Annotated in this window: 46 protein-coding genes and 1 pseudogene; 16 read left to right on the top strand and 31 right to left on the bottom strand. The window is 47.9% G+C overall.

Annotated elements, in window-relative coordinates; translation table 11 throughout:
- Positions 1-314: 314 nt before the first annotated feature.
- From B5F87_RS15440 to B5F87_RS15425, 4 genes are read left to right on the top strand one after another with little or no spacing between them, the layout of a single operon-like run.
- Positions 315-797, top strand: a complete 483-nt coding sequence (locus B5F87_RS15440) for a 3-isopropylmalate dehydratase small subunit (RefSeq protein ID WP_087282620.1) — start codon at positions 315-317, stop codon at positions 795-797.
- 2 nt (positions 798-799) lie between these two features.
- Positions 800-2,059: an aconitase/3-isopropylmalate dehydratase large subunit family protein gene (locus B5F87_RS15435; protein ID WP_087282617.1), complete on the top strand. Its 1,260-nt coding sequence runs from the start codon at positions 800-802 to the stop codon at positions 2,057-2,059.
- 16 nt (positions 2,060-2,075) lie between these two features.
- Complete coding sequence (locus B5F87_RS15430; protein WP_087282615.1) at positions 2,076-2,585, top strand: 3-isopropylmalate dehydratase; 510 nt, start codon at positions 2,076-2,078, stop codon at positions 2,583-2,585.
- A gap of 1 nt (position 2,586) precedes the next feature.
- The gene (locus tag B5F87_RS15425; protein ID WP_087282613.1) at positions 2,587-3,825 is read left to right on the top strand and encodes a 3-isopropylmalate dehydratase large subunit; all 1,239 of its coding nucleotides are present in this window, start codon (positions 2,587-2,589) and stop codon (positions 3,823-3,825) included.
- 92 nt (positions 3,826-3,917) lie between these two features.
- Here the strand turns inward: B5F87_RS15425 and B5F87_RS15420 are convergent, their stop codons facing one another.
- Positions 3,918-5,996, bottom strand: a complete 2,079-nt coding sequence (locus B5F87_RS15420) for a beta-galactosidase (RefSeq protein WP_087282611.1) — start codon at positions 5,994-5,996, stop codon at positions 3,918-3,920.
- 189 nt (positions 5,997-6,185) lie between these two features.
- Here B5F87_RS15420 and B5F87_RS15415 point away from each other — a divergent pair, with 189 nt between their 5' ends.
- From B5F87_RS15415 to B5F87_RS15405, 3 genes are all read left to right on the top strand, one after another.
- A complete protein-coding gene (locus B5F87_RS15415; protein WP_087282608.1) occupies positions 6,186-6,563 on the top strand; it encodes a GntR family transcriptional regulator in 378 nt (125 codons plus the stop codon).
- Between the two features lie 15 nt (positions 6,564-6,578).
- The gene (locus tag B5F87_RS15410) at positions 6,579-7,430 is read left to right on the top strand and encodes an ABC transporter ATP-binding protein (RefSeq protein ID WP_087282607.1); all 852 of its coding nucleotides are present in this window, start codon (positions 6,579-6,581) and stop codon (positions 7,428-7,430) included.
- Between the two features lie 90 nt (positions 7,431-7,520).
- On the top strand, positions 7,521-8,156 hold the full coding sequence (locus tag B5F87_RS15405; RefSeq protein ID WP_087282604.1) for an ABC-2 transporter permease: 636 nt from the start codon (positions 7,521-7,523) through the stop codon (positions 8,154-8,156).
- A gap of 45 nt (positions 8,157-8,201) precedes the next feature.
- On the opposite strand, the gene B5F87_RS21230 is transcribed toward B5F87_RS15405, so the two are convergent.
- The gene (locus B5F87_RS21230; RefSeq protein WP_204246084.1) at positions 8,202-8,372 is read right to left on the bottom strand and encodes a DUF6472 family protein; all 171 of its coding nucleotides are present in this window, start codon (positions 8,370-8,372) and stop codon (positions 8,202-8,204) included.
- Positions 8,373-8,650: 278 nt separating this feature from the next.
- Here B5F87_RS21230 and B5F87_RS15400 point away from each other — a divergent pair, with 278 nt between their 5' ends.
- Positions 8,651-8,917, top strand: coding sequence for a hypothetical protein (locus B5F87_RS15400; protein WP_087282602.1), 267 nt, complete (start codon positions 8,651-8,653; stop codon positions 8,915-8,917).
- A gap of 96 nt (positions 8,918-9,013) precedes the next feature.
- Here the strand turns inward: B5F87_RS15400 and B5F87_RS15395 are convergent, their stop codons facing one another.
- The 14 genes from B5F87_RS15395 to B5F87_RS15325 form a co-directional block, all read right to left on the bottom strand.
- Positions 9,014-15,028, bottom strand: a complete 6,015-nt coding sequence (locus B5F87_RS15395) for an Ig-like domain-containing protein (protein WP_087282599.1) — start codon at positions 15,026-15,028, stop codon at positions 9,014-9,016.
- 265 nt (positions 15,029-15,293) lie between these two features.
- Positions 15,294-16,301 (bottom strand): MATE family efflux transporter, encoded by a 1,008-nt coding sequence (locus tag B5F87_RS15390; protein WP_275532341.1) that lies wholly within the window; start codon positions 16,299-16,301, stop codon positions 15,294-15,296.
- A 233-nt stretch (positions 16,302-16,534) separates the two neighbouring features.
- Positions 16,535-17,887, bottom strand: a complete 1,353-nt coding sequence (gene glmM / locus B5F87_RS15385; RefSeq protein ID WP_087282594.1) for a phosphoglucosamine mutase — start codon at positions 17,885-17,887, stop codon at positions 16,535-16,537.
- A gap of 38 nt (positions 17,888-17,925) precedes the next feature.
- Positions 17,926-19,185, bottom strand: coding sequence for an ABC transporter permease (locus B5F87_RS15380; RefSeq protein ID WP_087282592.1), 1,260 nt, complete (start codon positions 19,183-19,185; stop codon positions 17,926-17,928).
- A gap of 29 nt (positions 19,186-19,214) precedes the next feature.
- Positions 19,215-22,475 carry a biotin/lipoyl-binding protein gene (locus tag B5F87_RS15375; RefSeq protein ID WP_087282590.1) on the bottom strand — a complete coding sequence of 1,087 codons (3,261 nt, stop codon included), beginning with the start codon at positions 22,473-22,475 and terminating at the stop codon, positions 19,215-19,217.
- A complete protein-coding gene (locus B5F87_RS15370) occupies positions 22,472-23,164 on the bottom strand; it encodes an ABC transporter ATP-binding protein (RefSeq protein WP_087282588.1) in 693 nt (230 codons plus the stop codon). Before B5F87_RS15370 ends, B5F87_RS15375 begins: the two co-directional genes overlap by 4 nt.
- A 27-nt stretch (positions 23,165-23,191) precedes the next feature.
- Positions 23,192-25,087, bottom strand: a complete 1,896-nt coding sequence (locus tag B5F87_RS15365; RefSeq protein ID WP_087282586.1) for a biotin/lipoyl-binding protein — start codon at positions 25,085-25,087, stop codon at positions 23,192-23,194.
- Positions 25,088-25,328: 241 nt separating this feature from the next.
- On the bottom strand, positions 25,329-26,543 hold the full coding sequence (locus tag B5F87_RS15360; RefSeq protein WP_087282584.1) for an LL-diaminopimelate aminotransferase: 1,215 nt from the start codon (positions 26,541-26,543) through the stop codon (positions 25,329-25,331).
- An 87-nt stretch (positions 26,544-26,630) separates the two neighbouring features.
- Positions 26,631-27,479, bottom strand: a complete 849-nt coding sequence (dapF, locus tag B5F87_RS15355) for a diaminopimelate epimerase (protein WP_087282581.1) — start codon at positions 27,477-27,479, stop codon at positions 26,631-26,633.
- 20 nt (positions 27,480-27,499) lie between these two features.
- Positions 27,500-28,042 (bottom strand): ANTAR domain-containing protein, encoded by a 543-nt coding sequence (locus B5F87_RS15350; protein WP_087282579.1) that lies wholly within the window; start codon positions 28,040-28,042, stop codon positions 27,500-27,502.
- 32 nt (positions 28,043-28,074) lie between these two features.
- Entirely contained in the window at positions 28,075-29,406 is a 1,332-nt protein-coding gene (gene glnA / locus B5F87_RS15345) for a type I glutamate--ammonia ligase (protein WP_087282577.1), read from the bottom strand.
- Positions 29,407-29,434: 28 nt separating this feature from the next.
- Positions 29,435-32,668, bottom strand: a complete 3,234-nt coding sequence (carB, locus tag B5F87_RS15340) for a carbamoyl-phosphate synthase large subunit (protein ID WP_087282575.1) — start codon at positions 32,666-32,668, stop codon at positions 29,435-29,437.
- Positions 32,661-33,740: a carbamoyl phosphate synthase small subunit gene (locus B5F87_RS15335; protein WP_087282573.1), complete on the bottom strand. Its 1,080-nt coding sequence runs from the start codon at positions 33,738-33,740 to the stop codon at positions 32,661-32,663. Before B5F87_RS15335 ends, carB begins: the two co-directional genes overlap by 8 nt.
- 612 nt (positions 33,741-34,352) lie before the next feature.
- Complete coding sequence (locus tag B5F87_RS15325; RefSeq protein WP_087282570.1) at positions 34,353-35,585, bottom strand: peptidoglycan-binding protein; 1,233 nt, start codon at positions 35,583-35,585, stop codon at positions 34,353-34,355.
- A gap of 529 nt (positions 35,586-36,114) precedes the next feature.
- On the opposite strand from B5F87_RS15325, the gene tnpA reads away from it, so the two are divergent.
- A complete protein-coding gene (gene tnpA / locus B5F87_RS15315; RefSeq protein WP_087282566.1) occupies positions 36,115-36,543 on the top strand; it encodes an IS200/IS605 family transposase in 429 nt (142 codons plus the stop codon).
- A 32-nt stretch (positions 36,544-36,575) separates the two neighbouring features.
- Here tnpA and B5F87_RS15310 read toward each other — a convergent pair whose 3' ends face one another.
- Positions 36,576-36,992, bottom strand: a complete 417-nt coding sequence (locus B5F87_RS15310) for a hypothetical protein (RefSeq protein WP_204246082.1) — start codon at positions 36,990-36,992, stop codon at positions 36,576-36,578.
- A gap of 198 nt (positions 36,993-37,190) precedes the next feature.
- Here B5F87_RS15310 and B5F87_RS15305 point away from each other — a divergent pair, with 198 nt between their 5' ends.
- The gene (locus B5F87_RS15305) at positions 37,191-37,841 is read left to right on the top strand and encodes an epoxyqueuosine reductase QueH (RefSeq protein ID WP_087282564.1); all 651 of its coding nucleotides are present in this window, start codon (positions 37,191-37,193) and stop codon (positions 37,839-37,841) included.
- A gap of 124 nt (positions 37,842-37,965) precedes the next feature.
- On the opposite strand, the gene B5F87_RS15300 is transcribed toward B5F87_RS15305, so the two are convergent.
- Both B5F87_RS15300 and rho read right to left on the bottom strand, forming a co-directional pair.
- Complete coding sequence (locus tag B5F87_RS15300) at positions 37,966-38,367, bottom strand: hypothetical protein (RefSeq protein ID WP_087282562.1); 402 nt, start codon at positions 38,365-38,367, stop codon at positions 37,966-37,968.
- Between the two features lie 178 nt (positions 38,368-38,545).
- Positions 38,546-40,141, bottom strand: a complete 1,596-nt coding sequence (rho, locus tag B5F87_RS15295; protein WP_087282560.1) for a transcription termination factor Rho — start codon at positions 40,139-40,141, stop codon at positions 38,546-38,548.
- Positions 40,142-40,534: 393 nt separating this feature from the next.
- Here rho and B5F87_RS15290 point away from each other — a divergent pair, with 393 nt between their 5' ends.
- Both B5F87_RS15290 and B5F87_RS15285 read left to right on the top strand, forming a co-directional pair.
- Entirely contained in the window at positions 40,535-41,446 is a 912-nt protein-coding gene (locus tag B5F87_RS15290) for a TIGR01212 family radical SAM protein (RefSeq protein WP_087282558.1), read from the top strand.
- A 91-nt stretch (positions 41,447-41,537) separates the two neighbouring features.
- Positions 41,538-42,062, top strand: coding sequence for a DUF4364 family protein (locus B5F87_RS15285; protein ID WP_087282624.1), 525 nt, complete (start codon positions 41,538-41,540; stop codon positions 42,060-42,062).
- A 9-nt stretch (positions 42,063-42,071) separates the two neighbouring features.
- Here B5F87_RS15285 and yihA read toward each other — a convergent pair whose 3' ends face one another.
- The 8 genes from yihA to B5F87_RS15245 form a co-directional block, all read right to left on the bottom strand.
- On the bottom strand, positions 42,072-42,683 hold the full coding sequence (yihA, locus tag B5F87_RS15280; RefSeq protein ID WP_087282556.1) for a ribosome biogenesis GTP-binding protein YihA/YsxC: 612 nt from the start codon (positions 42,681-42,683) through the stop codon (positions 42,072-42,074).
- 15 nt (positions 42,684-42,698) lie between these two features.
- A complete protein-coding gene (gene lon, locus B5F87_RS15275; protein WP_087282554.1) occupies positions 42,699-45,005 on the bottom strand; it encodes an endopeptidase La in 2,307 nt (768 codons plus the stop codon).
- Positions 45,006-45,090: 85 nt separating this feature from the next.
- The gene (gene clpX, locus B5F87_RS15270; RefSeq protein WP_087282553.1) at positions 45,091-46,389 is read right to left on the bottom strand and encodes an ATP-dependent Clp protease ATP-binding subunit ClpX; all 1,299 of its coding nucleotides are present in this window, start codon (positions 46,387-46,389) and stop codon (positions 45,091-45,093) included.
- Between the two features lie 119 nt (positions 46,390-46,508).
- Complete coding sequence (clpP, locus tag B5F87_RS15265; protein WP_087282551.1) at positions 46,509-47,093, bottom strand: ATP-dependent Clp endopeptidase proteolytic subunit ClpP; 585 nt, start codon at positions 47,091-47,093, stop codon at positions 46,509-46,511.
- Positions 47,094-47,148: 55 nt separating this feature from the next.
- Positions 47,149-48,477: a trigger factor gene (gene tig, locus B5F87_RS15260; RefSeq protein ID WP_087282548.1), complete on the bottom strand. Its 1,329-nt coding sequence runs from the start codon at positions 48,475-48,477 to the stop codon at positions 47,149-47,151.
- Positions 48,478-48,762: 285 nt separating this feature from the next.
- Positions 48,763-48,984, bottom strand: a complete 222-nt coding sequence (locus tag B5F87_RS15255; RefSeq protein ID WP_087282546.1) for an alpha/beta-type small acid-soluble spore protein — start codon at positions 48,982-48,984, stop codon at positions 48,763-48,765.
- Positions 48,985-49,188: 204 nt separating this feature from the next.
- Positions 49,189-49,845, bottom strand: coding sequence for an HAD family hydrolase (locus B5F87_RS15250; RefSeq protein ID WP_087282544.1), 657 nt, complete (start codon positions 49,843-49,845; stop codon positions 49,189-49,191).
- A gap of 94 nt (positions 49,846-49,939) precedes the next feature.
- Positions 49,940-50,956, bottom strand: coding sequence for an alpha-hydroxy-acid oxidizing protein (locus B5F87_RS15245; protein ID WP_087282542.1), 1,017 nt, complete (start codon positions 50,954-50,956; stop codon positions 49,940-49,942).
- 223 nt (positions 50,957-51,179) lie between these two features.
- Here B5F87_RS15245 and B5F87_RS15240 point away from each other — a divergent pair, with 223 nt between their 5' ends.
- Positions 51,180-51,728: a Uma2 family endonuclease gene (locus B5F87_RS15240; protein ID WP_087282540.1), complete on the top strand. Its 549-nt coding sequence runs from the start codon at positions 51,180-51,182 to the stop codon at positions 51,726-51,728.
- Positions 51,729-51,922: 194 nt separating this feature from the next.
- On the opposite strand, the gene B5F87_RS15235 is transcribed toward B5F87_RS15240, so the two are convergent.
- The 3 genes and pseudogenes from B5F87_RS15235 to B5F87_RS21035 all read right to left on the bottom strand — a co-directional run bounded on the left by B5F87_RS15235 (position 51,923) and on the right by B5F87_RS21035 (position 53,871).
- Positions 51,923-53,059 (bottom strand): CAP domain-containing protein, encoded by a 1,137-nt coding sequence (locus B5F87_RS15235; RefSeq protein ID WP_087282538.1) that lies wholly within the window; start codon positions 53,057-53,059, stop codon positions 51,923-51,925.
- A 47-nt stretch (positions 53,060-53,106) separates the two neighbouring features.
- Positions 53,107-53,283 (bottom strand): annotated as a pseudogene (locus B5F87_RS15230) (winged helix-turn-helix transcriptional regulator); the annotation flags it as partial.
- Between the two features lie 429 nt (positions 53,284-53,712).
- A complete protein-coding gene (locus B5F87_RS21035; RefSeq protein WP_158097063.1) occupies positions 53,713-53,871 on the bottom strand; it encodes a hypothetical protein in 159 nt (52 codons plus the stop codon).
- A gap of 324 nt (positions 53,872-54,195) precedes the next feature.
- Between B5F87_RS21035 and B5F87_RS15225 the strand changes: the two genes are divergently transcribed.
- Entirely contained in the window at positions 54,196-55,065 is an 870-nt protein-coding gene (locus B5F87_RS15225) for a GHKL domain-containing protein (RefSeq protein WP_158097062.1), read from the top strand.
- Between the two features lie 39 nt (positions 55,066-55,104).
- Positions 55,105-55,992, top strand: coding sequence for a hypothetical protein (locus tag B5F87_RS15220; protein ID WP_087282532.1), 888 nt, complete (start codon positions 55,105-55,107; stop codon positions 55,990-55,992).
- Between the two features lie 139 nt (positions 55,993-56,131).
- Here the strand turns inward: B5F87_RS15220 and B5F87_RS21030 are convergent, their stop codons facing one another.
- Positions 56,132-56,275, bottom strand: coding sequence for a hypothetical protein (locus tag B5F87_RS21030; protein WP_158097061.1), 144 nt, complete (start codon positions 56,273-56,275; stop codon positions 56,132-56,134).
- Positions 56,276-56,574: 299 nt separating this feature from the next.
- On the opposite strand from B5F87_RS21030, the gene B5F87_RS15215 reads away from it, so the two are divergent.
- Entirely contained in the window at positions 56,575-57,456 is an 882-nt protein-coding gene (locus tag B5F87_RS15215) for a hypothetical protein (protein WP_087282530.1), read from the top strand.
- Positions 57,457-57,671: the final 215 nt, after the last annotated feature.

Below are 57,671 nucleotides of genomic sequence, written 5' to 3'. Positions count from 1 at the left end.
GATGACGTTTTGGACACAGACAGACTTCGACCGCGAGCTGTGAACGAGGGCTGTCGTATTTCCTGGGAAAATATATTCTATAGGTCAGGCCGAGTGAGGGCCGAGTCGGGCGAACCTGTCTGTGGCCTTACGCCATCGTCTGTGTATCATCCCTTTTCATCTCTATAAATCCCCATTTATTCTGGACTTCATATTTATTTTGTAGTATTCTATAATATGAGTTATCAGACAGTAAAAAGCGCCTGCATCGCAAGATGGCAGGACATTTTATGAATTATTCTGAATAAAAAAACATAACAGACGGAGGTATCAGTATGAGTAAAAGTCGTGTCTGGAAGTTTCACAACGATGTGGATACCGACCAGATTATCGCTTCCCAGTATCTGCTTCTGCCGGATATTGAAGCCATGAAACAGTATACATTTGAATCTTTGGATCCTTCTTTCGCAAAGAAAGCTCAGCCGGGCGATCTGATCGTGGCCGGAGAGAATTTCGGCTGCGGCTCTTCCAGAGAGCAGGCGCCGAGCGTCCTGAAGGCCCTGGGTATCAAGGCGGTCGTTGCCAAATCATTTGCAAGAATTTTCTTCCGGAACGCCATCAACATCGGGCTTCCGGTTATTGTATGCAAAGATCTGTACGACCACGTGGAGGACGGCGGCGAGGCGGAGCTTGACCTGTCCGCCGGAACAGTCACCGTGGACGGTCAGGTATTTTCCTGCACCAAGCTTCCAGAATATATGCAGAAGATTCTGTCTGCCGGAGGGCTCATTGCATCTTTAAATAAGGAGGAGGCATAAATATGGGTATGACATTAGGAGAAAAGATCATTGCCAGAGCCGCCGGCGTGGACGAGGTGAAGCCAAATGATATTCACACGGTCACTCTGGACCGCATGATGAGCAATGACGGAACCACACATCTGACTGTGGATATGTATTACAACCAGCTGAAGAATCCGAAGATTGCCGATAAAGATAAAGTAGTCTTCATCATGGACCACAACGTACCGGCGGAGAATCCGAAAACTGCCGAAGCACATAAAAAAATGCGTAATTTCGCCAAAGATCACGGCATCAAATTATATGAGGGACAGGGCGTCTGTCATCAGATCATGATGGAAGATTATGTCTGCCCGGGCGAGCTGATTTTCGGTGCAGATTCCCACACCACCACTTACGGAGCACTGGGCGCTTTCGGAACAGGAGTGGGCTGTACAGATTTCCTCTATGCCATGACCACCGGAACTTCCTGGGTGATGGTTCCGGAAACCATCCGCTTTAACCTTCACGGTTCTCTGCGGGAGGGCGTGTACGCCAGAGACCTGATTCTCACCATCATCGGTGATATCGGAGCCAACGGAGCCAACTACAAGATCATGGAGTTTGCCGGAGACGGCGCCCACAATCTCTCCATTGACGAGCGTATCGTACTCTGCAATCTGACGGTGGAAGCCGGCGCCAAGGCCGGTATCGTGGAGCCGGATGAAAAGGTTGTGGAATACTGCAAGGCCCATGGCCGGGAAGCGGTACATATGTTTAAGAGCGACGACGACGCGCAGTTCGCCGCCGTGTACGATTATGACCTGAGCAAAATCGAGCCGGTAGTTGTCCGCCCGGATTTCGTGGATAATTTTGCTCTTTTAAAGGACGTGAAGAAAGAGAAAATCGCCATCGACGAAGCCTTTGTAGGCTCCTGTAATAACGGCCGTATCGAGGATCTGCGGGCCGCTGCCGATGTGGTAAAAGGCAAAAAGGTAAGTCCGAAGGTACGTTTCATCGTTGCCCCGGCTTCCAAAGCCGTCTACATTGAGGCTCTGGAAGAAGGCATCATCACCACATTGATGGAAGCCGGCGCCATGATCATGAATCCGAACTGCTCCGTCTGCTGGGGAAGCTGTCAGGGCGTTATCGGAGAAAATGAGGTGCTCATCTCCACCGGAACGAGAAACTTTAAAGGCCGCGCCGGTCATCCGACCTCCAAGGTGTATCTGTCCAACGCCGCTGTAGCTGCTGCTTCCGCCGTGGCCGGATATATCACAGACGAAACGAATAATATATAGAAAGGATTCGATTCCTATGAGTAATACAGAAAAATTTACCGGCAGAGTCTGGGTACTGGGCGACGATATTGACACCGATATCATCATCCCGACAGAATATCTGGCCCTGCCAACTGTCGAAGATATGAAACAGTACGGCTTCTCTCCGCTGCGCCCGGAGCTGGCCGGACAAATCAAGGAAGGCGACATCATCGTCGCCGGAAAGAACTTTGGCTGCGGCTCTTCCCGGGAGCAGGCGCCGGAGATTATCAAGGCGCTGAAGATCAATTGTGTCATCGCCAAATCCTACGCCCGCATCTTTTTCCGCAATTCCATCAATAACGGGCTGCTGCTCATCGAAAACAGCGACATCCAGGATGTGGTCAAAGAAGGCGACGAGATTACCGTCACCATGGGCGAGTCCATTGAGAAGGACGGACAGATTTTCCCGATCACTCCTCTTCCGCAGAATCTGATGGATATTATCAATGCCGGCGGTCTCGTTAAGGCCATGCAGAAACGAAACGGCATCATTGAGGAGGGTTGACATGGGCTATACATTAATTGAAAAAATCATCAAAAAAAATATCGGAGCCGATCATGTGGAACCGGGACAAATTGTCACCGTAAATGTGGACCGGGTGATGATCCACGACATTTTCATTCCATTTGTGGCAGAGAAATTTGAAGAAATGGGCTTTAAAAAGTTATGGGATCCGGACAAAGTCGTTTTAATTTACGATCATCTGGTTCCGACCAGCGCTGTGGAAGACGTCCGCCACTTTAAGATTGGCGACGCTTTCGCGGATAAATACGGTCTCACCCACGTGCATCGCAGCGACGGTATCTGTCATCAGCTTATGACCGAGATGGGATACGCCAAACCGGGCAACATCGTGTTCGGCACCGACTCCCACACCACCACCTACGGCTGCGTGGGCTGTTTCTCCTCGGGCATCGGCTACACCGAGATGGCTGCCATTCTCGGCACGGGAGAAATGTGGATCCGCGTTCCGGAAACTATCAAAGTCGTCATCGACGGCGAGCTTCCGGCAAATGTATCGGCAAAAGACGTGATTCTCCGGCTCATCGGAGACCTGCGCGCTGACGGCGCCACCTACAAAGCTCTGGAGATCACCGGCTCTGCCGTGGATACTATGAGCGTGGCTTCCCGCATGACCATCTCCAATATGGCCATCGAAGCCGGAGCCAAAGCCTGCCTCTTCCGCCCGGACGAAAAAACCTGTGAATATTCCAAAGTATCCATGGAGGACGTGGACTGGCTTTACGGCGACGACGACGCCAGCTACTGCAAAGTCATGACCTATCAGGCGGAAGATCTTGTTCCTGTCTGCGCCTGCCCGTCCCAGGTGGACAACATCCATCCTGTATCTGAAGTGGAGGGCACAGAGCTTGACCAGGTATTCATCGGTTCCTGCACCAACGGCCGTCTGGAAGACCTGGCTGTGGCAGCCAGAATCCTCGAAGGAAAGACTGTTGCCTGCAAGCTCATCATCACCCCGGCCAGCCGCCAGATTTATCTGGACGCCATCAAAGCCGGCTACATGAAGACTCTGGCCGCAGCCGGAGCCATCATCACCCAGCCGGGCTGCGGACTTTGCTGCGGACGTGCCGGCGGCATCCTTACCGACGGCGAGAAGGTCCTCGCCACCAACAACCGGAACTTCCTGGGCCGCATGGGTACCTCCAAAGTAGGCATCTACCTGGGTTCCCCGGCCACCGCGGCCACCTCAGCCATCTACGGTAGGATCACTATGCCGGAATAGACAATATCTAAAACAACGGCAGAATGGACATCAGCCTCCATTCTGCCGTTTTCTTATTCTCATTTATTTATCATTCTATTATGCAACAGTTATCAGTCCTCTCCTTCCACAATCCGCAGATTCCACGGTTCCAGCGCCAGAGTTTCCCCTGTCTGAATTTTCTGTCCGGTGAGGAGTTCCGTTCCTTCACTGTACTGCCAGGACACTTCCTGTTTTTCGGGCGAGTAATTCAGATAATACCTCACGGTCTTTCCGTAGTCATTTTTTCCTTTTCGTACAATAACCGGGAAACACTCCTGTGGCAGTTCCACGCCTGCGGCCTGCAGTACAGTTTCAAGGATGGAGGTCAGCAGTTCTTCGCCGGTCATACAGCCCAGATAGAAAGCGGTCCCTTTCCCGTAAGAATTCCGGGTAAATGCCGCGTATTCTCCCCAGTTATAATGATCGTAGGAAAGAAGGGTTTCGGCGGTTTCCGGCAAGAGAAGTTCCATAAAAATTCTTGCCTGCATGTCAGACGCCAAATAACCTTCGTCCGGCGTCGTACCCTCCGCCCTCTCTCGTTTCTGCTGCTCTCCGTGCAGGCACTGCAGAAGTTTTCCTGTCAGCCCCACATGTTTCGGGAAGGCAAACTGATGGTATTTCACGCCAAGGCACTGACAGAGGATATGAGGCTGCACATCGTGACTGACCTTCAGGTTTTCATTGGAGAAAGCGGTTTTGAAGGTGACAAAGAGGGTGCCGCCATCTGCCACATACTGATTCAGCCGTTGGAGAAGGTCGTCGGGAGCGGCGTACAGGGCCGGAACGATGATGGCTTTATACTTGTCAAGGTGTTCCGATTCCGGCCAGATAAAGTCACACTCCACATTCATGCGGTAGAGGACGTCGTATATCCAGCGCAGCACATCGTTATAACGGATGCCGTGATTGCCGTCGGCAGAGGCCTCGATACCAAACCAGTTCAGTCCCGTGAGAGCCTCGTTGCTGACAAGGATAGCGACATCATTGCGCTTTTTCAGGTTCACCAGATGACTGCCGGTTTCTTTCCATTCCTGTCCGATCACACAGGCTTCCCGATACGTCTCATTTTCTTCAAAGTCATGGCTCAGCAGCCCTTTCCAGTATGTCTCCATAGAGTTATGGATGGAATGCCAGTGCCAGTACATAACGCTGTCGGCGCCGGAAGCCAGATGGCTGTATGCCTGCAGGCGCAGCTGTCCCCTGTACGGCGTCCAGCCGGGCCATCCCTGGGCCTCTGTCTCTATGACCAGATAATTATCATTTTTTAAAGACCGGGTCATGTCGCCCCCAAAGGCGATCTCCGCGCCGGTCAGTTCATCCTGGGAGGGATGATATATATCCACTCCGGCGATAGTCAGCGCCCTTGCCGCATGATAATGATTGACTTCCGGCTGCACGCCGTAAGAATATCCCCGCCATTCAAAATCAAAATTGTGAGTGATAAACTGATCTTCTCTCCGGTATTCGCTGACGATGGCCGCCTGCCAGGCGAGGAAATCGTCCACCAGAGTCCGCTGGAACTTTTCAAACTCCGCGCCCAGACTGCCGTTTACGGTACCCCGGATGTCCGGAAAATCCTCCCAGGCGTCAATGCGGTTGCTCCAGTAGTCAAGTCCAAACTCATGATTCATGGCGTCAAGATCGTTATGGAACTTCTCCCGGAGATATTTCACGAACTTTTCCTGTACATTTTTTCCGGCCGTGCCATAATTTTTCGTCTCATTGTCAATCTGAAAACCGATAACACATTTCCGGTGAGCGGTACATTCCATCAGCTTCCGGATCACCCGCTCCGCGTAAAAACGATATACCGGATGGGTGATATCCATGATCTGACGGGAGCCGTAAAGCGCCCGTCCCTTCACCGTCGTCACCAGCACATCCGGATGAGACTTCACCATCCATGCAGGGACGGCGTAGGTGGGCGTGCCGATAATCACGTGAATACCCGCCTCTTCCATGGCGTCCATCACCCGCTCCACATGAGAAAAGTCAAAAACGCCCTCCTGCGGTTCGCAGGTACTCCAGGTGGACTCCGCGATCCGCACGGTATTGATGCCCGCTTTTTTCATCAGAGCCACATCCTGGTCCAGACGGTCATACGGCATATATTCATCATAATAGGCCGCGCCAAAAAGTAGTTCTTTCATCCAAATTTCCTCCGCTTATTCATTTTTTTGTTATTGGTATAGTAACATAAACGCATCCCTCATGCTACCCCCTTTCACAAACATCTCCCTATTTTATAATTCCAAAAAACTTTTGAATAAACAGTGTATAACACTTGACAACAGTTCTAGACTGTTATATACTGTTTACAAACAGAGGAGGTAGAACCAATGAAAATAATCATCAATCACTCTTCCATGGTTCCCATTTACGAGCAGATCGTCGACCAGATCAAGACGCTCATCCGCAACGGGGAACTGAAGGAAAATGACAACCTTCCTTCTGTCCGCTCCTTATCAAAAGAATTAAAAATCAGCGCTCTGACTGTAAAAAAAGCTTACGACAACCTGGAAGCCGAAGGCTTCACCGTGACGGTTCACGGAAAAGGCACCTATGTGTCGGCGGCCAACGCGGAACTTTTGCTGGAGGAGCAGAAAAAAGAAGTGGAAGCCGATTTGGAGATGGCCATACAAAAAGGCAGACGATGCGGAATCAGTGATGAGGATATCCGTACGCTTTTTGAAATGATTCTGGAAGAAAACGAATAATTTGGAGGATTCATTATGCTGAAAATCGATCATTTAAGAAAAAATTATACGAATTTTTCTCTGGACTGCTCTCTGACGGTGATGCCAGGCTGCATCACCGGCCTGATCGGCCAGAACGGCGCAGGGAAGAGCACAACTTTTAAAGCCGTGCTGGGACTGATTTCCACGGACGGAGGAAATGTTACTCTTCTGGGTAAGGATATCAGAAATTTCACCGCCGCCGACAGACAGAATCTGGGTGTGGTGCTCTCCGATTCCGGCTTCTCCGGTTATCTGACCATCTCCGATATTCTCCCGGTCCTCGGCAGTCTGTACGAACATTTTGATAAAACATTTTTTATGGAACAGGTACAGAAGGCGGAACTGCCCCTTCGCAAACAGATCCGGGAGTTTTCCACCGGCATGAGAGCGAAACTGAAAGTGCTTGTCGCCATCTCCCACAACGCCCGTTTTCTGATTCTGGACGAACCGACAGCCGGTCTCGACGTGATAGCCAGAGATGAACTTCTTGATCTGCTGCGGGAATACATGGAAGCTGATCTGGAACGTTCTATCCTCATCAGCTCACACATTTCCAGCGACCTGGAAAGCTTATGCGATGACATCTACATGATTCACGAAGGACATATCGTCCTCCATGAGGAAACCGACGTTCTTCTGAGCGATTACGCCCTTCTGAAAATGAGCGGGGAACAATACAACGCTCTGGATAAACAGTACATTTTACGGGTAAAAAAAGAAACCTACGGATACAGCTGCCTGACCAACCAGAAGGTATTTTATGCGGAAAACTATCCGGATATCGCCATCGAAAAAGGCAGTATCGACGAAGTGATCTCCATGATGATCCGAGACCGGGCCGTCTGAGGCATCGGCCGAAGAACTCCTGAAGAACTGAAATATTTCGCAGGTTCCGGAATAATCATATTCTCATTCAGACCAGAGAGGTGGAAAATTATGAAAGGTTTATTGATCAAAGATTTTAAATTAATGAAAATGCAGAAACGGTTCTTTCTTCTTATATTATTGGTAGGCGTCGTCATTACGTTTTCATCCTACGATGTTGCTTTCACCACAGGTTTCATGGCCTCTGTGTCTTCCCTGTTTTCCATAAGCTCCATCAGTTATGATGAATTTGACAACGGAAATGCTTTTCTGTTTTCTCTGCCGATCTCCCGCCGCACCTATGCCGTGGAAAAATATATTTTCGGTGCGATTCTCGGCTGCTGCGCCTGGGTGCTGGCGATGATTATCGCCATATCGGTGGGTTTCCTCAAAGGAATCCATCCCGACACAGAGACGTGGTTCAGCGCATTTTTAATCCTGTCCATGATGTTTGTTATCCTCGCCCTGATGCTTCCATTCCAGCTTAAATTCGGCGGAGAAAGAGGCCGCATCGTCCTTCTGCTTGTCATCGGCGGGCTGGCTCCTAACGGACTGGAACTCATCGGTATTGACCTTCTGGCGATGCTGGACGCCATGCCGGCCGTCAATGCAGGCATCATGTCCTTCATCACACTGTTGATCGCTCTGCTGTTCCTTGGCGTCTCCTGCCTGATCAGCATCGGTATCGTGCAGAAAAAGGAGTTCTGAAAACGTTTTAATGCTCCGGCTGCTCAAATGCGGCCGGAGCATTTCTTACATCTGCTTGCGCACAATCTTATATTCATCGTCCATCTGAAAATACGGACATCCGTTCTGGGGACTTCCCAGCAGCCGCGCCAGATCGTCCTCATCCAGATTCACCGTACATTCTCCCTGGCCGTCTTCTTCATCCACCCAGTAAAAAGCGCAGTAATCACACTGCATATGCTCACCTCCCGGCTATCTCCTGTTCTTCTTCTCACATCTTTATACTTTCCGGATTATTATACCGGCTCGACTTAAGAAAATCAATCCTTCTTCTTCGCTTCCGCTCGTCTCTTTTTTTAGAAAAAAGTTGCTTTCACTGCCTTTTGTGTTATAATGACAAACAGGGCTTTATGCCATTATTGACAGATGATTCTGTCATTCATATGTCTTGTTCCGGAAGGCTGAACCGGCACAGACATCATATACAGAATACATTTATAAGGAGGAATGACACCATGACAGCAGAACAGCAGAAATTAGTCCCGCAGAGAGATGAAGATTTAAAAGCCGGCAACTTCACCGTCATCAACAGCGAAGCCACCAAGAACTTCAATGTTTACGTGGTGGGAGAGCAACATAAAGAGGCCATGGATTACATCAACATGCTTCTGGACCGCTCCACAGATAATGTTCTTGGCTACGGCATCAAGATGGGCAGCCAGAAAAAGTTCGGCGTAAGTTTCTGGGATGAGGAAGATATTCCGGAAGAATATCGGAAATAAGCAGATTAAGAGGGAGCAAATGACTTGCAACGGTCATCTGCTCCTCTTTTTATGTCATATTGTGTCTGCCGGCTGCCTGCCATGCCCGTCCGTTATCTAGCGGATTCTGACCTGCGCGCCTGCTCCTTTGGCACGCAGAATTTTTCTGTATAGCGTCCGTTTCTTCTTCGGCACTTTGACAGACGCCCTTGCATAGATGCCGCGAAAAGCTTTCGCTCCCACTGTTTTTTTGGTCAGCATTTTACTCTTAATGGTGATGGTTTTCAGCTTCTTACAGTTGAAAAACGCCCGTTTTCCTATGGCACTGACATTCTTTCCAATGGTCACCTTCCTGAGTTTTTTCTGATTTTTAAAAGCATTGTTTCCGATGGCCGTTACACGGAACCTTTGACCGGTGGACAATGAGGCGATCTCCGCCGGAATGACCAGGTTTTTCCTGACGGCACCCGTCGTCCCAATCAGCTGTACCTGTCCCTGTGTCTGCCCGGCGTCTGTCACCCGGTAGCGGAGTCCATTTGACGAAAGTACGTCTCCGATGCGATAGCGGGCCGCTGCCTGCGGCGTCTGGCTGCCGGCCTGACCCGTTCCTGCCCCATTTCCTGTCTGCGGCGCCTGCGTATTTCCCGGCACAGACGGCGTACCCGGGTTCGGAGTATCCGGCTCTGGGTTGTCCGGATCCGGGGTGTCCGGGTCTGGGGTGTCCGGGTCCGGGGTGTCTGGATCTGGATCGTCCGGGTCTGGGGCATCCGGGTCCGGATTGTCTGGATCTGGGTTGTCCGGATCTGGATCGTCCGGGTCTGGGGTATCCGGGTCCGGCAGCTCCGGATTTGATGGTCTGGTATCTGTCCACCGGGCATACAGGGTCATATCCTGTGTGATGGCTGTCTCGCTGGTAATCTCGTTGCCTGCTTCCGGAGCGTTATACCAACCGACGAAATAGTACCCTTCCTGCATCGGGCATGGCAACACGGCTGTCTGTCCGTCCTGTACTTCCAGGCGCTGCGGCGAAACTGTGCCGTCACCGGCATCCAATAAGATTTTGTGGATCGTTCCCGTATCACTTACGCTGCTCACAGTGACGCTCACTCTGGCTGCCGCACTGGAATTGACCGCCATAAAGATAATGTCCGCCGTCCCTTCGGAAACTGCCCGGATTGTTCCGTTCTCCTCTACTGTAACCACAGCTTCGTTATCAGAGCAGACGCGATACTCTTTGTTCAGTGCATTGGAAGGATAAACCTGTACCGACGGCTGATAAGCTTCTCCCGGAGTCATGGTAAGCGTTCTTTCGGAAATCGCTATCTGCGACACTCGCGGCGGTCGAATCCGGAACATGATTTCATTGTCAATCTTCGTGCTCTCCTCCCCGTCGTGGGATACTTCGGCGACAATACCGTAACTGTCCGTATCATCATTAAATGTACGTTTACCATCCGCAATCGGGATTGTCACCCTTTTTTCACCGCCAGCCAGTACATTTCCTGCCGTACCTTCATAGATGATCGCTCCATCCTCCCCGGTTATCTTCAAGTCCACTCCGGAGGCGTCCGCACTTCCGTTATTGGTGATAACCGCTTCCAGATATCCGCCGTCATGGAGATGGCGGTCTGTAAGTTCCAGGCTCAGGTTGGCCGCGCCCGCCAGAAATGTGCGGCTGTTATTTTCCATGTCCGCTTCTTCCGCACCGCCGGTCACGGTAAATGTCAGCTCCTGCTGCTGGAAATCAGCAGGGACCGGGACGTTCATCGCAATCGTGTTGATGCCTCCGGCCTTAACAAATGCGGCTGTTTCCCCTTCATAAAAACTGCTGCCGTCCGCTCCGGCTATCTTTATCGTGAGGTTTTTCAGATTCTCTTTCGTATGATTCTCCACATTTAACAAAAAGGTCGCTGTGCTGCCTCTGGAAATATGGTCGTCTTCGGTAAATACTTCCGTCAGGATGATATCTTCCTGCGGATTGGCGGTAGTCCAGACAAGCCGCGCGGTTTCAGACATATCATTTTCTGTCTCGCCAACCTGAATATCGGCCAGCAAAGCGCCAATCTCCATCGTATCGTCCATTCCTTCCAGAATGCTCCACGCCCGGATCTTCTCATCCCAGTCTGTCACCGGCACCGGATTGGTGTAAGTTCCGCCGCTGCCAGGATAAGAAGCATAAAGATTCGATGTAAAACCGTCCTGCACCTCGTATACGACAGCCAGCGGCAAATAATTATCGGTGTTTTCCCGGAATAATAATCTGACTGGCGCGTCTCCCATGCCCTGATCCTCCACGATCAGGGTCGGATCCTCTTCCATCGACAGGTATTTGATGCTTCCTTCCTCGGAAAAGAATACCTGGCTCCCGTTCAACTGCAGACTGGACAGACAGGTATTCTGTTCATATTCCTCTGTCCTTTCCTGACCGGACATTTCCTTCACAGACAGCTTTCTCGCCCCTTCATTGTCAGGATTCATGTCACTGCCCGTGAGCCATGCCACCAGGCCGCTCTCTCCCACAGCAGTCTCATACAGGGAAGAAATGCCTTCCGCCACGACTTTCGTCTCCTGTTTCTGATAGCTTCTGCCATCATAACCAATATGTGCGAAATAAATACTTTCCGCCGTATCGTCGGTGCCCGGAAGTATGCTGTCAGAGTCGTTCTGTGTCCATATGACATAACGATCGGAATAGGTGCTGTACAGCTTCGGGCTGTATTCATAGCTCTCTCCTTCGGTAAGGCTGATGACCTCCTGAAACTCGCCGCCATCGTATTCTATGTAGGAAAGCTCCACCTTTTTCGCAAGTTCTTCTTCCGTGACATTCTCAGCCACCTGCTCTTTGGCGTCCTGCCATACAAGGGCTGCGCCGGAACCTGCCCGGCAAAGACTAAAATCAAAGTCCGGGGTGCCGTCGTTCTCAACCTGCGCTGGTTCACTCCACTCTCCATCTCTGAGGATACTGTAATACAGCGCCGTCTTGTTGGCCAGATTTCTGCTCTGGTCGTCGTCCAGCCAGACCATCAGCTTTGTAGACCCTGACAGGGTGATGGTCTGCGCATTCCCATATGGATAGACCAGATCTTTTACCGTATCACCGCCGGCGGTATTCCGTTCGGAAGAACGGGCGGAAGCTTTGCGAAGATAACTTCTGTCGATCAGCTCCATCGCTCCGTCGTCCGGTATGGAAGCAAAGGTCTGCAGGCCGGAATCGTCTTCTTCCTCTTTTGGATAAAGCTGCACGTCGGCAAAGGTTTTGCTGAACCTCATGCGAAAAGATAAGGCTGTCAGCTGCAAGTAAATTCTCGACGCCAGGGTAAGTTTCGCATTTTCTTCCATTCTTCTGAACGGCAGATTCAGATTGGCGTTTAACGGGCCTTCTATCCCCACTTCCGCCGATAAAATCTTATCCAGACCGGCTCCGACGCCCACCGAAGGCGTCAAAGAAAAGGAGATATCCGCTTCCGCTGATATCTGAGGATCAATGTACACCGCCTTCTCCAGTGTCAGCGTACTCTCCGCCTGAAAACCGGTTTCTATACCGAATGTCAGGAAAATGTACGGCGCGGGCGGTATCGGACGGCTGGCGGCAAAAGAACCGGCCACCACAAAAACTAATTTTCCATCCTGCAGCTCCAGACCGTCTTTTGTCACTCTGAATTCCAGATAACCGCTGGCGTCCACACTGCTGTCGATGCCAAAACTTCTGTTCAGTCCCGAGAATGACTTTTCCCGGAAATCCCGGTATATATTTTCACACTGCCGTTTTATCCTCTGATAATCTCCCAGCCAGAAAGAATCCGCGGCGTCCGCAATCCCATCTTCCTCCTCGTCGTCCGGCTCGCTGTCCAGAATCACCTGATACACTCTGTTCTCGTCATCATAGGCGATCCTCATGGACTCCACCAGATCCATCTCAAAGGAAAACGGCAGCTCAAACAGCGGAAAACTCTTCCCCTTTATATTGATCTCCGGGCCTGTCACCGTGGTTTCTCCACTTTCTCCCAGGTTAAGATCCTGAAGATCCATCTTCAGCCCGTTGACATAAATATTCTTTGTTCTTCCCTCTTTTGCGTAAATCCTGCTCTGGGTATGTACGATGGAACCGCCCTGTACTACTTGCAGCCCTTTTATATAGCGACTTCCCGTCACCGTGATCATTCCATTTTTATCGGTCTGATACTCTGTTCCATCCACATTCACCGTGGCGTCGGTCACCGGCTTATCGATCCGCGCATCCATAATCCGGAGAGAATAGGTGTCTTTCCGATCGTCCTCTCCTCCTTCCGGCCCCCACTCTTCCGGCTCTGTCACACTTCCGCCCTGACCGTAGACGGCTCTGCCGACAACTTTATCATAATACATATTCTCCGGTATCGTATCGGATATGTATATTTTATCATATCTGTCCTCGATAAAATACTGCGCCGCCCCCGGCTCACCGGCAGAAATCGTCCTGCCGTCGTAGATACTGGTTACCGTCCCTGAGAAACTGCCCCCGTCGCCGTTAGAACCATAGGAACTCGACGGTTTTCCGCCTTCCGCCGTAATATTGCCGACGGCGTTATTACCGGAAGTATTAACCGGGCAGATTCCATCTGCTCTTGCCACCTCGTTACTCTTCGCATAAACGTCTCCTGCGGCATAGGAATCCTGCGCACTTTGTATCAGGGACGCCCTGCTTTCTTCCTTTCCTTCCGTTCTCACATCTCCATAATAGAAAGAATCACGGACAATACCCTCCAGCCCGTAAGCATAGACGTTCATTCCGGAAGCGGAAACATCGCCCTCCACAAAACAGTTCTCCCCTCCTGTGCTTCCGTTCGCTTCTGCCGCGCCAGAAGGATTCCACGCGGCTATATCGCCTGCTGCATAATTATCCTTTCCCCCATAATTTCCGGAAGCCAATGTACGTGTACTGTACGGGTCCCCTTCCCTATTTCCTTTTGCCGTCACATTTCCCTGAAAATAGCTTTCCGAGCACAGATAAAGCCCCGCCGCCTGCGCGTGATGGTTTTCACTGCTGGCGCTGACGTCGCCCCAGACATAGCAGCCCGTCACGTTATTATCCGCACTGGTACTGTATACTCCGTAGGCGACCGTAATAATGTCATACTCATCTACAAAAAAATCTCCGGTTTCAGAAGCCGTGATATTTCCCCTCACCTGGCAATCTTTCGCCTCATGAACCGGATAATTTGCCCCTCCGGTTTCTGTCGCCGCTTCATACACACCATAGGCCTTTGCACTATTCACTCCCCGGGCCGTGACGTCTCCTTCCAGAAGATTACCTATTCCGCCGGTTCCCCAGGCATACGCACCATCGGAAGAAATTGACGAGATATCTCCTTTCATATAACAGTCGACACCTTCCATGCCATAGGCATATCCATCCGTCTCCACATTTCCGATAAAAGAACATCCCCTGGAGGCTTCCGCTGCTTTCGCATATATTCTGACAGAATCTGTATCGTCAATCGCTTTTACATCTCCCTCATACTGACAGTTGGTGCAGGCAGACATCGCCGTCACATACACGGTAGAGAGTCCGGTCTCCCCGCCTTCATATCTCATGTCCAGATCGACCCGACAGTTACTGGCATTTTTAAGACCGGTCATCTCGATACGGCCATCTACTGGCATATTCTCCCCGCCAGTCACTGTTACACTGCCGGAAACCGTACAATTATTGATACTTCCGACATTCCCGGCGAAAGGACCGACGTACGCCGTTTCATATTGTTTCCCTTCCAGAACATTCACATCAATCTTTATATTGGTCAGAGTGAGGTTTGTCACATATCCTTCCGCACCCGGCGTAAGACCCCAATTATAGAACAGACCCACATACGAAGAACCCTTCGCAGCTCCTGTTATAGTGACATTGCGAAGCGCATATCCGTTCCCGTTAAATGTTCCCGCCAGAAAGAGAGGTTCCCAGTCATATCCGCTCAGATCGATATCCTCCGTCAGCTCAAAGTACCCTTTCCCTCTCGTTGCCTCCAGTATCTTCACCAGTTCTTCCGCTGTGCTGATATAATATACATCATTATTATTTTCCACCGCTGCCCGTGCCGGGATGTCCGTCACCAGCATCGCGCACAGCAGAATCCACACAAGTAATTTTTTCATCGTTCCCTCCCCTTGTCATAACTAACAAAAAATTTCTCGTATTATTCCAAACTACAGACAAATTTTATCATGTGTCCGCAGATAATGTCATTACATTTTTACTTTTTCCTATAATTTGTAGGAAAATAATAATGATTCTTGACAATTTACTGATTAAACGATTCCTGAAACAGTAAAACGGGCGGAATGCCTTTTCCCTTCCGAAAAAAGGCATTCCGCCCGTAAAATATTCTATATTTATTGTTATATATACGCTTCACTGCCGTTACGCCGCCGTATTGATTCCTTTCTTCCCCGCAAATCTCCGGGACGGCCGGTATATGATCAATGCAATAAAAATTCCCACTGCCGTCAGGGCCAGACTGACCGGAAAGGCAGTCATGATAGTCTGAAATGTCCGGTTCATCGGAAATACCACATTGATCCAGATAATCCTCACCACACATACGCCAACGGTGGTAATGACCGCAGGCACAACGGAGATTCCAAATCCCCGCAGATATCCTGACATAACTTCATACATCATACTGAAAATGTAAGCGATAAATATGATCACCAGTCTGGTATAGCCAAGCTCGATAACCTCCGGGTCATTGTTAAAGATGGACAGAAGAAATCTTCCCGCAAAAAGAATCAGCACAATGGACAACGCCGAAGCAATGGCATCCTCCACAAGACAAAGAGCCAGTGTCCTTTTACATCGCCCGATCTTTCCTGCGCCATAGTTCTGCCCCACGAAGGTAGTACATGCCTGACTGAAAGAGTTCAATACATCGTATGCAAATACTTCTATGTTATATGCGGCGCTGGACGCTGCGATCACCGCTGTTCCCAGACTGTTGATGGCAGACTGAATGACCACATTGGCCACCGCGAATACCGCGCTCTGAATACCGGCAGGCAGACCGATGCTCATAATCCTGGTAAAGGCTTCCCGGTGGAATTTAATATCCTTTACTTCCACATGGATGAACGTATCGCTTTTTCTTAATTTTATAAACAAGAGAACGGAACTGACCACATTGGAGAGCACTGTGGCAATCGCCACGCCGTTGACCGTCATATGAAGCACAATGACGAAAAACAGGTTCAGAATCACATTGAGCACACCGGCTACCGTCAGTGCAAGAAGCGGCACTTTTGTCTCGCCGATGCTCCGGAATATCGCCGCCTCAAAATTATATAGCAGGATGGCAGGCATGCCGATCAGATAAATCCGAATGTAAAGCAGTGCCAGAGGATACACTTCATCCGGCACATGAAGAAAGGTCAGCGCTTCGCCTTCTCTTTTGTTTCCACCAAAAACACCTGCTTCTTTTAATTCTCGACAAAAAAGAAGAGTACCGAACAGGGGAAACTGTCAAGTCCTCTTCTTTTCGTCTGCTTTAAGTATAGAGCAGATATTTTTTCATGGCAAATGCCTAATTGTTATCGTCCGTAATGCCTTCCGGTAATAAAACTTTCCGGTACATTCTTCCATATTATTCTATATAATTCTTCGATATATTATTCTTCCACGCAATGACCCTTTTCTCTGATAACCGCGATGACGGAATCCACATGTTTCTCGCATTCTTCCATGGTCTCGGCTTCCACCATGACGCGGATCAAAGGCTCGGTGCCGCTCTCACGCACAAGAATTCTTCCTGTATCGCCCAGTTTCTCCGCCACAGACTGCACCGCAGCCTGCACATCGGCGTCATTCTGCGCTTCCGGTTTACTTTTGACTCTCACATTCTTTAATACCTGCGGATATATTTTTACAGGAGACGCCAGTTTAGATAACGGCATTTTTTTCTCAAGAATAACTTCCATAACCTTGATCGCTGTGAGAATACCGTCCCCGGTATTGGCGTATTTACTGAAAATAATATGGCCTGACTGCTCGCCGCCGATACGATGCCCGTTCTTTACCATATTCTCATACACATATTTATCTCCCACAGCAGTTTTTTCGTACTGAATGTCCACTGCTTCCAATGCTTTATAAAGGCCGAAATTGGACATCACGGTCGTAACGATAGTATTGTTATGCAGCATTCCTCTTTCTTTCATATAGGTTCCGCATACATACAGAATCAGATCGCCATCAATAACTGCCCCTGTATCGTCCACTGCGATACACCTGTCTGCATCGCCGTCAAAGGCGAATCCGACATCCAGATTATTTTCCTTCACAAATGACTGAAGCACTTCAATATGGGTAGATCCGGCGTTGGTATTGATGTTAAGACCGTTCGGTTCCGCATTGATTACATAGGTTTTCGCTCCAAGCGCATCAAATACGCTTTTGGCAATCATCCACGCGCTGCCGTTGGCACAGTCCAGCCCCACCTTCATATTTTTGTAAGAGCGGGTTGCCAGAGAAATCAAATAACCGATGTAACGATTTCTTCCTGCTGCATAATCAACCGTACAGCCAATATCGTCCTTTACAGCAAATGGAATCTCCAGTTTGCCGTCAATGTAATCCTCTACTTTAAGAATCGTCTCCTCATCCATTTTCTCTCCTTTAGAATTGATAAGTTTGATTCCGTTATCGTAATAAGGATTATGGCTGGCGGAAATCATGATGCCACAGTCAAAATCTTCTGTTCTCGCCACATAAGACACGCTGGGCGTCGTCGTTACATGAAGCAGGTACACGTCCGCTCCTGATGCCGTAAGGCCGGCTACCAGAGAGTACTCAAACATATAGCTGGATCTTCTGGTATCTTTGCCAATAACCACCCGGCATTTTTCTTCCTTGTCTTTTCCAAAATACCATCCCAGGAAACGTCCTACCTTATAGGCGTGTTCCACTGTCAACGTTACATTTGCCTCACCGCGAAAGCCATCGGTTCCAAAATATTTTCCCATGATTCTCTCCTAACATTTTATTCACTAAATTTTTATTTTTATTCATGACGCAGCGCTACGATCGGATCCATATTCGCCGCCTTCACTGCCGGCACAAATCCAAATACAATACCAATGAGCATGGAAAAAGCAATGGCAATGATGGATGCCGGCACGCTGATGGACACCGGCACTCCGGATATCTGATTAATCGCTTCCGCAAATATGATTCCGGTGACCGTTCCGATAATTCCTCCAAGACTGGTCAGCACCGCCGCTTCTGTCAAAAACTGCGCCAATATTTTATTTTTCCTTGCACCAATGGCTTTTTTCAGACCAATTTCTCTGGTACGCTCTGTCACAGACACCAGCATGATATTCATTACGCCGATACCGCCCACCAGCAGAGAAATGCTGGCAATCCAGATCAGCTGCTGATTTGTGGATTCACTGAGCTGCTGATTTTCCTGCGCCTGCTGCATGATATCTTCTGCACTGTACTTGACGTCTTCGTTATCCACCGACTCGTTTAAATACTGGGCAGCCTCCCTGCCCACACTGCTCATGGCATCGGTGGAATCTGCCAGCAGACGTACATTCTGAGGCTCGTCATACTGCCCTACAATGCTCCATACAGTATCCGGAACAACAACAGTTCCGCTGCTGCCGGCATCGTCATACACATATTGATAATAATCCTCCACGGTCTCGATCACCGGCTCAAATTCTGAGGACTCCTCGATAACGCCGATCACGATGAACGGCTCGCCCTGTATGTCAATGGTCTTTCCCACCGGATTCTCATCTCCGAAAAGGCTCTCCGCCGCCGTGGAATCAACCACCGCCACTTTACGGTAATTGGTATAGTCACTCTCCGTAAAGGCTCTTCCCTTCGTCATGATATATCCGCATGTATTCAGATAATGGGAATCCGCTCCTATCAACTCTCCGCCCTGCAGCGCCGTGTCATTATAATAAATGTAATCCACCGCCGTACGGATCATATACAGAGAAGCATCTTCCACATGATCCATGTCGTTCAGTTCATCTCTCGCATCTGAATCCAGAACAGGTATTCCGGAAGGGATACTGCTGTATCCCATATCATAATCATAATCTCCGCTCTCAACCAGCCGGACATTTACCGTGTTGGTCCCCGAACCGATGAGATTCTTACGAATCTGCTCATTGGTTCCCCTGATAGTGGAAACAATGGCAATGATGGCTGCGATACCAATGATAATTCCCAGCATCGTAAGAAGTGAACGAAGCTTATGCGCCCAGATTCCCTGAAAAGATAATCGTATATTTTCCAGCATAATTTCACACCCGTCCTTTCAAGAAATCTCTAGTATATAATATTATCTGTATTTTCAGAAAGTTCCACTTTTGCTCCTTCTTTCACGCTGCTGCCGTATGGGAAGGCAATATTGTCATCCATCGTCACGCCGGAAAGAACCTCTACATACTGTCCGTATAAGGTTTCTCCGGTCTTGACATATTGCTTTTTCAGACGACCGTCTTCCCCTTCTTTGTAAACATAGCTTTTTCCTTCGTCATCTGTACGGATGTATGCTTTCTGAAGATAAATCGCTTCTTCCGAAACAGTTCCCATAGACTGCGAGCTGTAGGATACTTCCACAGACTCTCCTGTTACCAGACCATCTGCCTGGGCAATATAAGCGACAACAGGATAATAGGAACTGTTAGGATTGGACAGACCGTCATAACTGTATTCAGAATCGGAACCTGTGGTTGGATACTGGGAGATTTCAATAATCTCCGCTTCATACTGTTCGTATGTCTCCATGGAAGTACAATAAATGGTTCCTCCGACTTTTACTGTATCCAGAGACATTTCACTGACATCCACATTGACATACATGCCATCCTCACCCCGCACGATAATTGCCGGCGAGCCGTCGTCCGGCATGGCTTCTTTTGTGTAAGCCAAAGTCACCTCGCCGCTGACTGTCGCTTTTACTGTGGCGGCGTCCACTTCCTTTTTGGCCTCCTGATAATCAATTTTAGCCTGATTGAGATTCTGTTTTGCATCTGCGATTTCTTCTTCCTTATCGGCAATGGCGCTTGCCAGTTCTTCTGCCGTATATCCGCTGTAATCGATACTGTCTCCGCTGTCTGAACCGCTGTCAAAACTACTGTCATAACCGGAACTGCCATCTGAACTGCCGCCAGATCCACTTCCGTCACTGCCTGAAGTGTCACTTTGTTTTACCTTCAATGTCAGAACATCTCTTTTTCCTCCGGCAGAAGCAACGATACGCAGCGTATCTGCCGTCTCGTCTTCTCCTACCGTCAGCGTTCCATTAATCAATGTGGTGGCGTCGGATTGATTCCGTTTCAGTTCCCAGGTCACCGGAAGAACTTCACTGTTCTTTCCGCTGAGCTTTGCTGTAAAATTATAAGACTTTCCTGTCTTTACCGTTTTCCGGTTCGGACGGATTTGAATCTGATCCGCCGTCACAATGGCATCATTCAAATCTGCCAGCGTATACCATCCAAACGAAGTGATTATCTCCTTTAATATCGTATTAGGTCTTATCTCAATGGAATTGGCAACATTTTCTCTTCTTCCGTCTTCCTCAGAATCATATTCATAGAACACGGCAAACTCATTATTCTTCATGATATCATTGATTACAGAACCACGGATTCTTCCATCAGTAATAAGTCTGTACACATATGGATCGCTCATGGTTCCTGACCCTTTGTACGCGTCATTTTTCTTGTCCGTGATCTCTGATTTCAGAACATTAGGAATCCTGGAAGCTGCTTCAGCCGCATTAAGAGCTGCCTGAAGCTGCTGCAGGGTGTATTCACGAGTTGATTCAATACCCGTTATTGGCATTCCAGGCGTAATACTCACACTTTGTGATGAAGAATATGGACTATCTTTATAAGATTCCTCACTTTCAAACTCTTGAAATTCTGCATAATATTCTCCTTTCACCAAAAGTTGAACAACAGAACCACGCACTGTTCCACCCTGACTAAGAAGATAAATATACGGATCGTTGGCGCTTCCGTCTCCGTAAGTATTATCACTAATCGTTTCAATCTTGCTCTTTAACTTTTTGTCACTAAATATTGTTTTCAGATCATCTATTGAATAAACTGCGTTCTGGTCTATGCCATCGGTATCATAAACAGGATTTAAGACGTAGCTTGCACTTGTATTCTCACTGTTTTCCGCATATGCAGATTCTGACTCGTAAACCTTAAATACCGCCGTATAATTTCCTTCCAGCAAATCAAAGATGACAGATCCCGCAATCATCTTATCTTCTCCAGTTCCCTTCAACAAATAAACATACGGAGCACCATCAGTTCCCTGTCCTGTCTCTCTGTCACTGACAGCTATAATCGTGTCTTTTAACTTTCGATCTCTTACCGCAGCCTGCACTGCAGCGAATGTATAGTCTTCTTCACTCCACGCAGCTGCATATTTTTTAGGTGTAATTATAATCTGATTTATATAATTATTCCTGTCTTCCGGTTTTTTACCCGCATCATTATTATAGTCAGCCTCTGTCTCATACTGGAAGAAAAAAGCATAGACATCTTTTTCTTCTTCACCCACCAGTTGATTGAGCAGAGATCCTTTAATTGTCACATCATTCGTATTTACGTTAAACACATACGGATTCTCCTCCGTTCCATCGCCGGAAGCTGCATCCAGATCCTCCACTTTATCAAGCAGATCACTGTCGTCTGTCGTATCTTCGGTATTCTCCTCGCCTGTTTTTGCTTTTTTGGATTTGGAGCGAGTCTTGTTTATATCGGATGAGGAAGAATCGGAAGTATCATTTTCCTGAGTATCCGCGGAAGAACCTTCTTTGTTGTCAGAAGCAAATGTGCTCTTGCTGTCTGAGAAAGAAGCATCCGTTTTCCCTTCTTTGTCCTGAGAATTACCAGCTGTATCGCCTTCCGCTGCGGAACTATCACCGGCGGAATCAGTGGAAGCTTCTTCCATACTGCCCGAAGCAGTATTGCCGGAGTCTGACTGTTTGGAATCTGTTCCGGAACCGGCAGTTCCTGTTTCAGAGGAACCGCTTCCATCTTCTTCTGACGTCCCTGCTACGGTGTTATTGCTCATCAGTGTGGCAAGAATATCTCCCCGAAGTGAAGAAAGATTCAGAGAAGCATTCATCACATCGCTGCCGCTGCCGTCGATGGTTCCTGAAGCACGGGCATTCTTCATTCTCTGCAGCTCATTTTCCAAATCTTCCAGTTCCAGCTGAGAGGACTGAATCTCCAGCTCCTGCAGCTGCAGATCCAGCTCCTGCTCTTCTACATCATATTTCATGAGATTATCGCCTTTTTCCACGTAATCTCCCTGCTGCACGTAAACATCTTCCACGGTCTGCTCTTCATCTGCATATACTTCCTGCACATAATCAGAAGTAATAGTTCCGCTCAGCGTAGAATCGCCTCCGGCCCATCCCGAACTGTTTAAGAGCTCCATGGAATAAACATCCACCACAGAGCCGCTCCTGCTCTTCACAAAATACACAACACCCGCGACAATGGCCGCAAGAACCAAAATGACTATGACACTGATAATGATTAACTTCTTCTTGTTCTTCAAAGCATCTGGCCTCCTTCCTGTGAATCGTCAGCTATCTCTCCATCCAGAATCCGAAGAACTTTCTTTGCATGGCCGGCAATGTTTGCGTCGTGAGTAATCATTATGACCGTTACTCCCTCCTCGTTAAGTCTCTCAAAGAGCTTCATTACCTGTGTGCCGGACTTACTGTCCAAGGCTCCTGTCGGTTCATCGGCCAGAATGATCTTCGGATTATTGACCAGCGCCCGTGCAATGGCCACTCTCTGCTGCTGACCGCCGGAAAGCTGAGACGGTTTGAAATTCACACGATCTTCCAGTCCCACACGCTGCAGCGTCTGAAAAGCAATCTGCCGCCGTTTCTTCACCGGCACCCCCGCATAACTCAAAGGCAGAGCCACATTATCTAGGGCTGTCTGCTTGGGCAGAAGGTTAAAGCTCTGAAAGACAAAGCCCAGAGTCTTCAGGCGAAGATCCGAAAGCTGGTTCTCAGTATAGTTGACAATCGATTCATTTTCCAGAAAATACTCTCCCTCCGTGGGGCGGTCCAGACAGCCGATGATATTCATCAGCGTTGTCTTCCCCGAACCGGACGGTCCCATGATCGCCACATACTCTCCCTCGTCAATGGAAATATTAATATCCTTTAAAACAGGCACCACAATTTTATCCTGTCTGTAATTTTTGTAAATATGCTTAAGCTCTAAAAGCATGCTCTCCTCCACTTATGTTGCGCCGGATTAAAAGCCTTCATCAACGACTCCCACATCCTCACTCAAAGACCCATCATCATAATATAACTCGTCATCGGCAGATTCATCATACAGATACTCGTCGCCGGCAGATTCATCATACAGATACTCGTCGCCGGCAGATTCATCATACAGCATGTCGTCAGACGTCTCTTCTTCATAATATTCATCCGTACTGTCCACCTCGGAAATATCTGTCGTCGTCCGCATATTTTCCTGAAGACTTCCGGTATCGCTGGCGATAAGATCGCTCATTTCCAGCCCGTCAAGAATCTGATATTCATCGAGATCCTGATTATATTCCCCGACCGTTACTTCACGAAGTTCCAGGCGATCACGTCCATTGGCAGCCCAGACATAATATTTGTCCTCGTCCATATAGATATAAGCCGATGGCAGCCAGATTCCCTCTTTTTCTTCATCCTGTCCGAAATCCAGTTCAATAAAAACATGCTGTCCCATCATCAGTCCGTCATCACTGTCCAGTTCCACATAGAAATTATAAGTAGACGCTGACTCTCCGGAAGAAGAATCATCCATATACATCATATCTTCAGAAGCATCCTCCTCTGAATCCTCTGTTTCATCTGTATTGACAGAACTGATGGTTCCCGTCCATGTTGTGTTATTGTCCACTCTGGAACGGATAATCACCGAATCTCCTTCCGTCAGAGACCACACATTTGTCTCTGATACGCTTCCCTTCACGCGGTAGTCACCTACGGCCACAATAGTCATGTACGTGGACTCTTCTCCGCTGTCTGAATAATCGTAACTGTCCTCCTCGTCATCAGAGCTGGAGGAACTGGAGCTCACTCCCACTTCTTCATTGATCTTCTGTACCACGCCATCCATCTTGCTGGTCACGGTGGCGTCATTGATGTTCTTTTCCAGATCTTTGATCTCTTTATTAGCAGAACTGATACTGTATTCATTTCTCTTGATCGTTGTCTGCGCGGTGAGAATCTCTGTCTGAAGTTCAATCCTCTCCCTGGTGCTGGCAGAATTCAGATCGCTCCTGTAACTGCTAATATCTCTCTCAAGCTGAGAGTTCTCATTCTGAAGGGTCTCAACCTCAAGCTCTGCCCGCTCCTTGGCAAGCTGCATCTCTTCGGTATTATAAGAAAACAGCCGGTCCCCTTTTTTCACCTGAGCGCCCTCTTCCACATAACATTCCGCCACGGAAAGATCGGACTGCAGCGTGATGTCCCAGGAATCCTGCGCTTCCACTTCTCCGGTATAACGATTATTCATTCCGCTGCCGCTGCCATAGCCCATGATATCTTTTACAGACTCCACATAAGCCGTTCCGTCTACAGAACCTCCCAGATTGGTCAAAATAAAATAAGAAGCGGCTCCGATCACAATCACTGCCGCTCCGGCAATCACAGCCAGCTTTTTCTTTGAAAGCTTCCCAAGTCCCTTTTTCTCTTCCCCTTCATACAAAATCGGATCGTCATCAAACAGAGACTTCTGAGCGCTGGAAAAGCCGCCCGGAAGAGCCGCGCCTGCGCCAGTTTCTTTTTTCCGAAACAAACCTTTTATTTTTGAGCGGGCGCCGTTCTTTTCATCATTTAAAACACTGTTGTTATTTAAAATACTGCCGCTTCCGGATAAACTATTTTTTTCACCCGGCTGCATATTGTCCTTTTTTTTCGCTTCCTCTTTCTTCAATTCTTCTTCCGTGACAAATTCCATCTCCGGCTCATAGAGGGACACCTTTTCTTCCTTCTTATCTTTCCGGCTAAAAAGCTTCGCAAACTTCTCTTTTTTCCCTTCTGTCTTTTCCAGAGAAGCAGACGGTTTTTTCCCGCTGTCCTTACCTGCCAGAGTGTTTAATTTATCTTCACCTGAGGTTTTTTCATTGTTTTTGTTCCCAAACATTCTTATCCTCCCTGCTTTTGTTCCTGGTTCGGATTCGCAATAAGTTAATCTTCTATAATGAAAATGCCTGTTTCATGCGCATTCAGACAATGCAAACCTTTTCCTATGATAGCACATCTCCATAAAAAAATCATTATTCTGAAAAAGAATTAAAAGAATCTTCACATTTTGTAAGATTTTCTCACCTGTACAAAAAATACCGCCGGAAACCGGGGCGAACCTCTTTCCGACGGTACTTTTCTTACAGATTTTTAATTCTTTCCATGGCACGGAGGGTATTTTCATGGGAACCGAAAGCAGTAAGACGGAAATATCCTTCTCCGCTCGGTCCGAATCCCGAACCTGGAGTTCCCACTACATTTGCTTTGTCAAGCAGGTAGTCAAAGAATTCCCAGGAAGTCATTTTGTCCGGCGTTTTCAGCCAGATATAAGGTGCGTTCACGCCGCCGAATACTGTGAATCCGGCGTCTGCCAGACCTTCTTTGATGATCTTTGCATTTTTCATATAGTAGGCAACCTGTTCTTTCAGCTGTGCTCTGCCTTCCTCTGTGTAGCATGCCCAGCCTGCTTTCTGAATAATATACGGAGCGCCGTTATATTTAGTTCCATGCCGTCTTGCCCAAAGCGCGTGAAGAGATACATCTCCGGCTTTCAAATCTTTCGGAACCACAGTAAAGCCCAGACGGGTTCCGGTAAAGCCGGCGTTCTTGGAGAAGCTGCGAAGCTCAATGGCGCAGGTTCTCGCACCCTCGCACTCGTAAATGCTGTGCGGAACATCATCCTCGCTGATATACGCTTCATAAGCGGCGTCGTAAATGATGACAGCCCCGATTTTGTTGGCATAATCGACCCAATCCTGCAGCTGAGATCTGGTGATGGTCGTTCCCGTCGGATTATTCGGAATACACAGGTAAATGATATCCGGATTCTCTTTAGGGAATTCCGGAAGGAAATGATTTTCCGCAGTGCAAGGCATATAAATCACATCGCTCCATGTCTCTGTGGAAGGATCATAGGTTCCTGTTCTGCCCGCCATAACATTGGAATCCACATAAACCGGGTAGACCGGATCGCAGACCGCGATCTTGTTGTCCACACTGAAAATCTCCTGAATATTTCCAGAGTCACATTTTGCGCCGTCGCTGACAAAAATCTCATCGGCGCTGATATCGCAGCCCCTGCCTTTATAATCACTCTGAGCGATGGTATCTCTCAAAAACGCATATCCCAGATCCGGTGCGTATCCATGGAAAGTCTCCTCATGCGCCATCTCATCCACAGCTTCATGGAGGGTTTCGATAATCTTCGGCGCCAGCGGCTGCGTCACGTCTCCGATACCCAGACGGATAATTTCTTTGTCCGGATGCGCCTGGCTGTATGCCTCCACTTTCTTTGCGATATTGGAAAAAAGATAGCTGCCCGGTAATTTTAAATAATTATCATTGATTTTAAACATTTTTGTCTCCTCTCCGGCTGATTGCCTGATGCTGTTTATATCTATCCGGGTGTCTGCCTGTGTGCCGGCAAACTCCCGGCATTCCTTCTATTCTTCCGGATACTCGTAAAGTTCGCCGTCAAACACCTGTGTGGCAGGTCCGGTCATATATACCTGATTGGACTCCCTGTCCCATTCAATCTGCAGATCGCCGCCCAGCAAATGTACAGTAATCTGATTATCTGTTTTGCCGTTGAGAACGCAGGCCACCGTTACTGCACAGGCGCCGGTTCCACAGGCAAGAGTCTCCTCGGATCCTCTCTCCCACACGCGCATATTCACATTTTTTCTGTCAATGACCTCCACAAACTCCGTATTGATTCGTTTTGGAAAACGGGTATGATTCTCAAAACACGGACCGATCATGCGGATATCCAGATCTTTCACACTGTTATTCAGAAAAACCACTGCATGCGGGTTTCCCATGGACACGCAGGTAATATGATACTCTCTGCCGTTGACTTCAATCGGCACATTTACCACGGGATTTTCTTTATAGCGCACCGGAATCTTCTCCGGATCAAAGACCGGCTCTCCCATGTTGACGCGCACCAGAGAAACCTTCCCATCTTCCACTGTAAGTTTGAGATGCTTGATTCCTCCCAGCGTATCCACCGTAATCTCCGTCTGATCTGTCAGGCCATGGTCATAGACATATTTCCCCACACAGCGGATCCCGTTTCCGCACATTTCCGCCTGAGACCCGTCGGAATTATATATTTCCATCCGGAAATCCGCTTTGTCGGACGGGCGGATAAGGATAAGTCCATCGGAACCCACGCCGAAATTCCTGTTGCTGACAAACTTCGCCAGCGCTTCCGGATTCTTTACTTCCTCTTCAAAACAATTAATGTAAACGTAATCGTTGCCGATTCCGTGCATTTTCGTAAACTTCATCGCCTTCTCCTTTCGCATCTCTAAAACATATCCAGCACCATATGGGCAGTCTCCACCAGGTTAGTGCCGCTGTCCATACTCTGTTTCTGAAGATACCGGTGCGCCTCTTCTTCGGTGCAGCCGTTTTTCTCCATGAGCAGCTCTTTTGCCTGACTGATGATCTTTTGTTCCGCTGCAGTCCGGGTTTTGGGTTTCGTCCTGTCTTTTTTGATACGGCGGGCAATCTCTCCCTGAAGCTCTGCCACCAGATCTACCAGATCGAACCCTTTCATGGGCAATGGAAGCCAATTCACATCATCATCTCCATATTCCTGCCACTGCTCCCGTCTGGCGACTACGACCATCTCAAAATAATCAGGAAGGTATTCCCTCAGTTCATGGTACACCATGTCCACAAACCGGATACCGGAGACGATAACCCCCGCCTCCAGTCGTTCCACCGCCTCCATGGCGCGGGCTCCGGTCAGACAGACAGCTGCCACATCATACCCGTTTTTGACAAGAATATTTTTAATTTTTAACGCAACTTCTTTTTTCGGGAAAACAACAATTATATTTATCAATTCTTTCACCTGCAGCCATTAACATCCGGGGATCAAAATTTATACAGATACTCGTCGATCTCCCATTGTGAAACATGTTCACAATATTCGTTCCATTCTCTCTTTTTCGCTTCCAGGAACTTTCCGGCAATGTGCGGGCCGAGAATATTCTGCAGGAACAAATCTTCCTCAAAAGCGGCGCACGCCTCGCCCAGTGTCCTTGGAAGTTCTCCGATTTTCATGCTGCGAAGCTGCTCTTCCGTGAGCATATACATGTTGCGTCCTACCTGCTTCGGCGGCATCAGTTTATTTTTGATACCGTCAAGGCCGGCTGCCAGACACAGAGCCATCACAAGATATGGGTTGGACGCGCCGTCCGGGCTTCGGAATTCCACCCGGGTTCCCGCTCCTCGCGCAGCCGGAATCCGGATCAGCGGACTCCGGTTCATGGCAGACCAGGCAATGCTCACCGGAGCCTCATATCCCGGCACAAGACGTTTATAGGAATTCACCAGAGGATTGCAGATACATGTCATGCCGCGCACATGCTGCATGAGCCCTGCCACGAAATGATAACAGTCTGCACTCAGTCCCTCCGGATCATTTTTATCAAAGAAAATGTTCTTTCCGTCCTTTTCCAGCGACATATTGATATGCATGCCGGAACCGTCCACATTCTGAATCGGTTTCGGCATAAATGTGGCGTGCAGACCATGGCGTTTTGCGATGGTCTTTACCGTCATCTTGAATGTCATAATCTTATCGGCAGTGGCAAGAGCATTATCATATTTAAAGTCTATTTCGTGCTGCGCCGGAGCCACTTCATGATGAGACGCCTCAATCTCAAATCCCATCTGCTCCAGATTAAGAATAATGTCCCGTCTTGCATTTTCTCCCAGATCCAGCGGAGTCACATCGAAATATCCGGCTTTTTCATGGGTGATGACCGTTGGCTGTCCGTTGTCATCGGTATGGAACAGGAAAAATTCGCACTCAGGTCCCACATCAAAGGTGTATCCCATCTCCGCGGCCTTTTCCAGTACCTTTTTTAAAATGTAACGGCTGTCGCCCTCAAAAGGAATCCCTTCCGGACGGTACACATCACACATAAACCGTGCCACCCGCCCGTGCTGCGGCCGCCACGGAAGGATCTCGAAGGTATTTAAATCCGGATACAGGTACATATCGGATTCTTCAATCCTCACAAATCCTTCGATGGAAGATCCGTCAAACATACATTTATTATCAAGAGCACGTTCCAGCTGGCTGGCAGGGATCGCTACATTTTTCAGCGCACCGAACACATCGGTAAACTGCAGACGTATGAACTGAACGTCATTTTCTTCCACGAGCTGTATAATATCCTGTTTCGTATACTTTTTCATGTCCATCCTCCATATTTGCGGATTACATTTATTTTCTATGCTCTTCCTCTATCTCCTTGTCGATACGTGCCACATCCACCAGAGACAAATCATCTCTGCAGTCAGATTCCAGACTGGTGAGCAGCGCGTTGGCAGTGTCGATGGAAGTCAGACAGGTGACTCCGGTCTCCACCGCATGACGACGGATGATGAAACCATCCTTACTTCTTTCGATACCCTGAGACGGCGTATCAAGAATCAGATCAATCTGATGTCCGAGAATCAGATCCAGCAGATTCGGACGGTTTTCTTCTATCTTATTGACACGTTTTGCAGGTACTCCATTGTCCTTTAAGCATTTGCAGGTGCTTCTTGTGGCGTAGATTTCATAACCTAAGGCGGCAAATCTGCGTCCCACTTCCACGGCCTCCAGCTTATCGGAGTCTTTCACGGTCATGATCATCTTTTTATGCTTAGGCAGGTTGATACCTGCGCCCAGGAAAGCTTTATAAAGAGCCTCCTCATAGTTTCTGGAAATGCCCAGACATTCTCCGGTGGACTTCATCTCCGGTCCGAGGCTTACGTCTGCGCCACGGATCTTCTCAAAGGAGAATACCGGCATCTTGATGGCCCAGTATGGGGATTCCGGAGCCAGTCCCGGCTCGTATCCCAGATCTTTCAATTTCTGTCCGGTCATGACTTTGGTAGCCAGATCCACGATCGGGATTCCTGTCACCTTGCTGATATACGGTACCGTTCTTGAAGAACGAGGATTTACTTCAATCACATACACTTCATCCTGATATACAATGAACTGAATGTTGATAAGTCCGACCACATGGAGCGCTCTTGCCAGCAGTCTCGTATAATGGGCGATAACTTTTTTGATCTTAGGTGAAAGGTCTCTTGCCGGATACACGGAAATACTGTCTCCGGAATGGATACCGGCTCTCTCCACATGCTGCATGATACCAGGAATCAGAATATCCTCGCCGTCACAGACCGCGTCAACTTCCACTTCCTTGCCCATGAGATATTTGTCAATGAGAATCGGATGTTCCTGCGCGTAACGCTGGATGATGTCCATAAATTCCACGATATCCTTGTCGGCAACGGCAATCTGCATACCCTGACCGCCCAGCACGTAGGACGGACGAATCAGAACCGGGTATCCCAGCTCATTTGCCACCCGAAGGGCTTCTTCCTTGGTAAATACCGTGTCTCCCTTTGGTCTTGGGATACAGCATTCTTCAAGAATCTGATCGAAAAGCTCTCTGTCCTCGGCAGCATCTACATTTTCTGCGCTGGTACCTAAGATCGGCACGCCGATTTTGTTTAATTTCTCTGTCAGCTTGATGGCTGTCTGTCCGCCGAACTGTACTACAGCGCCGTCTGGCTTCTCCAGTTCTACGATATGCTCCACATCTTCCTCGGTCAACGGCTCAAAGTACAGCTTATCCGCGATGTCAAAGTCGGTGCTGACGGTCTCCGGATTGTTGTTGACGATGATGGTCTCGTAGCCCATCTCTTTAAACGCCCACACACTGTGTACGGAACAGTAGTCGAACTCGATACCCTGTCCGATACGGATCGGGCCGGAGCCGAGAACCATGATCTTCTTCTTGTCGCTGGTCTCCTCCACTTCATTGAAGCTGCCGAAACAGGAATAGTAGTACGGCGTCTCTGCGTCGAACTCTGCCGCGCAGGTATCCACCACCTTATAGGCAGGACGGATATCCATCTGACGGCGCAGATTCTTCACGTACGCCTCATCCTTGCCGATGAGCTGTCCGATGACGGTATCCGGGAATTCCATCCGCTTCGCTTCTCTAAGAAGAGCTTCGTCCGGGTCTCCTCCACAGTTTTTCAAAGCAGCTTCCATCTCAACAATATTATTAAATTTATCAATGAACCAGCGGTCGATCATGGTAATGTCATGAATCATCGCCGGGTCCATCTTTCTTCTCAGTGCCTCCGCAATGCAGTAAATGCGCAGGTCATCCACGATGTGCAGGTGCTCTGTCAGCTCCTTATCGCTTAATTTATCAAAGTCGCCGTGCATCAGGCTGTCCACATGCTGCTCCAGAGAACGGAGCGCCTTCATGAGCGCGCCCTCGAAATTAGTGCAGATACTCATAACCTCGCCCGTTGCCTTCATCTGGGTAGTCAGATGACGGGATGCGGAGATAAATTTATCGAACGGAAGACGCGGCACCTTTACAACACAGTAGTCAAGGGCCGGCTCAAAGCTGGCATAGGTCTTTCCTGTGACTGCGTTCTTGATCTCATCCAGGTTGTATCCCAGAGCGATCTTGGCGGTAACCTTGGCAATCGGATAACCGGTGGCCTTAGATGCCAGCGCGGAAGAACGGCTGACACGAGGATTAACCTCGATAACACAGTACTCAAAGCTCTCCGGATGCAGGGCGAACTGTACGTTACATCCGCCTTCCACTCCCAGCTCGGAAATGATATTCAGAGCGGAGTTACGAAGCATCTGGTACTCTTTATCCCCGAGGGTCTGAGACGGCGCCACAACGATACTGTCGCCGGTATGCACGCCCACCGGGTCAATGTTTTCCATATTACAAATGGTGATACAGGTGCCGTTTCCGTCCCGCATTACCTCGTACTCAATCTCTTTCCATCCGGCGATGCAGCGCTCCACGAGCACCTGTCCCACACGGCTTAAACGAAGACCGTTCTGAATGATCTCCACGAACTCTTCTTCATTATTGGCGATACCGCCGCCGCTGCCGCCCAGAGTGTATGCCGGACGCAGTACAACCGGATAACCGATCTCCTTTGCGTAAGCAAGACCATCTTCCACGTTGGTGACGATCTGACTCGGCGCGATCGGCTCGCCGATCTTCTCCATGGTCTCCTTGAATGCCTCTCTGTCTTCCGCCTTCCGGATAGTCTTTCCTGTGGTTCCGATAAGCTTCACCTTATGCTCCCGCAGGAAACCACTCTCATCAAGTTCCATGGCGATATTCAAGGCTGCCTGTCCGCCGAGGGTCGGCAGAAGGCTGTCCGGAGATACCTTCAGGATAAGCTTCTTGATCACTTCCGGCGTCAGCGGTTCAATGTATACTTCGTCGGCAATATCTTTATCTGTCATGATGGTCGCCGGGTTGGAGTTGACCAGAACCACATGGATGCCTTCTTCCTTTAAGGAACGGCATGCCTGGGTTCCCGCGTAGTCAAACTCTGCGGCCTGTCCGATGACGATCGGACCGGAACCGATGACAAGTACTTTTTTTATACTGGCATTTCTAGGCATCTTTCGCTACCTCCATCATATTCATAAACTCTTTAAACAGGAACTCGGAATCGTTCGGTCCCGGGCAGGCTTCCGGATGGAACTGCACTGTCATGACATTTTTGCCCAGATAGTGCACGCCTTCCAGAGTGCCGTCGTTGACATTAATAAAGCTCACCTCTGCCACATCCCGGTTCAGGGTGTCTTCCATGACCACATATCCGTGGTTCTGTGAAGAAATGTACACCTTTCCGGTCTTTAAATCCTTCACCGGATGGTTTGCTCCCCGGTGTCCGTAGCGCATTTTCTTCGTATCTGCCCCGTTGGCAAGAGCCATGAGCTGATGACCGAGACAAATACCGAAAATCGGAACATCTGTGGCAAAAAGTTTTTTAAGTTCTTCTATGATCTCCACACATTCTTTTGGATCTCCCGGCCCGTTGGACAGCATGATGCCGTCCGGCTCGTCCGCCAGAACTTCTTCTGCCTTTGTGTAAGCCGGATATACGGTAACCTGACATCCCAGCCGGTTTAAGGACTTCTCGATATTGTATTTTGCACCGTAATCCATCAGCGCAACCTTGAATCCATCTCCCGGCAGCACTCTCTTCTCCTTACATGAGACTTCCCGGACAACGCCTTGTACTTTGTAGGCTCTGATTCGCTCCAGCTCCTTTTCAAGGTCAAAATCTTCTCTGGTAGTTATAAGCCCGTTCATGACACCGTGCTCTCTGGAAATCTTTGTGAGATATCTGGTGTCCACTCCGGCGATTCCGGGAATATCGTATTTCTTTAAAAATGTATCGAGTGTCATCTCATTACGGAAATTGCTGGCCAGTGTAGAATACTCTCTCACAATGAGGCCGCTGGTCCAGGGATGCACGGACTCCATGTCCTCCGTACAGATACCGTAATTACCGATCAGGGGATAGGTCATCACCACGGACTGTCCTGCGTAAGACGGGTCCGTCAGGATCTCAAGATACCCTGTCATGGATGTGTTAAAAACGATTTCACTGATGACTTCCTTCTCGGCGCCAAAGCTTTCTCCTGTTAACACCGTTCCATCTTCCAAGATAAGAAATGCTTTCATGATGTCTCGTTCCTTTCTATATTAGAACATTGTTGGTGCGCTGACGCTTTCTCTCCAGCTATTCATACGCCGGAAACAGCAAATCAATACACCGGTTATTTACAAAATGAGAGTAATTCGCACAATGACCGGCTTTTTTGTGCTGTGCGCAAAAAAAAAGACGGGAACCCCCGGCTTCAAAACATCGAATCAGGCATCGGCCCGCCAGCGCCGGGAGCGTATCTTTTCTAAACTGCGTCATTTTGCATCTGCACACCGTGTCTCTCAGTTCACATTGTCCTGAAAAAGTCCGGTGTGAACCGGCATTCGCACTACGCCACCGTATCATTGCTTAAATTGCTAAAATTCTAACATATATCATCCTTAAATACAAGGGCAGAAATATGAATTTTTTATTTTTTTAACTATCGTTTTCTTTTTTACAGTCTGAAAAGCACTTTCATGTATATTAAATTACGTTCCGACACTTTCCGTCGGAAAACGTCTGTTTTTCGCCTATTACGGGGCAAACAGACGGTATGCTTCCACAAAACAGGATGGTGCGCCGCTTTCTCCACAAAAGCCAGCGCACCATTTTCTGCAATTATTTTTTTTAATCCTGCAAAAATACTGTCAGTTTAACTCTGCGATCCGGCTGACGCCCACATAAATCTGACTGATCTTATACCAGGTGGCAAAATCCACCTGCCCGGTCACCGGCAGATTGAAGATCCGCTGGAATGTCTCCACAGCGTTCTTCGTGGCTGAACCAAAGATACCGTCCGCCCGGATAGTCGGCATGGCGGGGTAATCCTCAGCAATCCGGTTGAGCTGCATCTGCATCTGACGGACTTTCTCCCCGGATGAGCCCACCGTCAGCGTGTATCCCGGCCAGGAGGCCGGAACCCCCGATATCATGTCTGCAGTGTTGATATAAATATCACTTCCATAATAATATTGAAGAATCTCCTCCGCCGACAATCCGTCATCTCCAAGACTCTTGGAGCCCCACTGGCTGAGCTGATTCGGGCAGGTCACCCGGCGTCCGTCACAATACTGCGCCAGAATCGGCTGGCTCACGTCCGGCCGTGAGAGATAAGCGTTAAAAATGTCATCCACTACCAGATTGATACTCTCATAAATAGTCTTTCCGTCTATCCATTTCTGATCATAGGCAGTGGAGGATGTGATGGTAAAATCATACCCCCGGTTTCTGTACCATTCCGTGTATACCCGGTTTAAGGTAAAAGACATGATTGCCAGGATATTGGCCCGAAGCGTCGCCTCCGGCCAGGTGGAATAAATCTCGCAGGACGCCACATTTTTAATGTAGTCTCTGTATTGTACATAGTGGTTGGTCGCCGTAGCATCACCCGGAGCCCCGTCATGAACTACCACAAATTCTGGCACAACCACCCGGCTCAGCACCACCTCTCCGGTGGCCTGGATATCTTTGATCTCATTCTCTGCGATCTTCGGCGGATACTCCCCATACAATGTATGAGGTCCAATGGCAAGAATCCGGTATTCCCCCTGAGCCTGAGCCAGGCGCAGCATTCCCTGATTCTGCAGAGCAAGCTGACCGGAGAAAATCTGTGCGCCGGAAACCGTCAGCGGTTCATAACCCGGCGCATTAATCCGCAGATTATACTCCGAATACGGCTGTTCTTCCGATGGTTCCAGAGAATACTCCACAGGCGGCGCCTCCAGTTCCACCGTCTCCGTCTGTCCGGAAGAATCCGTCATAAGCCGCTCCAAAATCTGATCCGGCTCCCCCGTGGAAGAAATCTCCACCGACGCCCCCGGCACCGGCCGCTCACTGCCGGACTCCACCAGACTGATCTTCAATTGTCCATATTCTGCCATAGATACACCCATATTCCTGCGACGGTTCAGTCGCACGGCTTACAGGCAAAGCACAAGCCGCGCGCCCAAAAGGCATGGCTGAAACGTCACAGATTTTTTTATTAGTATATGCAGGAGAAGGGTGGAGGGACACTGTTTTGTTGTCTGCTTCGCATATCATAATCAATCAAATGCCTATACATTTATTGTCATATTTTCTTTAACAAGAGCTCTCTGTCCACTTCAGAAATACTGAGTATGCGGAATATTTGATAAATAACAATACCTCTTTTAATGAAGTAGTAAATTTTTCAAAATCCGTATCTTTAATCTGAGCCGGTGCAATAAGATTAATCTTATAATCAGGAACAAATTGCAGCACTTTTGTGTTCTGTTTCCCGAACATCGTATGAATGAAAAGCCTAATCCCCCAGCTATGCTGGGGAGAATAAAGTAGTGCGAGACGGTGAGGATATCAATAAAAATCCTCCTATGCTATAATTGAAATTGGTGTCGCAAGCCAAATTTCAAGCATAGGAGGAGGTCCGAAATGGACAATAGAAGTTTATCACATACCCGATGGAAATGCCAGTATCATATAGTTTTCATTCCCAAATACCGGAAAAAAGTATTATATGGGAAAGTGAGAGAAGATGTACGGGAGATACTTAGTATATTATGCAAGTATAAAAATGTAGAAATAATAGCAGGAGCAGTATGTATAGATCATGTGCATCTCAGTGTGGCAATACCACCAAAATTGAGCATAGCAAATTTTATGGGGTATTTAAAAGGAAAGAGTACGCTAATGATATACGACAGGCACCCGGAAATGCAAAGTAAATGGGACAAAGCATTCTGGGCCAGGGGATATTATGTAGAAACAATTGGTAATATCACCGATGAAGCAGTACAAAAATATATCAAAGAGCAAGCAGAAGAATCGAGGAGAAATGATTCAAGAGGTACCGCTTTATAGCGGACCAGTAAGATAGCTTGCGACATCCGCCCTTATGGGCGAGCAGTAACAGAAGCCCTTTGGAGGGCTAATGGCAAACCACCAGTTGAACTGGTGGTTGCTGACTTAGACATGGGCGCATCCCAATCTTCTGCGCCAAAATAAATCGCCAACGTTACCACCGGCATCGCATAATGAATATTCGATTGATTCTCGATTGCTAACAAAAGATACGCATTATTGTTATCCGTCATTACCGTTACCGCTTTTATCAAATCTCTGCTTCTCTGAACCGGCTGTTTATGTCCCTTTTCTCCTCCATAAGGAATGTCCAGCTCCCGGGTATCTAATTCTTGCAGACATTCCGGACAAATAACCTGTTCTCCATTATGGATAAAATAATTAAATACATCTGCAAAAATTGTATTCTGTCTCATATATTTTATTGTTGCAATATCTTTAACCCCCAACCGTTCACCTCTTCCTTTTGACTACTGTTTATATTTTTTATATATTATCACAATAAATTTTATTTTGCAATTATTTTTTATTATGTTTTGCATTGCTTTTTCCTGCTGGAAAAACGTCATGAATTCTGCTATTATCATTATTTGAAAATACAAAAAATCTAAGAGATGAAACAATCAACCAGAAAGGACGAACCGTCTATGAATAAAATAAATTATCAGAAAGAACTGGATAAAATCACCGGACAGATCGGTGAAAATCTGCCCGAAGAGCAGAAACCGCATTTATTCCTCCACGCCTGCTGCGCTCCCTGCAGCAGCTACGTGCTGGAATATCTGACCCGGTATTTTCACATCACTCTCTTCTATTATAATCCCAACATCACGCCGGAGACAGAATATCAAAAACGGATTCACGAGCTGCAGCGTTTCATCCGGGAGGCCGGCTACGAAGAGAAAGGGCAGGTTATTCTCATGGAAGGCGACTATGATCCGGCCTGCTTTTTTGACATGGCAAAAGGCATGGAAGACCTGCCGGAGCGGGGCATCCGCTGCTATCACTGCTACGAACTCCGGATGAGGGAAGCTGCAAAAAAAGCGGCAGAGCTGCACGCTGACTATTTCACCACTACCCTTTCCATCAGCCCACACAAAAACGCTCAGTGGATCAACGAAATCGGAGAACGTCTGGCGGAAGAATACGGCGTGCGTCACCTGCCTTCCGACTTCAAAAAGAAAGGCGGCTATCTCCGCTCCATTGCCCTGTCCGAGGAATATCACCTTTACCGACAGGATTACTGCGGATGCGTATTTTCCAAAAAGGCGGCGGAAAACATGAAGCACAACGATTGAATTTTATTGTCGTCGATTCGGCCGGGAAAATATATGATAAAGGCCCTATATCATATGAATCTCAACAGATTTTTCTGCCAAACAAAAAAACTGCCGGCTTAAACCGACAGTTTTTCATAGTATATCACGTTTTCTTTATAAACTTATTACCGCATTTCGGGCAGGTGATCTCAATCTTGCCTTTTCCTCTGGGCACCCGGATCTTCTGAGAACAGGCGGGGCATTTGAAAAAGCGGAAAATCTGTGCCTGCTCTCTCTCTTCGCTTTTCTGGTCGAAGTATTCAAACAGCGGCCGCATGATTCTCATAAAACGTTCATTTTCCCGCTGTCTTTTCCGATGGTTATGGGAAAAGAAGCGAAGCAGGCAGAGCAGCAGAGGAAGGAGACTCACCGGATTCAACATCCGGATGCCTTCCACCGGAATCAGTGTTGTGATCAGATTGATCAGCAGGCTTAAAAACAGAAGCCCGCAGGATAATCCGTCGATTCCATATATTCCGTGAAAAAAGTTCTTAAAACGATTCATTTTTCTTCTCCTGTTTCTTTTCGTGTTGTGACACGTCCGTTTTAAAGGGGATGGCGCTCGCGTGCCATCCGTCCATGTATCGCATTAATCGCTTATATAATCAGGAACAAAATGTGTCCATTTCATTATTTCACAGAAATCTTTCCTCGTCAAGAATTACTGTTTCCGTGCAATAGCGCTATTTCAACAGTGACTGGCGCATCACATGAATAAATTCCTGGTTGTTTTTCGTCTTTTTGAAGAACTGGAGGATCTGCTCCACATTTTCTTCCGCGCGGGTTCCGGACATTTCCCGGTGCAGGGCAAATACAATCTCCTGCTCTTCTTTGGAAAGGAGCAGGTCGTCCCGGCGGGTTCCGGATTTCTGAATGTTGATGGCCGGGAATATCCTCTTCTCGGAAAGCTTTCTGTCAAGAACCAGCTCCATGTTACCGGTTCCCTTAAATTCCTCGAATACCACGTCGTCCATCTTGCTTCCGGTATCTACCAGGGCGGTGGCAAGAATTGTCAGGCTGCCGCCTTCCCGCATGTTTCTGGCTGCTCCGAAGAACTTTTTCGGCATATGTAATGCCGCCGGGTCAAGACCGCCGGAAAGGGTACGTCCGCTTGGAGGAACCACCAGATTGTAGGCTCTTGCCAGCCTGGTGATGCTGTCCAGGAGAATCACCACATCTTCGCCGTGCTCTACCAGACGCTTTGCCCTCTCCAGAACCATTTCCGATACCCTCTTATGATGCTCCGGCAGTTCGTCAAAGGTCGAATAAATAACTTCTGCGTTCGGGCCTTCAATGTATTCCCTGATGTCTGTAACCTCCTCCGGACGTTCGTCGATAAGCAGGACGATGAGCTTCATATCAGAATAAGCCGTCGTAATGCTCTTGGCAATCTGCTTTAAGAGAGTCGTCTTACCAGTTTTCGGCTGGGATACTATCATACCTCTCTGCCCTTTTCCTATCGGGGAGAGCAGATCCACCATCCGCATGGAAACCGGCGCGCCCGGCATCTCCAGACGAATCCGCTCGTTCGGGAAGATCGGCGTCAGATCTTCAAAGTTTTTTCTTTTCTGCGCTTCATATGGTTTATAACCGTTGACGGACTCCACATAGAGGAGCGCGCTGTATTTTTCATTCTGGGTTTTTACCCGGGTGTTTCCAATCAGGATGTCGCCGGTCTTTAAATTGAAGCGGCGAATCTGGGATGGGGAAACGTACACATCATTCTCTCCCGGCAGATAATTCTCACAGCGGATAAATCCATAGCCGTCCGGCATGACTTCCAGGATACCGTTGGCCTTCTCCCCGCTGTCGAGGCTCTCCAGCTCACTCTTCATGCCGTTTTCATTTCTTCCATGTTCCTGACCGCCGTCATGGACAGCCTCGGCGCGCTCATAATCCGCGCGGTCATCCATTCTTCGCTCAAAATTCGTCTGGTCGCCATTTCTTCTTCCATAATCAGTTCGCTCGCCATTTCTTCTCTCATACTCCGGACGTTCTCCGTTCACTCTCTCGTGCTCCTGTCGTCCGGCTGATTCGCGGCTGTTCATCCGCTCTCTTCCGTTGTTTTCGCCAGGCTCCCGCTCTGCGCGCACACGGGTTGTCCGCTCCGTTCTTCCGCCCTCATGGACATGCGCAGACTGCTTCTCGCCATTGGACGAGGATTCCAGCTCCATCAAACGCTCGATCAGCTGTTCTTTTTTCAGCGTGCTGATTCCCCGGAGACCTTTCTCCTTTGCCGCAGCCCTCAGTTGCAATAATGTCATATTTCTATAATTCATGTGAAACCTCCATTTTCTAATCTCCATACGCAGACACGCAGTCTCCCGGCCTCTCAAAGCATCTGTACACGAAACAACCGCGAGCGAGAAAGCACGGAAAAAGACACAGCAAAAGCCGCAGCAGCCCTCAAAACGCACCGGGATTATACCCTCACGGCTGTCTGAGCAGTGCATAAACGTGTCAGTATATGAATCAGGTTGTAAATACTATCCAGGAAAAAATTACTGATGTGCATAAAAATTGTCTTTACAGAAACGAATCTTCTATATATTCAACACAATTATTTATAATACCATTATGATAGCACAATTTTCAGAGAAAACAACTGTTTTTTTTCATTTGCATAAACCTATCCCTGATGTTAAAATAAAGCTCTGGAAGGATGAAACAACATGGAACGCTATTATTCTTACAGCCGTTTTCTCAAGGAACGGTTTGGAGAAAAAGTATATAAAATCAGCATCAACGGCGGTTTTACCTGCCCGAACCGGGATGGCACCATCTCCACGGGAGGATGCATTTTCTGCAGTGAGGGCGGCAGCGGCGAGTATTCGGAAAGCGCCCTGCTGCCGGTTTCCAGGCAGATTGCTCTGGGCAAGGAACAGAGCAGCAGAAAGTATTCCGGCGGCAGGTATATCGCTTATTTTCAGGCTTTTACCAACACCTACGCCCCCGTGGAGCGGCTTCGCGCGCTCTATGAAGCCGCCATCGCACCGGAAGAGATCGTCGCCGTCGCCATCGGCACGCGGCCGGACTGTCTCCCGGAAGAGGTGCTGGATTTGCTGGAAGAGATCAACCGGCAAAAGCCGGTATTTCTGGAACTGGGGCTGCAGACCTGTCATGATTCCACGGCAGCTTTTTTAAACCGCGGATATGAGACGAAGGTTTTTACCGCGGCGGCCAGCACCTGCGCTTCCCGGGGCATCCGCACCACCGCCCACCTGATTCTGGGGCTTCCCGGGGAGACGCCCGATATGCTGGCGGAAACCATCGCGTATGTGAACGCGCTGCCCGTGAGCGGCGTCAAGCTGTCCATGCTCCATACCCTGAAAAACACCCGGCTGGCGGATATCTACGCACAGGAGCCTTTTCCTCTTTTCACTCTGGAAAGTTATGTGGACTGTGTGATCTCCTGTCTGGAAATGCTTCGTCCTGACATAGTCGTCGAACGGATTACCGGCGACGGGCCGAGAGATCTTCTGATTGCGCCTGCCTGGAGCCTCCACAAGAGACAGGTACTGAATTCCATTCATCAGGAAATGAAACGGCGGAACTCTTTTCAGGGAAAGCAATGGAAAAAATAAAAAAATGTTAAGACGGCCGGCAATCAAAAACTATCTGCCGGGGGCCTTCAAAATAAATTTACATAAATATTTACACGGAACGGAGAGAAAAATGTCTGAAGAATCGTTAACCTTATATAAATTAATGGTACTGTATATGCTGGATAATCTGGATTTTCCGCTGACGACCTCCCAGCTCAGCGAATTTTTTGTGACCCACGGCTATACTTCTTATTTTCATATGCAGCAGGCAGTCAACGAACTGGATGAGTCCGATTTTATCCGGGGAGAGCTTATCCGCAACACGACCCACTATTATCTTACATCTCATGGCAGAGAAGCCCTCCAGATGTTTGAAAGCAAAATATCGGACGCTATCAAGAATGACATTCTCGACTATTTCAAAGAAAATAAATATCAGCTCCGCAAGGAGGTCAACATCACCGCCGATTACTACCCTCTCAAAAAGGGCGAATACATGGTGCACGCCCAGATCAAGGAGCGCGGAACCGTCCTCATGGAGCTGAAAATAAACGTGGTATCCAAGGAGCAGGCCATCGCCATCTGCGATAAATGGTCGGAAAAGAGCGACACCGTCTACTGCCAGATCATGGAGACATTGCTTTTAAATGACTGATACCCCGTTTTATTCCTCCGGAATCTCCATCTCCTCGCCCAGCGCGTAGGTTTCGATGAGTTCCCAGATTTCATCCCGCCCCTGCTTGGTGACAGCCGAAAACGGAATGATCGGAACGCCCTCGATGACCTTCAGGGTGTCCTCCAGCTGCTTTAACTGTTTTTTCAGCTGGCTTCGTTTGATTTTGTCCGCCTTTGTGGCAACGATCACCGGAGAGAATCCGTTGCTTAAGATCCATCGGTACATCTGGATGTCATTGGCGCCCGGCTTATGACGCAGGTCGATGAGCAGGAAGACCATACGCAGCTGCCGGGAGGTATGAAGATAATTCTCTATCATCGGCCCCCACTTGGCGGCCACTTCTTTTGACACCTTGGCATAGCCGTATCCCGGCAGGTCCACGATGTACATTTCTTTATTTACATTATAAAAGTTGATGGTCTGGGTTTTGCCCGGCTGGCCGGAGGTCCGCGCCAGAGCCTTTCGGTTGACCAGCGCGTTAATCAGGGAAGACTTTCCTACGTTGGACTTCCCTGCAAAAGCCACTTCCGGAAGCTGATTATCCGGAAGCTTGCTGGTGATGCCGCAGACCGTTTCCAGTTCTACATTTTTTATGATCATATGTGTTCTCCTCGCTTATCCCACAAACGCCTTCTCAATCACCTGAGACATTTCTTCCACAAATGTAATGGTAAGCCCGTCTGTAATCTCCTTGTCGAGCTCCCTAATGTTCCGGCGGTTCTTATCCGGAACCAGCACCTCTTTCATGCCGGCAGCCTTCGCTGCCAGAAGCTTCTCTTTCAGGCCTCCGATCGGAAGTACCCGGCCGCGCAGGGTGATCTCTCCTGTCATTGCCAGATCACCCCGGACTTTTCTTCCGGTGATGGCAGAGAGCATGGCAGTAGTCATAGTAATACCCGCAGAAGGTCCGTCTTTTGGCACAGCCCCTTCCGGAATATGGATATGAATATCATGCTTTTCAAAAAATTCACCGTCAATATCGTACTGTCTTGCGATGGAACGGATGTAGCTGAGACCGATTTGCGCGGATTCCTTCATCACATCGCCCATACGTCCGGTGAGGGCCAGCTTGCCCTTGCCAGGCATTACATTTACTTCGATGGACAGGGTATCTCCGCCGACGCTGGTCCATGCCAGTCCACGGACGATGCCCACCTGCGGCTTCGTGGCCTTCTCTTCCTCGGAATACGGCGCCATGCCCAGAAGCTCTTCCAGATCTTCCGGACGAACCTCCAGCTTCTCCTGTCCTTCGATGATGGCGCGGGCTGCCTTCCGCATGATCCGGCCGATCTTTCTCTCCAGATCACGGACGCCGGCCTCTCTGGTATAAGAACGGATGATCTCATAGATGACCTCGTCCGGTATGCTGATCTGTTTCTTCAGGATACCGTTGGCCTTTCGCTGCTTGCGGATCAGATACTGCTTGGCGATATGGAACTTTTCATTTTCCGTGTAGCTGGACAGCTCGATGATCTCCATACGGTCAAGGAGCGGCTTGGAAATGCGTTCCGGCTCGTTGGCTGTGGCAATAAACAGCACCTCGCTCAGATCCAGCGGCACTTCCAGATAGTGGTCGCGGAAGTTCACATTCTGCTCGCCGTCCAGCACCTCCAGCAGGGCGGACGCCGTATCTCCTTTGTAATCGCTGCTGACCTTGTCGATCTCATCCAGAAGCATCAGCGGATTTCTCACGCCCGCCTGCCGGATGCCCTCAGCGATCCGTCCCGGCATGGCGCCCACATAAGTTTTTCTATGGCCGCGGATCTCTGCCTCGTCATGAACGCCGCCCAGAGAAATGCGGACATATTTTTTATTCAGCGCCCGGGCAATGGACTTGGCGATGGATGTCTTTCCGGTTCCCGGAGGACCCACCAGGCAGAGAATCGGCGTCTCTCCCTTTCTGGTCAGAGAACGAACCGCCAGATAATCGAGAATCCTCTCCTTCACCTTTTCAAGACCATAGTGATCCTCCTCCAGAATCGCAGAAGCCTTCTTCAGATCCTTGTTATCCTTGGATCCTTTCTTCCACGGCATCTCCAGCATAGCTTCGATATAATTGCGCATGACGATACTCTCGGAAGCCATCGGCGGAACGCCTTTGAAACGGTTGATTTCTTTGCGGATCTTATCTTTCACCTCTTTGGAGGCGTTGAGTTTCTCACATTTTTCCAGATACTCGTCGGCATCGGAGGCGATGTCCTCCTCGCCCAGCTCCTTGCGGATCACCTTCTGCTGTTCCCGCAGAAGATAATCTTTCTGATTCTTATCTACATTTTTCTTGACTTTCTCCGTGATCTCGTTGCGGATGTCGCTGATCTGCGACTCCTCCATCAATATGTTCATGAGCATCTCCGACTGGCGGATCACGTCGGTCTCCTCCAGAAACTCCTGTTTTCTCTCAAGATCAAACGGGAGCTCGGACGCAAGCTCATACATGAGAGGAAGCAGCTTGCCCTTGTCGATGGCAGCCTGAATCTGATTGGTGAGAAAGCCCGGATTCTTATCAATGAACTCGCCCAGCAGATCGCAGATCAGCCGGAAACGTGCCTTCTCATCATTTTCTCCTTCCGGAAAATTCACGGAATTGATGCGCTCCACAATAACCCACGGGCACGGATCCACATCCTGATAATCGAGAATCTTCGCGCGGCCAACGCCCTCCACGAATACCCGCAGGATTCCCTGTCCTGCTTTCACCATCTGCTGGATTCTTGCGATGGTTCCAACCTGAAACAAGTCTTCCTCAGACGGGGTCTCCTCCGCCGGATCTCTCTGGTTTACTAAAAAAATCAGTTGATTATGATTTACTGCCTCCTCCAACGCTTTCAGGGATTTGGCTCGTGAAACCTCAAAAAAGGCTGATGTATCCGGATAAATCATCTTCCCCCGGAGCGCCAGCGCCGGGAATGATGTATTTTCCATATAAAATATTCCTCCTCTATATCATAAAAGGCCGGCACAATAAATGTATTGTACATCTGCTTGTGTCAGCCTCTCGTTCATGATGCTAAGCAATCTCGTTGCCGCTTTTTTTCCTGTGTTTTTTTGTGATATTCTTTTTGCTGACGGGCTCATCATGATAGGTTAAAATCGGCTCTCCGGTTCCCTCTACCGCCTCAGCAGTGATGGTGCAGGTAGCCACAAGCTCGTCGGACGGAATCGTGTACATCAGATCCATAACGACAGACTCCACAATGGAACGAAGACCTCTGGCTCCTGTTTTTCTGGCGATAGCCTTTTCGGCGATGGCCTTCAGGGAATCTTCGGTAAAGATCAGTTCCACTCCGTCAAGCTCAAAGAGCTTCTGATACTGCTTCACAAGAGCGCTCTTCGGCTCGGTGAGAATACGAATCAGCGCTTCCTCGTCCAGCGGCTCCAGCGATACATTGACCGGCACACGGCCGATGAACTCCGGAATCAGCCCGAACTTCACAAAATCTTCCGGCAATACCTGCTTTAACAGTTCTCCGACATCCTTCTTTTCTTTTCCTGCAACTTCCGCCTGGAAACCGATGGATTTCTTTCCAATCCGGCTCTCGATGATTCTCTCAAGGCCGTCAAAAGCTCCGCCGCAGATGAACAGAATATTGGTCGTATCAATCTGCAGGAACTCCTGATGCGGATGTTTTCTTCCTCCCTGCGGAGGAACAGAAGCCACCGTACCTTCCAGGATCTTCAGAAGCGCCTGCTGTACGCCCTCGCCGGAAACATCACGGGTGATAGACGTATTCTCAGACTTTCTGGTGATCTTATCAATCTCGTCAATATAAATGATACCGGTCTGCGCTCTCTCGATATCGTAATCCGCCGCCTGAATGAGCTTTAAAAGAATGTTCTCCACATCCTCGCCCACGTAGCCGGCCTCTGTGAGAGCTGTCGCGTCCGCAATGGCAAACGGTACATTTAATAATCTTGCCAGCGTCTGCGCCAGTAAGGTCTTACCGGAACCGGTCGGTCCCAGCATGATGATATTGCTCTTTTGTAACTCTATATCGTAATTCTTATCTGTGAGAATACGTTTATAATGATTGTAAACGGCTACAGACAAGACCTTTTTTGCTTCTTCCTGTCCGATGACATAATCATCCAGAAACGCCTTCATCTCCTTTGGCTTCATCAGATTGATTTCCTGGGTGTCATCGTTGTATTCTTCAAACTCGTCCTCCATAATCTCGGCGCATACCTCGATACACTCATCACAGATATACACGCCCTTTGGCCCTGCTACCAGTTTACGCACCTGATCCTGGGTCTTGTTACAGAAGGAACAACGGAACTGCTTGTTATTGTCCGTTCGTGACGCCATAATATTCACCTCTTTTACACTGACATATAACGGTATCTGTCTTAACAACAGGGAAACCGCATATTTTCAAGGAAAGGTTACCACAGTATAATATACCGCGGTAACCTTAGTATATGAACTTACTGTCTCTTGTCCACAACCACGTCGATGAGACCGTATTCCAGCGCTTCCTGCGCTGTCATATAGTTATCTCTCTCGGTGTCGGCCTTGATCTTCTCGTAAGTCTGTCCCGTATTCTCTGCCAGAATACGATTCAATTTTTCTTTGGTCTTTAAAATGTGGTCTGCCACGATCTCAATCTCTGTGGCCTGACCCTGCGCGCCGCCTGACGGCTGATGAATCATGATCTCCGCATTCGGAAGCGCAAGACGCTTGCCCTTTGTTCCGCCTGCCAGAAGGAACGCGCCCATGCTGGCCGCCATACCCATACAGATAGTGGATACGTCGCATTTGATAAACTGCATGGTATCGTAGATCGCCATGCCCGCGGTCACGGAGCCGCCCGGGCTCATGATATACAGATTGATATCCTTATCCGGATCCTCCGCTTCAAGGAAAAGCATCTGGGAGACAACCAGACTGGCTGTCACATCGTTGACTTCTTCTCCAAGAATAATAATTCTGTCCTTTAATAAACGGGAGTAAATATCGTAAGATCTCTCCCCGTGACTGGTCTGCTCAATGACATAAGGTACTAAACTCATATTACTACCTCCTGTTCCCTTACTATTCTCGCTGTCTTAGAGTGGTCTGTTCTTATTACTCAGCCTCTCCGCCCTCATATTCAAGTTCTTCGGAAGCTTCTGTCACAACAGCCTGTTCTCTGATGAAGTCCACTGCCTTCTGGATGGCAATATCATTCTTCATATTCTCTTTCTCAGCTTCGCCCATGTAGGAAGCGATCTGGTCTGCTTCCATCTGGTACATGGATGCCATTCTCTCAAATTCCTTATTCAGGTCTTCTTCCGTTGCCTCGATATTCTCGGCTGCAACAATGGCCTCAAGAACAAGGCTGCTCTGGATTCTTCTCATAGCCTCCGGTCTCATGCTCTCTCTGAATGCTTCCGGGTTCTGTCCGGTAAACTGCAGATACTGCTCGAAAGAGATACCCTGGTAGCTTACTCTCTGCTGGAATTCCTGTACCATCTGGTCAACCTGAGAATCAACCATGGCTTCCGGAATATCCATCTCTGCGTTCTCCACAGCTTTTTCTACCAGCACATTTTCCATATTGTTCTTTGCCTGCTCTTCTTTGCTCTCAAGAAGTTTGGCTCTGATATCTGCTTTGTAATCTTCCAGAGAATCAAACTCTGTAGTATCCTGTGCAAAATCGTCATCGATCTCCGGCAGCTGTTTCTCTGTAATGCCGAGAACCTTTACATGGAAGTTTGCAGGTTTGCCGGCAAGCTCTGCTGCATGGTACTCTTCCGGGAAGGTAACTTCCACGTCTTTTTCGTCACCGATGTTCAGACCAACAAGCTGATCTTCAAAAGTATCGATGAAAGAATGAGAACCAATCTCCAGCTTCTGGCTCTCTGCTGTGCCGCCGTCAAACGGAACGCCGTCGATAGTTCCTGCATAATTCAGAGTGATGATATCTCCCTCTTTTACCGGGCGATCTTCGATAGTAACTTCTCTTGCGTTCTGTTCCTGTGCTTTCTTAAGCTCTGCGTCCACTTCCTCGTCGGTCACTTCCACAGCGTCTTTCTCTACTTCCAGTCCCTTGTACTGGCCAAGAGTTACTTCCGGTTTTACTGCTACAGAAACGGTGAAGATAAAGTTCTCGCCCTTTCCAATCTGTGTCACGTCTACTTCCGGACGGGAAACCACATCAAGCTTAGTCTCCTCCAGAGCGTCCGCATACGCTTTAGGCATGATCTCATTGGCCGCATCTTCATAAAAAATTCCAGGGCCATATGTTTTCTCAATGATGTTCATCGGAACCTTACCCTTACGGAATCCAGGAAGATTGTAGGAACCTTTCTTTCTATTATATACTTTCTTGCAGGCAGCATCAAATTCAGCGGCATCCACCTCGATGGTCAGTTTCGCCATATTATGCTCTAAATTTTCAACCTGTACACTCATTACGTTTCCTCCTTAAAATCATATGTTCCTTATTTTTAACCAAATCAGGGAACGAGAAATCCTATCCGCCTCATCCTGTTCAGTTCGGTTTTTTATAAATCTGAAAACACATTTTAGTATTATAGCATGTTAAGGTTTGGCTGTCCATATTTTTTTTACACAAGCAAAAGCACCATAAAAAGCCGCCGCTCCGGTCCGCAGACCAGAACGACAGCCTTTTTGTTATTTTATCTTACAAGTTTTTTGAGATTTCTCGTGGAATCAGCATTTTCCGAACAGCCGGGATTACTCCTCGCTGCCGCCAGCCATCTGCTGTTCCTGTTTCTTGATCATTTTACGAACCATCTCTCCACCGATGGAACCGGCTTCCTTGGCTGTAATATTTCCATTATAACCTGGTTTTAAGTCAACGCCGATCTCATTTGCAACTTCCATTTTAAAACGATCCATTGCATCCTTCGCTTCCGGTACTTCCACCTGATTGGTTTTGGTATAACTTTTTGCCATTGTATTTTACCTCCATGTTATCTGGAATCATCCGGATGACATCTAAATAAATGTTTTGTTTTTGCTTTGTCAATCAGTTACTCTATTCTTATCGGCATGTGCCTCACGGTTTTCGTGAAGCGCATCAAAAGCTTTTGTTTACCGTAAGCCTATTATCTGCAAAAACACAACAAATATAATGGAAAATTTTGTGGCAATCAAAAATTACAGGATAAGATCCGCGATCTCTGACGGTTTCTTCACAAAAACCTTTCCTCCCAGCTCCTCAAGCTTTTTCCGTTCCCGGAAACCCCACTCGCATAAAATGTAATCCATGCCGCAGTTTTCTGCCGTGGCAAGATCCACCTCGGAATCCCCCACATAGACCGCATTTTCTGCGGAACTGCCCAGCTGGCGCAGCGCCTCCATGACCGTGTCCGGCGCAGGTTTCTTCCGGATACCCTCGCTCTCTTTTTCGCCGATGGCCACCGGAATGATTCCCTTAAAATAAATCTCGCTGAGCTCTTTCACAGCAAAATCCGCCTTGTTGGAGACTATGGCCATTTTGACGCCTTTTTCTTTCAACAGTTCCAGCAGTTCCATAATTCCTTCATAAGGCTTCGTCAGATCATTGCAGTGAATCCCGTAATGCTCCTTAAAACCTGCAAACACCTTTTCAAAATCCGGATTTTCCTGCCCGGAAGGCAGCGCCCGCTGCATAAGCAGCAGAATGCCGTTGCCCACAAACCGGCGTACCTCGTCTCTCGTTCTCGCCGGATAACCGTTGCTCTCCAGCGCATAATTGACGCTGTTCATAAGATCGTCCAGCGTATCCAGCAGAGTGCCGTCCAAATCAAAAACCACTGTATCTTTTTTCTGCATTTTCTTCACCTGTCCTTTTCTTTCTTCTGAAACTTCCAGAAGAACTTCTGTATTTTATCTGGAAACACCCTCCCGAATACATCTGCCTTTAAGATTATCTGCGGATCATTTTCCTTGAAATGCTCTTAATATCCGTCGCTCCGCACATGGCCATGGTATCTTTAAGCTCCGCAGCCAGCTTCTCAATGTAAAGCCGCACACCCTCTGCCTGGCCGCCGTAGACCGCCTGCACAAACGGTCTCGCGATGAGCACCGCATCGGCTCCCATGGCCAGCGCCTTAAACACATCGATACCAGTCCGGATACCGCCGTCCACGAAAATCTTCATGCGGCCTTCGTTCCATTCCACAATCTCTTCCAGCACCTCCGCCGTGGCCGGCGTCTGATCGAGCACCCGGCCGCCGTGATTGCTCACCACGATGGCGGAGGCTCCTGCCTCATAGGCTTTCTTAGCTCCTTTCACCGTCATGATTCCCTTAATGATAAACGGGCGCTCCGCGTCATGCACAATCAAAGCCAAATCTTCCACAGTCTTGTTTCCTGCCGGCGGTTCCATATTTTTAAGGAACGGCAGTCCCGCCGCATCAATATCCATAGCCGCCATCATGGCGCCGCTCTCAAACACCAGATCAAGCTTCTCATGGATCGTATCCATATTCCACGGCTTGATGGTCGGGATACCTCTTCCGTTATTATCCTTGATGGCCCGGGTCGCCGCCAGGAACACATTCGGATCTATACCGTCCCCGGTAAACGCAGCGATGCCGTTCTCGGCACAAGCCGAAACCAGAATCTGATTATACTCTTCATCGTCATATTTATCCCCGTAATGCATCCGCATGGCTCCCACCGGCCCCGCAAAAAACGGATAGGCAAACTTATTGCCAAACAATTCAATACTGGTATCCGGCTCCACATTTTCTCCGATGGTGTCCATATTGACCCGAATCTGCTGCCACTGGTCATAATTGCGAATCGCCACATCACCGATTCCCTTGGCTCCCGGCCCAGGAATCTGGTTTTTACACGCCCGGCCGTTGCACACCGGACAGACCTTACAGTACGGCCCCACCTCAAATCTCGCCTGTTTCATAACTTCTTCGTATGTCATATCTATCCCTCCCATTTACTTGAATTTTATCATATCTTTATGGAGATTTCTATAATAAATAATTGGCGGGGAACTTGCCCCCTTTTCTTCGTTTATGATATACTGAGAATAAACCTGTTCTCAAACAAGCATTTCTGATCATATTGGTTTTTTCTTATTATTTTGTACAAACTATTTTTTTACTATTTATTATATTATATCATCCAGAAAGGAGGATTCATTTATGGCATTTGCTCAGGAACAACTTTACACCCTTGAAGATATCTATTCTCTTCCGGACAATACCCGCGCTGAATTAGTAGACGGACATATATATTACATGGCTCCTCCATCCCGCAAACACCAACGGCTTTTGCTTTCTTTAAGCCGGGCTATTGCCGATTATATTGATCAAAAAGGCGGCGATTGTGAGATTGACATTGCTCCTTTTGCTGTTTTTCTCAATCAGGATGCAAAGAATTATGCGGAACCAGACATCAGTATTATCTGCGATAAAAATAAACTCACTGATAAAGGATGTGCCGGCGCGCCTGACTGGATTATTGAAATTGTTTCGCCCAGCAGCCACCGAATGGACTATTATATTAAACTCTTTAAATATCGCACCGCCGGAGTTCGGGAATATTGGATTGTCGATCCTGACAAAAATCGAATTCTAGTATATAATTTTGAACATGAAAATATGGCAGAACATTCTTTTCATGACATCATAAAGGCAGGAATTTACGATGATTGCTTTATTGATTTCTCTAAATTGAATCTTCAATTATAAAATTAAAAAAATAACAAAAAGACCTGCACTTCTTCTGAACCGTCCCCCGAGTATTAGAATTTAAGTCTAACTATTGGGGGCAGCTCAGGGAATAGAACAGGTCTTTTTCCGATTCTTTTTAATACCTTAAATCTATAATCCTCCAACCATATTTTTTGCCCAAATTCTTATCCATCCTTTCTGGTACAATTATATTATCTCACCTTCACACTCTTCTTCTTCGACCAGTCAGAATACACGCGAATGGTCTGTCCGCTGGAAAACACATCTTTGTAAGTGCGGATACACACATAATATTTCTTTCCGCGTTTCAGCTTTTTGATGGTCTTTATATTCTTTTTGTTGTTCTTAACCGTTACCGTTTTGACGGCTTTTTTGAATTTTTTGTTTGTGGAATACTGGATTTCGTAGCCGTCTGTGTTCTTCCTCTGCTTTTTCCATCTGACAGTTACTTTCTTTTGACCGGCGGTCAGCTTCTTGATGGATGTCTCTTTTAAATCCAGGGTCACCGTTACATTTGCGGAAGCCAGAATACTGCCGTTGGTCGGAGAGACCAGGTTGATTACCGCTGTGCCGATACCCACTCCCCGGATATTGCCGCCGGCGTCCACGGTGCAGACAGCCGGGTTGGAGCTTTGGAAGAGAAGCGTATCATTGGCAACCGGCACCTCGCCCAGCACATCTTCGAAGCACAGAGATGCTTTCGCTGTGTCCCCCAGATACAGTACATTTTTATTGACGCACAGACGAACCGACGCGAGCGTCTGGTCGAAGGAAATATGCGCAGATGCCCTTCCGTCCTGATAGTTGTTCCGGGACGCGGTTTCTTTCAAAGTGCCGCCGAAGCATTGTATCCAATAATATTTCCCGTTTACATTCACTGAGCCGACGCCGATACACACGAAATCTCTGTCCAGAATATTGGAGCGGTGCCCGTCAGAATTCATCCAGGCCTCCATAGCGGCCTCCGGAGAAGTATTGCCGGCAGCGATATTTTCGCCCATGGCCAAGCGTGAGGCTTCAAATGCCGTCTGGAACTCTTCTCCATTCGGTCTTGTATGACTGAAATTCACGGAAATCTCGAAAGCTCTCTGCATGGCGGCGTCCAGAAGATCTCTGTCCATGACAAGCGCCGGAAGCCCTGCTTTTGCTCTCTCCTGATTGACAAGCTCGAGAATCCTCCAGGCTTTGCTGTAATAACGCTCTCCGGTCACCGTAATCTGTCCGGATTCCGATGCCTGCACGGGCTTAGCCATAAGAAATGTACCAAAGACCGCCAACAGAAAGACTGTCAGTATGGCAAAGGTTTTTGCTGCATTTTGTTGTTTCATACAATTTCTCCTTTCTTCTCTCCGACAGCACAAGAACTGCCTTTTATTTACAGGCGATTTTTATCTCCCCACTCGCACATTCCGTCCAGAATCGGGATAAGAGATTTGCCCCGCTCCGTGAGACTGTACTCCACCTTAGGCGGAATCTGCGGATACTCCTCCCGATGAACCAGCTTATCCTCTTCCAGTTCTTTCAGCGTTGAGCTGAGATTTTCATTGGAAATGTATCTCTCCCATATTTTCTTCCTCCTCTTTCACATGCCCACACCTGCGGCTGAATATTCACCTACAGGTAAGTATATCACTTTATTGTAAGTATATATCTCCAGTGTAAGTATCATACTTAAATGTGCGTACTTGTTTTTTGTTTCATTCTTGTTATGATTATAATATCACAACACTACAAAATCAATCGGGAGGTGAATGAAATAAACAGACGGCTGCGCCCAGGCCGCTGCCCTGGCAGATAAACTTTAATTACATAAGAGTGATAAAGTTGGGAAGTAATCTTCCAAATCAATTAGGATTGACGCAGCAGATACGTCAGGAAAGGAGAAAATATGAACAATATAAAACGGAGCAGAAAAATACAGCTTTCAGATTTTTCTGCTCCTGTTCTATCCTTATCATATGTATAGTACCTTTATTTTCTGCTATTCCTGTTCTTTTGCCATTGCTATCTTATCCAGAAGTTCAACGATTTCGTCCTTCGTATATTCCTCTTTTTCTCCGTTGGCAATTATCAGCCGTAACTGATATAACGTGGACATTTTAACCGTCTGCATTTCTTTTTCTGTCATTATATCACTCATTTTTCCTCCCCTCTCCGGTCTCCCGGGTATTGTCTTCCTTAAAGACAATACAATTTTATCTCACAGCCGCTATGCAAATAACTGTTTTTTACATAATTGTTTTATTTTTACAATTTCGTATTTTGTTTGTATATGTAAAGTATAACACAAATATTTCTTTCCTAACATAAAAATCTACTGTATAATTATGCCAATTTTCCACTGCCGTCGTTCTTTCCTTGCAAAGCTGCCCCAGATTCATATATAATCTTTTTAAGAAATTTGCTGAAATTTTACAGATATTGCCAGAAGCATTATTTCCATATGAGGGGATGTAAAAATCATATGAAATCCACATCAAAACATCAAAAACAAAAAAATCGTTTAATAAAATGTCTTCTTTTCACAGTCCTGTCGCTAATCACTGCAGCCGCTCTGATCATTTTTTACTTTTACACCTATCAGGATTTTACAGAACAGGATTATACTCTGGTGTACATTTCTACTCTGGTGTATTCCATTCCTATCTTTTTTATCGGTGTTTATGTGTACATTTCCTTAAAGGAATATTATAAGAAAATCGACAATGATTATCTGCAGACACAGGAAACTGCCGCCAAACGGCAGGAGCAGCTTCTGATCCATGCCAGAGAACAGATGCAGCAGCGGATGAATGCTGCCTTGTCTCAGTTAAATGAGCTGGAGCACCTGCTGCGTTCCGGCCAGGAAAAGGAAGCCTGTCAGCTCTGCTCCAGACTGTCTTCTTATTATCAAAAGACCCGGTATCGTCATTACTGCCGAAACGATATCGTTGATGTGATTCTTCACACGAAAAAAGAGGAATGTGACCTGCTGCACATTGCATTTACCTGCCATATTCTTTTGCCTGAGCAAATGAATCTTCCGGCTCCGGTGCTGATCAGCCTGTTTGTCAATCTTTTAAATAATGGTATCGAGGGATGCAGCTCTTCCGGACAGGAGTCTCTTTTTCTGAAGCTTTCTGTCAATTACAAGGGCGATTATCTGTTGCTTCACATGGAAAATGCAAAGAATCCGGCGACCGTTTTCTCGCACTCTTCCACAAAAGCCGATACATTTTCCCACGGCCTCGGCCTCCTCATCCTCGAAGAAATCGCCGGGCAGCGGGACGGTTCCTGCCATTGGCAGGACAGACAGACCGCTTTCGTCTCCGACATCATGCTGCGCTATCGGTAGCGTCCTGCTTTTAAACGTATCTCACAGAAAGGAGTATCCATGTTTCCGAAAACCTCTCCCTTCGAATTTTATTTTATATTCTTTGCCGTGACTCACGCTTTAAACGAGGCCTCCGTCCTGTTTTATTACAGGCGCACCCTGACTCCTCGTTTTACGCAGATACATCCGGCGCTGCAGAACCTGCCATTTCTGCTGATTCCGGTCTGCTACAAAGTGATTACCGGAGAAGTACACTCTCCCACCCACATTTTCTTTCTGTACGGTTCCATGTTTCTGGCCTGTATGATACTGTACAGGGACAAAATCATGCAGCGAATCGGAAACTTTTTCTTCGGCGTCGCCTATTCTTTACTGGCAGAAAATATTCTGGTTTACATATACTGTTTCGGCATCCTTGAACTCTGGTTCGGCATCCCGTTTATCCCCAACAGCCTCGCCGATCCCCAGGATATTCAGAAATTATGTATCACCGGAATTCCTTTTGTCATCATCCAGTTTCTGCTGACACCGCTGGCCATTATCGTATGGAAAAAATACTTGAGCAAAATCAATCTGAAGATTGTCATCCAATTCGGTCTGCTGACATTTATCAGCTTCAGCGGATTCCCATACATTTTTCCGAACCTGCTCGGCCGCCCCGGATGGATCCTGGCCTTCCTCTGCCTTCTCGTCTCCGTGGTCGTATTCTTCCGGGGCGTCATACAGCTCCAGAAACTGTTCCGTCAATCTTACTTCCGAGAAAAAGAACAGAAACTGCTGAAACAGCACCTGGAAGATTTTGAAAAGCAGCAAAACGACAGTCTGCAGCTTCGCAAACAGAATCACGACATGTCCGGACATATGCAAGCCGTCTCATACCTCATAGCGGAAGGAAAAACGGAGGAGGCGCTTCGCTATATTGAGGAATTAAAGCAGGGGATGGGGTGACTGATGATCAGAATATTTTTTACAAAAAATAAGACAGGAAAACTCCCCCGCGCTCTTAATCAACAAAATCTTCATCTGATTTTTGAGAGGACGGTACGCTTTCCTGTCTTATTTGGCAAAAGTACGTTTCATTATTTTATCACTCTGTTTTTTCTTTTTTGGCCATTTTTCTTACATCATCGACGGCCTTTTTCACTTCTTCCATATTCTCACATGATTCAAATTTGTCAGCCACTAAATTCAAAATTACTTCCAACTGCTTATCTGTCATATTCTCCTGCATTTTTCCTCCTTTCTCCGGTCTCCCGGGTATTACCTCTTTGCAAAGGTAAGCTGATTATATACTACATAAATTACATTTTCAACCATTTTTTACATTTTTTTACATTTTATTTTTTTCCTTTTTAAACCATTCTTTACAGTAACTATATCACAGATTCCCTCACACGGCACATAAAATGTAAAATATATTGCCGGGGTATTTCTATTTTTTCTCTTATCTTTTATAATAAAATGAAATGTAAACCGCGCATATTTTTTACAGCCCATATATTTCCACTATAAAGAAAGGAGGCCGCCCCTTTGCCATCCACACTCTTCATCTCAACATCACAGATTTACACTTTAATCTACCTGTTTGCCCACCTGTGCTATGCTGCCTCCATGGTTTTCTTTTTCAGCCGGACGCTTTCTCCGCGTTTTTTTGTGAGGAAACCTTTTCTTTGCAGTCTTCCTTTTCTGGGGATTCTTCTTTTGTATACAGGGATTACCGGTGACGCGCAGTCGCCTTTTTTCAAGATTGTTTTTTACTGTGTTGCTTTGGCGGCAAACGGGTTGCTTTACGGGACGCGTTTCTGGCGGCGGATGGGTAATTATTTTTTTATCGTGATCTGCCTGGGAATCGTTGAGTTTGTCGCGACGATTTTGTATTATCCTCTGATATTTCTTTTTCATCGGGAGATTCATTCCTTCCTGGATCCTGTTGTTCCGCGGGATAATCCTGTGGATTTGCTGGTGTTTATCTGTCTGCCCATCGTGGTGCAGGTACTTTTTATGCCTTTTTTCATCCGGCTCTGGCAGAAGGCCGTTCAGTATATCAATTTAAAGATACTGATTCAGCTTGTGCTGGCCACGTCGCTGTCCGGCAGCGGTGTTTTGTATGTTTTTCCGCAATTTATGGGCAGAGTCGGGTGGATCTTCGTCTTTCTGGGAACATTTCTTTCGATTCTTCTTTTCTTTCGGGGGATACGGCAGATGCGCCTGCTTTTGCATGTGCACCGGGCGGAACAGGAAGTTCTCGATGAAAATCTTCAGAGTTATAAGGCAGTACGGGAACGGAATCTTCATCTTCGCCGGCAGAATCACGATATTGCCGGACATCTGCAGACAGTCTCCTATCTTCTTGCTGAAGGGAAAACGAAGGAGACGAAAGAATATATTCGTGAGCTATTGAAATTATTGTAACCGGGTTATTGCGATTGGAATTGTGTAAAACAAGGTTCCGTCGCAGTAACGGTCTAACGACCGTAACTGCTGACGGACTTTTTGTGCGCATTTTCGGCAGAATCTGTTTGCTTTGGCTACAATTACAGCGCTTGCGCTGCTGAAAAAGCGCACTGATCTAAGCCTTCTGTCTTAGACAAAAGACTGGTATGATGTGTATTTTGAAATTTTAAAAA

The sequence above is a fragment of the Eubacterium sp. An3 genome, assembly GCF_002159465.1.
Classification (GTDB): domain Bacteria; phylum Bacillota; class Clostridia; order Lachnospirales; family Lachnospiraceae; genus Anaerobutyricum; species Anaerobutyricum stercoris.
The sequence above is the reverse complement of the archived record's forward strand: the minus strand, read 5'-3'. Positions and strand labels throughout refer to the sequence as shown.

Bases quoted from the DNA above. Each gene is read 5' to 3' on its own strand.
- B5F87_RS15440 (WP_087282620.1), top strand. From the start codon at position 315: ATGAGTAAAAGTCGTGTCTGGAAGTTTCACAACGATGTGGATACCGAC.
- B5F87_RS15435 (WP_087282617.1), top strand. From the start codon at position 800: ATGGGTATGACATTAGGAGAAAAGATCATTGCCAGAGCCGCCGGCGTG.
- B5F87_RS15430 (WP_087282615.1), top strand. From the start codon at position 2,076: ATGAGTAATACAGAAAAATTTACCGGCAGAGTCTGGGTACTGGGCGAC.
- B5F87_RS15425 (WP_087282613.1), top strand. From the start codon at position 2,587: ATGGGCTATACATTAATTGAAAAAATCATCAAAAAAAATATCGGAGCC.
- B5F87_RS15420 (WP_087282611.1), bottom strand. From the start codon at position 5,996: ATGAAAGAACTACTTTTTGGCGCGGCCTATTATGATGAATATATGCCG.
- B5F87_RS15415 (WP_087282608.1), top strand. From the start codon at position 6,186: ATGAAAATAATCATCAATCACTCTTCCATGGTTCCCATTTACGAGCAG.
- B5F87_RS15410 (WP_087282607.1), top strand. From the start codon at position 6,579: ATGCTGAAAATCGATCATTTAAGAAAAAATTATACGAATTTTTCTCTG.
- B5F87_RS15405 (WP_087282604.1), top strand. From the start codon at position 7,521: ATGAAAGGTTTATTGATCAAAGATTTTAAATTAATGAAAATGCAGAAA.
- B5F87_RS21230 (WP_204246084.1), bottom strand. From the start codon at position 8,372: ATGCAGTGTGATTACTGCGCTTTTTACTGGGTGGATGAAGAAGACGGC.
- B5F87_RS15400 (WP_087282602.1), top strand. From the start codon at position 8,651: ATGACAGCAGAACAGCAGAAATTAGTCCCGCAGAGAGATGAAGATTTA.
- B5F87_RS15395 (WP_087282599.1), bottom strand. From the start codon at position 15,028: ATGAAAAAATTACTTGTGTGGATTCTGCTGTGCGCGATGCTGGTGACG.
- glmM (WP_087282594.1), bottom strand. From the start codon at position 17,887: ATGGGAAAATATTTTGGAACCGATGGCTTTCGCGGTGAGGCAAATGTA.
- B5F87_RS15380 (WP_087282592.1), bottom strand. From the start codon at position 19,185: ATGCTGGAAAATATACGATTATCTTTTCAGGGAATCTGGGCGCATAAG.
- B5F87_RS15370 (WP_087282588.1), bottom strand. From the start codon at position 23,164: ATGCTTTTAGAGCTTAAGCATATTTACAAAAATTACAGACAGGATAAA.
- B5F87_RS15365 (WP_087282586.1), bottom strand. From the start codon at position 25,087: ATGTTTGGGAACAAAAACAATGAAAAAACCTCAGGTGAAGATAAATTA.
- B5F87_RS15360 (WP_087282584.1), bottom strand. From the start codon at position 26,543: ATGTTTAAAATCAATGATAATTATTTAAAATTACCGGGCAGCTATCTT.
- dapF (WP_087282581.1), bottom strand. From the start codon at position 27,479: ATGAAGTTTACGAAAATGCACGGAATCGGCAACGATTACGTTTACATT.
- glnA (WP_087282577.1), bottom strand. From the start codon at position 29,406: ATGAAAAAGTATACGAAACAGGATATTATACAGCTCGTGGAAGAAAAT.
- carB (WP_087282575.1), bottom strand. From the start codon at position 32,668: ATGCCTAGAAATGCCAGTATAAAAAAAGTACTTGTCATCGGTTCCGGT.
- B5F87_RS15335 (WP_087282573.1), bottom strand. From the start codon at position 33,740: ATGAAAGCATTTCTTATCTTGGAAGATGGAACGGTGTTAACAGGAGAA.
- B5F87_RS15325 (WP_087282570.1), bottom strand. From the start codon at position 35,585: ATGGCAGAATATGGACAATTGAAGATCAGTCTGGTGGAGTCCGGCAGT.
- tnpA (WP_087282566.1), top strand. From the start codon at position 36,115: ATGGACAATAGAAGTTTATCACATACCCGATGGAAATGCCAGTATCAT.
- B5F87_RS15305 (WP_087282564.1), top strand. From the start codon at position 37,191: ATGAATAAAATAAATTATCAGAAAGAACTGGATAAAATCACCGGACAG.
- B5F87_RS15300 (WP_087282562.1), bottom strand. From the start codon at position 38,367: ATGAATCGTTTTAAGAACTTTTTTCACGGAATATATGGAATCGACGGA.
- rho (WP_087282560.1), bottom strand. From the start codon at position 40,141: ATGAATTATAGAAATATGACATTATTGCAACTGAGGGCTGCGGCAAAG.
- B5F87_RS15290 (WP_087282558.1), top strand. From the start codon at position 40,535: ATGGAACGCTATTATTCTTACAGCCGTTTTCTCAAGGAACGGTTTGGA.
- B5F87_RS15285 (WP_087282624.1), top strand. From the start codon at position 41,538: ATGTCTGAAGAATCGTTAACCTTATATAAATTAATGGTACTGTATATG.
- yihA (WP_087282556.1), bottom strand. From the start codon at position 42,683: ATGATCATAAAAAATGTAGAACTGGAAACGGTCTGCGGCATCACCAGC.
- lon (WP_087282554.1), bottom strand. From the start codon at position 45,005: ATGGAAAATACATCATTCCCGGCGCTGGCGCTCCGGGGGAAGATGATT.
- clpX (WP_087282553.1), bottom strand. From the start codon at position 46,389: ATGGCGTCACGAACGGACAATAACAAGCAGTTCCGTTGTTCCTTCTGT.
- clpP (WP_087282551.1), bottom strand. From the start codon at position 47,093: ATGAGTTTAGTACCTTATGTCATTGAGCAGACCAGTCACGGGGAGAGA.
- tig (WP_087282548.1), bottom strand. From the start codon at position 48,477: ATGAGTGTACAGGTTGAAAATTTAGAGCATAATATGGCGAAACTGACC.
- B5F87_RS15255 (WP_087282546.1), bottom strand. From the start codon at position 48,984: ATGGCAAAAAGTTATACCAAAACCAATCAGGTGGAAGTACCGGAAGCG.
- B5F87_RS15250 (WP_087282544.1), bottom strand. From the start codon at position 49,845: ATGCAGAAAAAAGATACAGTGGTTTTTGATTTGGACGGCACTCTGCTG.
- B5F87_RS15245 (WP_087282542.1), bottom strand. From the start codon at position 50,956: ATGACATACGAAGAAGTTATGAAACAGGCGAGATTTGAGGTGGGGCCG.
- B5F87_RS15240 (WP_087282540.1), top strand. From the start codon at position 51,180: ATGGCATTTGCTCAGGAACAACTTTACACCCTTGAAGATATCTATTCT.
- B5F87_RS15235 (WP_087282538.1), bottom strand. From the start codon at position 53,059: ATGAAACAACAAAATGCAGCAAAAACCTTTGCCATACTGACAGTCTTT.
- B5F87_RS21035 (WP_158097063.1), bottom strand. From the start codon at position 53,871: ATGAGTGATATAATGACAGAAAAAGAAATGCAGACGGTTAAAATGTCC.
- B5F87_RS15225 (WP_158097062.1), top strand. From the start codon at position 54,196: ATGAAATCCACATCAAAACATCAAAAACAAAAAAATCGTTTAATAAAA.
- B5F87_RS15220 (WP_087282532.1), top strand. From the start codon at position 55,105: ATGTTTCCGAAAACCTCTCCCTTCGAATTTTATTTTATATTCTTTGCC.
- B5F87_RS21030 (WP_158097061.1), bottom strand. From the start codon at position 56,275: ATGCAGGAGAATATGACAGATAAGCAGTTGGAAGTAATTTTGAATTTA.